Source organism: Mucilaginibacter sp. GW821-FHT07H05 (assembly GCF_059418485.1).
In genome coordinates this window covers 57672-115342 of record NZ_JBWKPY010000002.1, presented here as the reverse complement: position 1 = coordinate 115342, position 57671 = coordinate 57672, and the positions used below count along the sequence as shown (strand labels likewise).

The following is a 57671-nucleotide window of genomic DNA, read 5'->3' as shown; positions in this document are numbered from 1 at the left end:
CTTCTTTCAGTTATTGGAAGATCATGCTAAAGGCCAGTCGGTAACCACCGGTTAATATGCAGGGCAGGGATAGTTTAATTGGCCATCACCATTACAAGTACAAGGTAGATGCTGCCTGGGGGACACCTCAGGGCGGTTTATACCCGGTGAACGATTGCCATGAAATGGTATTAAGCAAAACCGGCTTATTGTACCTGCTCACTAATGAAACACAAAATAATATATTAGTTTATCACAAAGATGGCCGGATTAAAACCAGCTGGGGACATACTTATCCCGGCGGGCACGGTTTAACTATCAATGACGAGAACGGCGAAGAGTTTTTATACATCACCGATACTCAACGGCACCAGGTAATTAAAACCACGCTAACTGGAAAGGAACTATTAGTATTAGATTATCCCAGGGAAATACCCTTGTACACAGCGGCCGGAGAATACAAACCTACCGAAACCGCTGTAGCCCCCAATGGCGATATTTATGTGACCGACGGTTACGGGCACCAATTGGTTATTCAATACGATAGTAAAGGCAATTATATACGGCACTGGGGCGGGAAAGGAGATGGGCCCGGTCAGTTTGATTGTGTGCACGGGATAGCAATTGATAACCGTGGCGATGAACCTGCGTTACTCATCACATCGCGCAACCATAATGCCCTGAAACGTTTTACCATGGATGGGGAATATCTCAGCACTATCCACCTGCCGGGCTCGTTCATCTGCCGACCGGTGGTTAGTGGAAGAAACGTTTACGGCGCTGTTTTCCGCTCGGGCGATAACCAGAATTTCGGTTCGGGGTATATAACGGTTATGGATGAACATGACCATGTTGTTTCCACACCCGGTGGAACCGAACCGGTTTATATAGATGGGGTACTGCAGCCGCAGGCCAAAGCCGGTAGTGCCTTTATCCACCCGCATGATGTATGTGTGGATGAGAATGAGAACCTGTATATCCCGCAATGGAATTCGGGTAAAACCTACCCGGTGATGCTGGAACGGGTTTGAGGGCGGCAACAGAAACTGGGTGCAAAAAAAAAGACCGGAAATACTCTCGCAGTATTGCCGGCCCTACATCTACCTATGAAAAACAGCCCTTTGGAAGGGCATAATATCTAACCCAATATTAATGCCATTTTAACAAAAGGTTAAATCGGGTAAAAAAAAGGGTTTTTACTATAGATATGGTTCTTTTCTACGGGAAAAACATCCACAAAACGGGTATTTTTTAACTCGCTGGTTATTTGATGGTTAATTTTTGAGATGGGGATAAAATATTGAGATAATGTAAACTAAGCAGCAAATACGTTGTTAAGCTTTATTATGGACCACAATGTATACTTATTAGCCACCGACCCTAATAACCCCTGCCGGGATGTGATACACTCGCGCGATACGGGCTTAAAGGTGAACGTGTTCTGCATTGATAATGAACGGTTCCAGCCCAACAGTAACGAGATCCAGCTATATGCCTACGCTAACAGCAAGCTTTACGCGTTTGAAACCATTAACGTTACGCCCGATGATGCCCTTGATGTAATAGATGCCATACAATGGTATGCCGATTACCTGGATTTCCCCGAAATGGAAATACTGCCCGAAGATCCCCGCATGGGGCAAAATCTGGCTATGTGAATAATCCCCCACTAACCGGAGCGGGCTTAAAACGTTAAATTTCTGTTAAATTATTTTTCTTGTTAAACATTCCTTAGTATTGAATGTCCTAACCAGGCATATCATTATAATACCCCTATTGTGAGCCCTGAATTAACCTTATTGATCAACCCTGCCGGTATTATCGCGGGCGCATACCGCCCCGATTTGCTGCGCGATGAAACCCTGGCCAGCCTTTTCAGGCAAAGCGCTATAGCGCACGCCAACCGTCCCGCCCTTATTTTCGGATACCAGAGTATTACCTACGCCCAACTGGATAACTGGAGCAATGCCCTGGCCCTGCACCTTACACAAAACGGAATTGTGCCCGGCAATAAAGTGGGCGTATGGCATAAACGCGGGATAGAACTGCACGTGGCCATATTAGGCATTATAAAAGCCGGCGCGGCCTATGTGCCTGTAGATCATGAGCAACCCGCCCAACGGGTAGAGCTGGTAATGGCCGAAGTTGGCGCGTCGGCTTGTATCAGCGAGGATCCGTTGAATTTAAACTGCCCCCTGTTTGCTGTGGTGCCCATGCCGGGCGCGGGTGAGATTATTCCTGTTACAACCGGTCCCGACCCCGATAACGATGCTTATGTGCTGTATACATCGGGCAGTACGGGTAAACCAAAGGGGATCCCCATCAGTCACCGTAATATCTGTCATTTGGTACGGGCCGAGCAAACGGTATTTAATATTACCGATACCGACCGGGTGTACCAGGGTTTTTCCGTGTCGTTTGATATGTGGTGCGAGGAAACGTGGCTCAGCTATTTTGCCGGGGCCACACTTTGGGTAGCCGATGATACCACTTCAAAAACCATTGATGAACTGTCGGCCACGCTAAAGCAGCAACGCATTACGGTGCTGCATGCGGTACCCAGTCTGCTGGCAGTAATGGATGATGATATCCCTACCCTGCGCTTAATTAACGCCGGCGGCGAAGCCTGTACCAAACAAGTATTAAACCGTTGGGGGGCCAACCCCGGCCGCGCATTTTACAACAGCTACGGCCCAACGGAAACAACTGTTACCGCAACGATAGCCCGCCTGAAAGCGGGCGATGAAATTGCCATTGGCGACCCACTGCCCAACTACAATTTGGCAGTGGTAGATGAAAACCTGAACCTGGTGCCCCCGGGCGAACAAGGCGAACTCGTTATCAGCGGCCCCGGCCTGGCCGCGGGGTATGTAAACCTGCCCCAGCTTACCCGCGAAAAATTTGTGGCCAAGCCCCGGGGTTTGCAGCATATGCCGGGCGATAGGGTTTATCGTACCGGTGATGCCGCGCTGATAAAGCCCGACGGCACCATAGACCTGCATGGCCGCTTTGACGATCAGATAAAACTGCGGGGCTACCGCATTGAATTGGGCGAAATAGAAGTAAGACTGAACGCTTTTGAGGGTATAGCATCGGCGGTGGTAGCGGTAAAAAAGGATGCGAACAATCATGAGCATTTAATAGGTTATGTGGTACCGGCAGAGATGCAGGCGATTGATGAGCAGATGCTGCGTGCGGGCTTAGCTAAAGCGCTACCGTTGTACATGGTGCCTTCGGTTATTGTTGCCCTGCCCGAAATGCCCCGTATGCCCAGCGGCAAGATCAACCGGAAGGCATTGCCTGTGCCCGCGCAGCTTTTACTAAACCCGGACGAGGAAACTGCTGATATCAACGCGACTACAGAAGAGCGTTTTTACGGGGTACTGCGCAAAACATTCCCAGGTAAAGAGATTAAGCCCGATATGGACTTTTTTAACGATCTGGGCGGCGATTCGCTTTTGGCGGCGGTGTTTGTTTCGCGCGTGCGGCGCGATGCGGGCATGCCACAGGCATCGATAAGGGATGTATATATGCAGCGTCCCTTGCAGGCGCTGATAGCCGGCTGGGAAAAAAAGGTAATTGAGCAAAAGCCCCCACGGGTATTTAACCCCGTAAAAAACTGGCGCTATTACAGTTGCTGGGTGGCGCAAACGCTATCGCTGATGGTGATATACGGGCTGTTTGCCGTACAGGTGTTTATCCCATACGTGGGCTATTATTATGTGGAGCAGGATATGGAAAGTAAGATCTATGCTATTGGTACCGCCCTGGTGCTGTTTTGCCTGATCCCACCGTTTTTTACCATTATCGCTATCGCATCAAAATGGATATTGATTGGCCGAATGAAGGAGGGCGATTACCCGCTTTGGGGCAGCTATTATTTTAGGTGGTGGTTTGTACGCACCCTGCAAAACCTGCTGCCGGTACAGTTTTTAACCGGCACGCCGCTTTACCCAACCTATTTGCGCCTGATGGGTGTTAAAGTTGCCCCCGATGCGCAATTAAGCGCCATAACCATTGGCGCCGAAGATCTGGTTATTATTGGCAGCGATGTAAGCATCAGTTCGGGAGTGGCATTGAATAATGCTTTTGTGGAAGACGGCTGGCTGAAACTGCGCCGTATTAGCCTGGGCAGCCACGCCTATATTGGCAGCAGTGCTTTGATAGCCGGCGCCGCCCGGATGGAAGAATGGTCGGAGTTGCAGGACCTGAGCTGCCTGCAGGCCGGTAAAACCATTAAGCCCGGCGAGGTTTGGCAAGGTAGCCCGGCGGTATTAAAAGAAACCAAAAACATAGCCGATTTGCCGCATCCCTTACCTGTTAGCAAAACCACTATGCTAAAGTATAAGCTGATATTTATACTTTCTGTATTTGTGTTTCCTTTTATTATCCTGGTGCCGCTTATCCCAACCATTGTAACGGTTAACAACCTGGACAATGCCGCCCCCGATTATAACTTTAGCTACATGATACATGTGCCGGTATTGGCGGCCATTTATATTACCCTGTTTGCCCTGGAGACCATTGTTTTAACCCGCTTGCTGCAGCACAATATCAAGCCCGGTAAATACCCGGTTTATAGCCTGATGTATGTACGCAAGTGGTTTGCCGATCAGTTAATGTCTTTAAGTTTGGTGGTGATGCACCCTATTTACGCTACGGTTTATATCGGCTCGTTTTTTAGGGCGCTGGGGGCTAAAGTGGGCAAAAATACCGAGGTGTCAACCGCCAGCAGCGTTACGCATCCTCTGCTGGAAATTGGCGATAATGCCTTCGTGGCCGATGCGGTTACCCTGGGCGAGGCCGATATCCGTGCCCAGCAGCTGATACTGGCCAAAACCACTATCAATCATGATAGCTTTGTGGGCAACAGCGCGCTGATACCGCAAGGGTATACGCTGCCGCCTAATATGCTTATTGGTGTACTATCTACCCCGCCAACGGCAGGGCAAATGGCAGAGAATACTGCCCGCGACTGGTTTGGTTCGCCGGCTATCGCTATCCCACGCCGGCAGGAAAGTAATGCTTTTGATATTTCGCTCATTTCCAAACCATCGCGCAGACGCAGGATTGCACGCGGTTCGGTAGAGCTGGTGCGGATCATCCTACCCGAAACCGCCATTATTTGCTTCAGTATCCTGTTCATCGCCTATGGGCACGATATTATTATAGATAAATCGTTTGAGGAGGGCTTGTTTTGGTTCCCTATTTATTACCTGGGCCTGATGGGTATCCCCGCGTTTTTGCTCACGGTGATACTGAAATGGGTATTCATTGGCAAATATAAAGCCGAACAAAAGCCCATGTGGACCTGGAAGGTTTGGCGCAGCGAGGCTATTACTACTACCTACGAAGCGTTGGCTGTTCCCTTTTTGCTGGAATACCTGCAAGGCACGCCGTGGTTGCCCATGGCCCTGCGCCTGATGGGCATGAAAACCGGCAAACGCGTTTGGCTGAACACGACCGATTTTACCGAGCATGATATGATTGAGATTGGCGATGATACCGCTATGAATGAGGACTGCGGCCCCCAAACCCACCTGTTTGAAGACCGGGTAATGAAAATTGGCCACGTTAAAATAGGCGACCGGGTGAATGTTGGCGCCCGCACCATTGTTTTGTACGATAGCGAGGTAGGAAATGATAATAACATTGAACCGCTATCCCTGGTGATGAAAGGCGAACGTTTGGCGCCCGGTACCAGTTGGGCGGGTAGCCCCGTTAGCGCCGTGTAGGAGTTTTTAGTTATATTTGTTTGCCCCGACCCGCAGTATGCATTACAATTCGTTTCAGTATTCGGCACGTATATGGCTTAGCACGTCATTGGCCGTTCCGCACATCTATATTCTTTATTTCTTTGCTTCGCGCGGCATCAGCGCTTATTTGCCGCTTTGGGGGTACCTGATTTTGCTTTTTGAGTCGCTGTTACTATCTGTGCCGGTTTGGTTTGTGTTTTTTATAGCGCTTAATCTGATATGCAAAACCAATACCTCATTAATAGTTAAAAAACTGATAGCCTGGGGAACGCTGGAGTTACTGCTGTTTTTATTATTCGCTGTCCTGATCTATGGTTTTGGCGATCGGGGTACAACGTGGTCGTCCTGTTTCGAGTTTTTAGTGATTGGCAGTGTCGCTATCGCGGTAAGCATATTTTTATACACATTGCGGCCTTTGCGCAACAGGGAAGAGGCCTTTCAACTCTTCAAGCCGAATGTATAAAGCCCTTTTCCCTATCCTATTTGTTACGGTTAAAGCAGGATACGGCAGGATGGGTAATTATCCCCAAAGTCGGAGATTTACTGTTACCAATTGTATTAACCGCCCGCGCGGAACTATCATAAAATAAAACACCCCCGGATATGAAAAAACTGATCCTGCTCACGCTGTTTTTAACTGCACAAAGTCTGTTAGCCTTCCCGGCTGTTTATTATGTTGCCACCGATGGCAAAGACGATAACCCCGGCACGTTTAAAAAACCACTGGCTACGTTGCAAAAAGCGCAATCGCTGGTAAGTCCCGGTGATACGGTTTATATCCGCGGCGGGGTATATCACATGACCGAAGACCAGATCAGTCAGAAATTACGGGGATATGCCTGTGTTACCTTTTTAGATAAAAGCGGCACGCCTAATAAATATATTAACTACTGGGCCTATACCAAGGATAAAGACAAGCCGGTGTTTGAATATTCGGCCGTTAAGCCGGCTAATTTTAGGGTGGCTGCATTTTACGTAACCGGATCGTGGATCCACCTGAAAGGTTTTGAAGTGACCGGCGTACAGGTGACCATTAAAACCCATACCCAATCCGAGTGTTTTGAGAACCACGGCAGCAATAATATTTACGAGCAGCTCAGCATGCACGATAGCATGGCCATTGGCTTTTACCTGTTAAATGGATCGAACAACCTGATACTGAATTGCGATGCCTATCGCAACTTCGATAATTTTTCGGAAAACGGCCGCGGCGGTAATAGTGACGGCTTTGGTAACCACCCGCAGCCGGGCAGCAAGGGGAATGTATTTAGAGGTTGCCGCGCCTGGTTTAATAGTGACGACGGCTACGATTGCATTAACGCCTTTGAAGCCACCACGTTTGATAACTGCTGGGCCTTTTACAACGGTTTCGATGCTAACTTTAAAAGCGCCGGCGATGGTAACGGTTTTAAAGCAGGGGGCTATGCGCGCCGTCCGGCTAATCAACTGCCCAATCCTATCCCGCAAAATACGATACAGTTTTGCCTGGCGGTTGGCAACAAGGCTAACGGCTTTTACAGCAACCACCATATTAACGGCAGTTTTTGGTACAATAACAGCGCCTATCGCAACGGCACTAATTTTAATATGCTGAACCGCCTGAAAGAAGAAGTAATGGCCGATGTGCCAGGCTATGGCCACAAAATGCGCAATAACCTGGGCTACAAAGGCAATAAAGAAGTAGATATGCTGGATGTTGCTAAATGCGACCTGAGCCATAATTACTTTGATTTGAACATGGCCGCCACTGCCGATGATTTTGTAAGCCTGGACGAAACCCTGCTGATTGCCCCGCGCAAGCCTGATGGCAGCCTCCCCGATACCGGCTTTATGAAGCTAAAACCCAAAAGTCAGTTTGTAGATAAAGGCGTAGATATAGGCTTCCCATTTAAAGGCAAAGCCCCCGAATTAGGCGCATTTGAAGTGGGTAAATAATAAAGAAAGGGTTGCTGGCTTATTATAAAAGGCTTCAAATAAGCCCTTTATAATTAATTTAAATTTTATTTTGAACAATTGACTAATGCGCCTATATTTGCAGTCCCAAAACAAGGGAGTTTAGCTCAGCTGGTTCAGAGCATCTGCCTTACAAGCAGAGGGTCACTGGTTCGAACCCAGTAACTCCCACTTAAAAATCAAGCCTCTTAGAGATAATCTAAGGGGTTTTTTGTTTAACGTAGTTACTTAACTGGTCGAAGTTTAGCGGAGCGTAACTTCGACCTATAATATGGTAAGCTTCCAGCTTACCAAGCCCAGCCTAATCAGTTGAGCGTGTTGGGTGAGGCCATAATAGCGTACTATTATGGATGCTGTTGTTGGATTCATAACCGCTGTTGAATGTAGCCCTTACCCCAATAAGTGGATCTGCGTACAGAGCGGGTTTGGCTAAAGCCACTTTATTTGAACTGATAACCGCCCCATAAATGGGACGGCAATTAACTGAAAATTGTGATATTAATAGTCATTGCCGTTGGCTTTAGCCAACGGATATATGCATATGTAAAAAAGGCTTTAGCCTAATTGCCGATAGGAACAGTCTACTTCCACCTAATCGCCAAATACTTACACGGCGTATCATTAGGATTATTAATCCCATGCATCTCGTTACTGTTCATCAAATAGAAATCTCCGGCCGATGCTTTGTAGGTTTTGCCGTTAATGGTTTCTTCGGTATCACCTTCCAGCACCAGTATCAGTTCGGTATCTACGTGCGCATGCGGTGCATGACTGGGGCCTTTGGTTTTGAGTTCGGTAATATGCATCTCCAGTTTTTCCGACATGGCTGTGGGTCTGTCGAAGTACTTAATGCCCCCGCCCCGGGCCGATGGCACATATTTAAGCGAGTCGGCGCTCAGCATTATTGGTCCGCCGGCTTTGGCGCAACGCTCCAAATCCATTGGTTTGTTGGAGCGGAACATGAACACATAGTAGGTAAGCGGGCCATCGCCAACGTTTTCTGTCGACTGCATTTCGTGCGGGGGTACCAATATAATGCTGCCCTTTTTTAAAATCTGGCTTTTAGCGCCCATGGTAAACTTCATGGTGCCTTCGGTAATAAATATCAGTTCTTCGGTATCGGCCTGGGCATGTGGTGGCTTGGGCGCCGCGCCCTTGGCCTGGGTGCTGGTATGCACCCTGAAGTATTTCAACTCGGCAGTGGTGCCTTCAACAAACTTGCGGCTTTCGCGGTCGCCGGTTTTTGTTAGAGGCGCATCAGCTACGTGGTAAGCGCCGGATGGAATAGGGTTTAGCTGCGCTACCGACCGGGTAGCAATAGCCATGAGGGCAACAAGGATCAGCTTTTTCATAAAAACGGTTGATAATGGTACCCGAAAATAAGAATTATTTATAAGATGATAACAGTCTGATTGTTGTTACTTCCCCTCTAATAACAGATCTATCTGCGCGCTTAGCTTTTGCTCTAAAACCATCCCCTCAAAACCTATGGTACGGAACTGCATTTTACCGGCCCGGTCCAGCACCGCTATGGTTGGTATCAGTGTAAAGCCTACTTTATCGCCAATATCCCTGTCGCCGTTATAATACAAAGGGAAGGTGTAGTTGCTGTGTTGTTTGGCCCAGTTTTGCGCATCGGTTAGCGTGTTTTTACTGCCGCTGTTAATTACCATAAACATCACGTTGGGATTGTTCTTATACTGATTATATACCTTTTGCAGATAGGGCAATTCTTCCATACAGGGCACGCACCAGGTGGCCCAAAAATCCATAATCACTACTTTGCCTTTCAACTGGTCCATATTCAGTGGCTGGCCTTTTAAATCGCTGATGGCGGTTAATTGCGGACCGGGCAGGTTCAGCACTTCCTTTTTAACCACGCGGGTCATTTGCTGCTTTAATATTTTGGCTAACTGGTCCAGCTTTTCCTGGTAACCCTCGTCCGATCCTTTAAACGAGCGGTAATTTTTTTGCGATGCGGCTAAGGCTTCACTGTCTGATGGTTCCTTTAACAGGATCTTCCAGTAATTATTAAAAGCCTTTTCGGGCATCTGCAGGCGCTGATATACGTAGGCTATATCTTTTAGGGTTTGCTTATCATCCGATAAGGCTTCGGCCTGGCTGGCCTCTTTTAACGCGGCAACGTTATCCTTTTTATTTAGATGATTAAGCGCCATGGTAGCCAGCAAATTAGCCTTGGCCTGGCTTACCTGCTTTGTGCGGGTACTATCGGCTACATAAGCCGGGATATAGCCAAACTCGGGGAAATAACGGATGATGCCAACGGGGTAACTATCTACAATTTGCAGGGCTTGCTGGGCATACTTCAGCGCTGTATCAGGCGCCAGGTGGTATTTGGTTAATGTTTCGGCAATGCCCTTTAAGGTTTTGGCCCGGTACGGACTGGTATCATTCCTGAAAAAGCGGGCATGATATAAGGCCTTCAGCGTGTTTTTACGGGCGGCATAATAATCAAACAAATCCGAATGGATGGATATGGCCCCATCGCCTTTAGGGTTTTTGGCCGTCTTTAGGGCCTGCTCCAGGCGGATGATCCTTTTGGTGGTATCTTTTTCTTTAGCGATCTCGCCACCCAGGAAATCCAGCGCGGCATCAGATGCGGGATATCTGGTCATCACCACCCGGTGTACCGAATCTACCCGGGTGCTTTCGCCCAATATCAGGTATCCCATGGTAACGGTGTTGAGCACGCCCATAGTAGTTGGTGCTTTGGCAAAGCGGTCGGCAATTACCCGGTGCGCCTCGTCGTATAGTTTTTTGCGTTCGGCGGCATCTTTGGTAGCGGCCAGGCTATTGGTGATCAGTCTTACTTTGGCCTCGTAGTTATCGGGATGGTTCTTTAGTTCGGTTAGCAGCAATTCCCGCTGCATATCATGGATCAGCGGCGAGCGGCCCATCTGCGCGGTAAGACTGTAACCCTCGTGCAGGTAGCCATTCTCCACCCGTTTGCCATCTTTATATACAGCAATGGCATACTGTTTAGTTTCGGATGGCTTATCAATCAAAGTGCCGCTTTGCACATAAAACGTAGCGAAAGTGGCATAGCGCTGCAGCTTAAACGTAACCGACCAGTCGTTCCCGTTTTGTACCAGCGGCAGCTTATAGGGTAACTCGTAAAAGGTAGAATAAGTAAACACCAGGTTAATGGCCTTGGCATCGGCTGGTATTTTGGCGCCCGGTGCGCCGGCATGATAGGTAATGGTAACATCCTGCCCGCGTTGGGGTTGTTCAGGTGCTATTTGGAGCGGGCTTTGGGCCAATAGCGGTTGCAAACGGATAGTTAATGCTAAAGCCAGGAGTGTTTTAAATGCTGCTTTCATGGTGTTTTGGTAATGTAATATCAGCATTATTTAGGATTATCCCCTTATCCCGCCTAAAAATCACTCCAATGGTTACATTAAAAAAATTGAAGCGCTTAATTGATGCTTAAACCCCAAACTGTGTTAAGTGATGGTTTAAGTGTTTATAAAACATGGTATTCCATTCGCCAGCAGTTAGTACGCCGAACGAGTGCGACTCCTTTCCGTCAAAATGCGCTTCGCCTAATTGCAGGGTTTTATCGAGATAACCAAGCAAGCGGGCTTTCTCTGTTTCAAAGTCCTTATCTTCTTTAATAATAAAGGCTGGGGCCGTTGGGTTGTTTTTTTTGTAGGGTTGGGGACCAACTACCTTATTTTTAACCAATAACTTAAGGATGAATTTCAGAAGCCCTTTAGGCTTGGGGTGCTTGCCCTCCTCGTAAACCATCTCGTAACTTACATTGCAGTGTGCCAGCATTTGCGATACATTCATTTTACCCCATTGGCCTGCCGACCCGGGCGTTAATTTACCTATGCGGTTTGTTAGTTCTTTAACATCGACGGGGTTAAATACGCTTTCCATTTTGTTGATTTTGGTTTCCTAAAGATGGTGAATTCCCGGATGTTTTCAATAAAAAAGGGTACCAGATATTAAGCAGGAGATGTGTTCCGGATAACTATATTGTTATCGCCGCCTTCACCAAATAAGGCAATATCTCTTTTTGAAAAGACACAAAATTTTTCCGTACATCCGAATCGCTTACCGAGGTAAAGGCAAAGCTGAATACAATGCTTTTACTGCACTTAATCAGGAAGCGCAGGCGCTGTAAATAGGTCTCGTGCTTGCGGATGCCGCCAAGCTGTGCAAAGGAGGTGATCAGCAATTCTTCCAGTTCGTTACTCAGGTTTTTCAGAAACTCCTGCGAGTTTGTGGATTCGCGGATAAAGTCCCAGCCGATAAACTCGTTACAAATGGTGTAGGAGAGGCGGCTGGTTTTCATAATTAAACTGTTCAGGTGGGCTTCTTCGTCCATATCTGCGTTGTCGGCATGTACCAGGTCGTCTACGCTTACGCGGATATAATCCATCAGTAACGAGTGTAGTACATCCTCCTTGCTGTCGAAGTATTTGTAAATGGTAGCCTTGGCTATTTTGGCGCGCCTGGCAATCTCGTTCACGCTGGTTTTATGGTAGCCAAACTTGCGGAACAGGTCCTGCGCGGCCCGTTTGATACTTTCTTTAATTTTGTCGGCTTCCATGTGCTTTAGTTCGAAACGAAGAGTTGGAAATTACTTACATACGCATCATACACACGAAGCGATTTTGATGCCGGCGCTTTTACCGGCGAGCCATCATTTAACGAGAATTTAGAGCCGCTGCAAGGGTCGGTTACGGTAAAGCCGCTATCATCAATAGTAACCGCACATTTTTTTTCGGGCTCGTAGCTGCTGCAACGGTCGTAAGCATGGTATAAGCCGGCAGCATCACGATATAACAGCAAGCCTGCCACACCATAGCCATTCACTACAACCGCGCTACCGGGACTGTTTAACTTGTTAATGCGGGTATCCGACAAGGCGGCCTGGAAATTTACGGGCACGCTGGGTATACTGCTCCCGTTATCCTTCGCGCACGAAAGAAAAGAGACTGTTAAGATAACCAGCAAGCCCAATTTCCTCATCATTATATAATTTCTGTTTTAAACTGTTTTAAAAAGCGCGCATCGTTCTCCGAGAACAGGCGCAGGTCGCGGATCACCCATTTCAGGTTGGCAATACGCTCGATACCCATACCAAACGCAAAGCCTGTATACTTCTTACTATCTATGCCGCAATTTTCCAGCACATTGGGGTCAACCATGCCGCAGCCCAAAATCTCAACCCAACCACTGTATTTACACATGTTGCAGCCGGCCCCTTTACATATGGTACAGGAGATATCCATTTCGGCCGATGGTTCGGTAAACGGAAAATACGACGGGCGGAAACGCACTTTGGTACCCTCGCCGTATAGTTCGGTCACAAAATGAAACAGTGTTTGTTTCAGATCGGCAAACGATACGTTCTCATCAATATACAAACCCTCTACCTGGTGGAAAAAGCAATGCGCACGGGCCGATATCGCCTCGTTACGGTAAACGCGGCCCGGCATAATGGCGCGGAACGGCGGTTTCCCCTGCTCCATCATCCGCACTTGTACCGATGAGGTATGCGTACGCAGGGCAATATCATTACCTTCTTCCTTTTTAATAAAGAAGGTATCCTGCATATCACGCGCAGGATGCTCGGCCGGGAAGTTCAGGGCCGAGAAGTTGTGCCAGTCGTCTTCAATCTCCGGCCCTTCGGCCACCACAAATCCTAAACGCTTAAAAATATCGATGATCTCGTTCCGTACCAGCGAAAGCGGATGCCGCGAGCCAACTGCGAAACCTTCGCCCGGTAGGGTAAGATCAAGTTCTGAGTCCTGAGTCTTAAGTTCTGAGTCAAAACCCTCTTTAAACTCGTTATATTTAGCTTCGGTACTTTGTTTAAACTGGTTCAATACTTTACCCAGCACCCGCTTTTCTTCGGGGCTAACGGCTTTAAATTGCTCAAACAGGTCTTTCACTATCCCCTTGGTGCCTAACCAGCGGATGCGGAATTCTTCCAGCTGCGCCGCGTTTGCCGGTGCAAATTCTTCTATCTCTAAAGTATATTGATTGATCTGATCTTGCATTAACTCTTCTTATTGTATTGATTTACTATTTCTTCTATATCCTCGTAAACTAACTTATCGGCTTTTATGTCCTCTGCAAGTTTGTTACTATCCTTAAAGTATTTAGCCAGTACTTTTTTAAATTCTTTGTTGTTTTCGGGTATGATGATATAACGGTTTTCGCCAGGTCGCTTTATGAAAAAATTGTTTTTCGACATGCTTTTACGTATTGAGCCGGGCATTTGTCTCATCACCATATTTCTTCCCACTCCTACCGGCATCATCATGGTCATTGGGGCCGTGTTCGAAAATAAAGTTTGCTTATATAAACAAAGTTTTGCACCATAAACCATTTCTTTAACAAATACTTTACTAATAAAAAGCTTATCGCCAAACGATGCCATATGAGGATTGGGCGGTACAATTGTTGTATCTGTAAGCACTCTAAATGTATCGGCCGCTGCTACAAATTCCATTATTTCCTTTGGGTCATATCTTGTGGTTTTATCGGCAATAGTATCCTTATAAATAGCCGTAACGCCATTAAACCTAACCAGTCCATTTAGCTTAACACCCGATGGCAGCAATACATAGCCTTTAACAAAATCATCTATGATAAAATTAAGGTCATCAATCAAAGTTTGATGATGGTTTACGGTGTCTTTCGGGCTGGCCGGAATGCCATACACATCGTCACCCTTATCCTTTTTTTGAGAGTAAGCAGCCGGGCTAATGGTGCAAATACCAATAATTCCAAGAAAAACGATTAAACGTACCATCTTAACAGGCAAAAATACGACTATTTGTTTTACTTAATCACCCCTAATTCTTTACCCACCTTAGTAAACGCCGCAATGGCTTTATCTAAATGCGCCCTATCGTGCGCAGCGGAAATCTGCACACGGATACGGGCCTTACCTTGCGGTACTACCGGGTAGTAAAAGCCGATCACATAAATACCTTCTTCCAGCATTTTGGCGGCAAAGGTTTGCGATAGCTTGGCATCATACAGCATTACCGGTACAATAGGATGTATGCCAGGTTTAATATCAAAGCCGGCGGCGGTCATTGCCTCGCGGAAGTATTTGGTATTGCTTTCCAGCTTATCGCGCAGTTCAGTAGTTTCGCTCAGCATATCCAGCACTGCTATAGATGCGCCGGTAATTGCAGGGGCAAGCGTGTTACTGAATAAATATGGACGCGAACGCTGGCGCAACATATCAATAATTTCTTTCCTTCCGGATGTAAAACCGCCCGATGCGCCACCTAATGCTTTACCCAAAGTGCCGGTAATGATATCGATACGGCCCATTACGTTATGGTGTTCGTGCGTACCCCTGCCAGTTTTGCCCATAAAGCCCGAGCAGTGGCTTTCGTCAATCATCACCAAAGCTTTGTACTGATCGGCCAGGTCGCAAATTTTATCCAGTTGGGCAATAGTGCCATCCATACTGAAGGCGCCGTCGGTTACAATAATGCGGTGACGGCAGCTTTCGGTAGCCTTTAGTTTTTCTTCCAGATCGGCCATATCATCGTGCTTGTAACGCTGGCGCTGGGCCTTGCATAAGCGCACGCCGTCGATAATGGAAGCGTGGTTCAATTCGTCGGAGATAATGGCGTCCTGCTCGTTAAAAAGCGGTTCAAACACGCCGCCGTTGGCATCAAATGCCGCGGCGTAAAGGATGGTATCTTCGGTGCCTAAAAATTGGGATATTTTTAACTCCAGCACTTTATGGATATCCTGTGTACCGCAGATAAAACGTACCGACGACAGGCCGTAGCCACGTAGATCCATTATCTTTTTGGCTGCTTCAATCACTTTCGCATTGCCCGATAAGCCAAGGTAGTTATTGGCGCAAAAATTAATCACTTCCTGCCCGCCCAGCACGGTAATATCCGCCCCCTGGGCCGATGTGATAATGCGTTCGCGTTTAAATAATCCGGCTTTTTCTATTTCGGCCAATTCCTGTTTTAATACAGGCTTAAGGGTATCGTACATAGCTGATGTTTTATAAAACACCAAATTTAAGCATTAGCGGGCATTTAGCGTGTATGTGGCTGATTTATTATGCCTGCATACAAACATTTCCGCTATAAAAATGCTTTATAAATATAGTTATATGAGAAAATTTTTACTCTTACTGTTTGTTTCCCTAATCACCCTTCATGCATCGGGACAAACATACCAATTAAGCGGTCGCATTACGGACGGACAAAGCCAGCCGATAGGCTTTGCTTCGGTATATATTAAAAATACTACCCACGGCACATCCGCTAACGAGAATGGCTATTATAATTTCAACCTTAAGCCCGGTAACTATAGCGTGATATACCGCTTTGTAGGCTATAAAGAACGTACGGAAAACATAACCATTGCCGATCACGACGAGCACCGGGATATCATTATGGTAGCCGATAGCTTCCTGCTGAAAACCGCGGTTGTACGTTCAAGGCGAGGGGATGTGGCGAAAGAAATTATACAGCAGGTAATTAATAAACGCGAGTTTTACCTTAACCAGGTAAAGCAATATACGGCCACAGTTTATATAAAAGGGGTGCAGAAATTAATAAGCGCCCCGAAAAAACTATTAGGGAGGGATGTTTCAGCGATGCTTGAACTGGATAGTACCGGTAAGGGTATCCTGTATCAATCAGAATCGTTATCAAACTACAATTTTAAAGAGCCGGGTAAAGTTAAGGAGGTGATGATCGCATCTAAAGTTGCCGGGCAGAACACCGCGTTCAGCTATAATAAGGCGTCAGACCTGAAGGTGAATTTTTACCGTAACCTGTTTCGTATAAATGGGTTAAGTCCGCGTAGTTTTGTTTCGCCGGTGGCAGCGGGAGCCATGTTGTTTTACAATTATAAACTATTGGGGTCGACTATTGAAAATGGTAAAACCATTGATAAGATACAGGTGATACCTAAACGTAAACACGATCCCGTTTTCCGCGGTGTAATTTATATTGTGGAAGGCGACTGGCGCATATACGGTACCGATCTGCTGATCACCAAGGATGCTAATATCAACCTGGTAGATACGCTGGAGATCAGCCAGCAGTATATCCCCGTAAGGGATAGCATCTGGATGCCGGGCGCCACTCAATATAACTTTAAGGGGAATGTATTGGGATTTAAGTTTGAAGGCTATTATGCCGCCATATATAACAATTACAACCTGGACCCCCAGTTTCCGGAAGGTTTTTTTGATGGCGAGATTATGCGGATTGATACCGCGGCTAATAAAAAGGATAGCAGCTACTGGGCCAAAACACGGCCGCTGCCTTTAACCCCGCAGGAGCTGAAAGATTATCGTAAAAAAGATAGTGTGGCTGTCATCAGGCAATCGCTGCCTTATCTTGATTCGGTTGAGCATGCCAATAACCAGCTAAGCCCCTTTAACTTTACGGTAACGGGGTATCGCTACAGCAACAGGCGCAAGGGAGATGTGTTGTATGTATATCCGTTTTATCAAACTGTATATTATAATACGGTAGAGGGCTACGGTATCATCCCTAAGGTAAAATTCACCCGGACATACCTGGATGGCCGCTCGTTTGCTATTACGCCCATGGTGCGCTATGGCTTTGCCGGTAAAATGTTTAATGCCAATGTTAACCTGGCCTATCAGTATGATCCGCCACACGAGGGCGCCTTTTTTGCAGCCTTTGGCAGCGATCAGCTGGACCTGAGTAATGTAGGCACACGGTCGCTTACGTTTAATACGCTGAGCAGTTTGCTGTACGAAAACAACTATGTAAAATATTACCGTTCGCGATACGCTCAATTTGGTTATCAGCGGGAGCTATCAAACGGAATATTGCTGAATACCGAACTGTCTTATTCAACCCGCGATCAGTTATATAATAACTCGGCCAATCATTGGTTTGATAATAAAACCAAAGAGTATACGTCAAATAATCCGTTTACACCTTTGGCCGAAACGCCTTTGTTCCCGCATCATAACGCGCTTACATTTAAGGCATCGTTGCTGTTTACATTTAACCAGCGCTACGTTACCAGGCCTACAGGCCGGTTTTATGAACCGCCGGCCTATCCGCAACTGCGCATTAACTATCGTAAAGGGATGTCGGGTGTGGATTATGATTTTGCCTCGGCCGATCTTTTTGACGATCATGTCACGCTGGGTTTATGGGGGTATTCGGCCTATAAAATTACAGCCGGCGATTTTTTTAATCGCGGTAAGCTGTATTATATGGATTATAACCATTTTTTGGGTAACCAGGGCAGCGTGTTCGATCCGGCAATAGGCGGCTTCCATTACCTGCCGTTTTATACCTATAGCGCCAGCCACGCCTTTATTGAGGCCCATTATGAGCATAATTTTACCGGCAACCTGTTAAACAATATCCCCGGCCTGCGCAAATTAAAGCTGGAGGAAATAGTAGGGGGCAACTACTTAACCGAACAAGGTAAAAGCAATTACTACGAGTTTTATGTGGGGGTTAAACGCTTGTTCTTTAGGTTTGATTATGGCTTTGCTTATGATGGGAACCACAAAGTGATGCAGGGCATTAAAATATTTTACGGCTTGAAATAACATTTCGGCCCGCGCAAAACGCATTCGATATTTTTTGTAAATAAATAGTACTATGTATTGTATAGTACCATGTTTAATATTATCTTTGTATTGTTCAATATAAAATTAACAGACATGAAAAAGATACAAACGCTATTTATTGCACTGTCGCTATCGGTTATAGCAGCAGCATGCCACCACGGCAAACACTCCGTTATTTCAATAAACGATGGCCGTAATTCAACAAAGATCGAATTTTCAGGCCGTATTGTTTTTAACGATGATAATACCGGCATCAGCAGCATGGCGCCCCTCAGTTATTTTAAATACAAGCACAATGATGAAAAGCTTACTGCCGAGTGCGATAAAAATGGCCACATTGTTTACGAATTAAATGACGACGACCAAACTACGGCGCTTAACGAAGATGGCAAACGCCTGTTAGCCGAAGCAGTTAAGCAGGTAGCCAAAGCACAAGGTAAACGCCGGTAATTAATTATACAAAAGATTGACAGGGTAGCTTTTCGGTTTGCCTTTTACCTTTCCGCCCAATTTGTTACCTTTGCACCGCATTAAACGCTGCTTGCAACAGTATCAATGGTTTCATGGAACAATATCAAACACTACTCTACTATTGTTATTCAACAATAGCGGACGCGGAGCAATTCGCGGCCGATCATTTAAAATTTTGTAAAAGTTTAAACCTGGTGGGGCGCATTATTGTGGCCGAAGAAGGTTTAAACGGCACCGTATCGGGCACGGTGGAAGCTTGCAAAGCTTACATGGAGGCTATCCATGCCGATGAGCGTTTTGCCAAAACCGATTTTAAAATAGATAACGTTGAAGAACCTTCGTTTGTAAAGATGCATTGCCGCTATAAATCGGAGATTGTACACTCGGGCCTGCGCGATCCGCAGATGATCGACCCAAACCGCCAAACCGGCAAGCACCTGGAGCCGGCCGAGTTTTTAGCGATGAAAGACCGCGACGATGTGGTGATATTGGATGTACGGTCGGACTATGAGCATTCGCTTGGCCGCTTTAAAAACGCGGTTACGCTTGATATCGAGAACTTCCGCGATTTTCCGGCCCAGATTAACGCGTTGGCAAAATTTAAGGATAAAAAGATCCTGACCTATTGCACCGGCGGCATTAAATGCGAAAAGGCATCGGCTTTGCTGTTGCACGAGGGCTTTAGTGACGTTTATCAGTTGCACGGCGGCATTATAAAATACGGTAAGGAAGCCGGCGGCCAGGATTTTGAAGGTAAATGTTATGTGTTTGATAACCGCCTTTCGGTTGATGTAAACTCAGTTAACCCGGTGGTGATATCTACCTGCCGCAACTGCGGTACGGTAACCGATAAGATGATCAACTGCGCCAACCCGGAATGTAACGAGCACTTTACCCAATGCGATGCCTGCGGCGAGCAATTAGAAGGCTGCTGCAGCGATGCCTGCCAAAGCCATCCGCGCAAGCGTGTGTATGATGGTACCGGCTATTATGTAAAAGTTCCGCAACCGGTTAATGTGAAGAAAAAGGAATTGGTTTAGAAATAGCTTGTCATTGTGAGCGATAGCGTGGCAATCTCGTAGTTTGATTTGCGAACTACGAGATTGCCACGTCGCCCTATCACACGGCCCAACGCCGCTCCTCGCAATGACAATTTGGTATAAAAGAAGAAAGGCTTGCAATTTTGCAAGCCTTTCTTCTTTTATATATTCCCCCTTCAGGGGGTTAGGGGGTTATTTATGCTTCGCACCCATTTCAAATGTAATCGTCCCGCCGTTCATAATATCAGCATGGGTTAAAAACGGTGTGGTTAATACTTTACCGTTCAGCGTAATTTTTTGGATAAATACATTCTTGTCACTTTGGTTTTTCACATTAACGGTAAAGGTTTTGCCGTTATCTAAATTAAGTACCGCGTTATCAATAGCCGGGCTGCCAATGGCATATTGATCTGACCCCGGCGCCACCGGGTAAAAGCCCAGCGTGCTGAAGATATACCAGGCGCTCATTTGGCCCGTATCATCGTTGCCGCCCAAACCGTCTGGGGTTGGTTTGTACATGCGTTTCAATATCATGCGAATCTTCTCCTGGGCTTTCCAGGGCTTGTCGGTCCAATCGTACAGGTAAGCTACGTGATGCGATGGCTCGTTACCATGCACATAGTTACCGATGATGCCGTCTTTGGTAATATCCTCTGTTTCGGCAAAGTATTTATCCGGCAAATCATAACTAAACAGGCTGTCCATATAAACGTTAAAGCGCTTATTGCCGCCCATCATTTTAATTAATGAAGCCGGATCATGCGGAACAAACAGGGTATAGTTCCAGGCGTTACCTTCAATAAAGCCCATACCTAACGTAGTAAACGGATCGAACTTTTTGCGGAAAGTGCCATCGGTCAGTTTAGGGTGCATAAAGCCCGAAGCCGGGTTAAACACGTTCTTATAATTTTGAGATCGTTTGTAAAACTCCTCGTAAATATCATTTTTACCTAACTTTTTGGCTAACTGGGCAATGCACCAATCATCATAAGCATATTCTTCGGTTGATGATACCGAGTTGCCGTTACGCTCGTCGGGGATATAACCCAGATCCATATAATAGCCTATTCCGGCATAATCGCGGTGGCGGGCGGTGGTTACACAGGCTTCCAGCGCGTGGTTGGCGTCGATGCCTTCGGCATTGCCTTTGATGATGGCATCGGCAATTACCGATACACTGTGATAACCACTCATACACCAGTTTTCGTTAGCCGAGTTTGACCATACCGGCAGCATGTGCTCAGGACTTTGATCGTAATGGGCCAGCATGCTGCGTACCATATCGGCATTTCGTTTAGGGTCGATGATGTTAAACAGTGGGTGCAGTGCACGGTAAGTATCCCAAAGCGAGAAGGTAGTATAATTGGTAAAGCCTTCGGCCTTGTGGTTGTTTTGATCCAACCCGCGGTAGCTGCCATCCACATCCATATAAACGGTAGGATTGATCATGGCGTGGTACATCGAGGTATAAAAATCAACCAGTTCGTCCTTATTGGTGCTTTTAACCACAATTTTGTGCAGTTCTTTTTCCCAGGCAGCTTGTCCCTCGGCTTTGGTTTTCTCGAAATCCCAGCCGGGCAGTTCGGCTTTCATGTTGGCTAAAGCGCCATCCATGCTTACCGGTGACAGCGCGAACTTGATCTTGATCTTTTCGTTAGCTTCGGTTTTAAAATCGAAATAAACGCGTAATTGGCGGGCCGCTAATTCGGGGAAGTTCTTGGTTCTTGCAAACTGGCCCCAAAAACCTCCGTACACTTCACGTTTATCGTACTTACGGTAGCCCATCTGGATAAACTTTTTATTAAATGTCATGGCAAAATACAGGGTACGGGTACGCGCCCAGCCATTGGTACTGCGGTAACCCACCACGGTACTATCGTTTACCATGCGCAGGTAGGTCCACACGTTTTTATCTGGATAGTTATAAATGCCCGCCATCAGATCCAGTATCACATGCGATTGATCGGATTTAGGGAAGGTATATTGATGGAAACCTACACGGGTGGTGGTTGTCATTTCGGCAGTAATATTAGGGCCGTCCAGTTTTACCTTATAATAGTTAGCCTCGCTCACCTCGTTAGCATGCGAAAAAGCCGAACGGTAGCCGCTGCCCGGTTTATCAGCCGTGCCGGGGTTCAGTTTCAAAGCGCCTACTGTGGGCATGATCAGGAAATCGCCCAGATCAGAGTGACCGGTACCGCTAAAGTGGGTATGGCTAAAACCTACAATGGTTTTATCATCGTACTGGTAGCCCGCGCAGTATTTATATACATCGGGATTATAGCGGCCGTTTAGTTCGTAGCTGGGGGTATCGGTTTCGGGGCTTAATTGCACCATCCCGAAAGGAACAGTAGCGCCGGGATAAGTATGGCCCATCCGCTGTGTGCCGATAATTGGTTTTACGTATTGTACCAGGGTTTGCGCGCCGGCATTTAAAGCTAAACAGCTAAAGGCGGCCAGGAGTATTTTTTTCATAGATAAAAGAGATGCAGCAAATAGTTAATGGGCCAAATATAAGGCTTCATGGGGCTGTATAAAATAAAATTTGGCTTAATGGTGATTTAACCACAGAGCTCACAGAGAAAGGAAACACAGAGTCCGCAGAGATTTAGTGAGTTAATTAAACAAAGCCTCTAGGGTCTCCGTGCAAACCTCTGTGCGCTTTGTGGTTAAACCTAACCGTCAAATTTATTTTGATGTTTAAACCCAAACAAAATCACTAAATTGCCATTATGTCATAACAATACCACGTTTGTAACAACGGTATGGGTTTTGTAATCTAACACTCAAACAACACTAAAAAAATGAAAAAATTTCTTTCAGCAATTATATTGATAGCGACCGTTATGTCGCTTAGCTCGTGCAGTTATAACAGCATGGTTAAAATGGACGAGAACATTAAAGGCAAATGGGGCGAGGTGCAAACCCAGTACCAGCGCCGTGCAGACCTGATCCCTAATTTGGTGGCCACCGTAAAAGGCCAGGCTAATTTTGAGCAGAAAACATTGACCGATGTAACCGAGGCCCGCGCCAAAGCAACATCTATACAGGTTGACCCTACCAAACTTACGCCCGAAACCATCCAGAAATACCAGGAGGCGCAAGGCCAGTTAAGCACTGCGTTGGGCCGCTTAATGGTAGCATCAGAGAATTATCCTACGCTGCGTTCAAACGACGCGTTTAATACTTTGCAGGCACAGTTAGAAGGCACCGAAAACCGTATAGGCATTGCCCGCAAGGACTTTAACGAAGCGGTACAGGCTTACAACAGCAAGATCCGCTCGTTCCCGGCTAACCTGACGGCCAAAATGTTTGGCTTTGCGCCAAAAGGCTATTTTGCCGCCGAGGCAGGTTCTGATAAAGCGCCTAAAGTTTCTTTCTAAGATTTCACCGATTGGGGGATGATTTCACCGATTATAAATCGGTGAAATCCTTTCTCAAAAATCTGTGAAATCACCAAAACAATCTGTGTAATCAAACGACAGTATGGCTGTATTTACCGAAGAAGAACAATTACTGATACGCCGCGCGGTGGAAAACGCCGAGAAGAATACATCGGGCGAGATTAGGGTTTGTATCGAGAAGAACTGCAACGAGGAGGTGCTTGACCGTGCTGCCAAATACTTCTACAAGCTGGATATGGATAAAACCCGGCTGCGCAACGGTGTGCTGATTTACGTGGCCACTGTCGATCGTAAGTTTGCCATTATAGGCGATGCCGGCATTAATAAAGTTGTTGCAGGTACCTTTTGGGATGATACCAAACTGGCCATGCAGGAACAGTTTAAATACGGCAAACTGGTTGAAGGCATTGCTACCGGCGTGGAAATGGCAGGGCAGCAGTTGAAAAAATATTTCCCCTACCAGGCCGGCGACCGCAACGAACTGCAGGACGACATTGCTTTTATGGATGGCGATTAATTAACCGATAGATGTTAAAGAAACTGATATTTTGCTGGGGACTGTTGCTTTGCACAGTTTTCGCCTTCGCGCAGGAGTTTCCTGAGAAATCAAAAACACTGCTTACCGACTATACCAATACCCTTTCTGCCGATCAGCAGCAACAATTGGAACAAAAGCTGTTTAACCATAATGATACTTCGGCCATAAAGATTGCCGTAGTGATCATGAAATCGACAGGTGGCTATGATATTAATGAATACGGCGCCTTATTGGGCCGCAAATGGGGCATCGGTAATAAAGATAAAAACACAGGTGTGCTGATACTGGTGGCCATGGCCGACCGTAAAATGTCTATCCAAACCGGTTATGGTGTGGAGGGTGCCCTGCCCGATGCGATTACACAAAGTATTATACAGCAGGATATGAAACCCCGTTTTAAAACGGGCGATTACTATGGCGGATTAGATGCCGCAGTTGATGACATTGTTAAATACACCAAAGGCGAGTACAAAGCCGAACCCAGCAAAAAGAAAAGCCGTAGTAATGGCGGTAACGGAGGCCCTATTGGGTTTATCGTCATCATTGTTGTTGTTATCCTGATCGCGATATTTCGTAAACGTGGCGGTGGTGGTGGCGGGCACATTATAGGCAGCCGCGGCGGTGCAAGTCCGTTTTGGTGGTTCCTGGCCGGTTCGGCATTAGGGCGCAGCAGCGGTGGTGGCGGCTGGGGAGGATTCTCTGGCGGCGGCGGTGACAGCGGTGGATGGAGTGGCGGCAGTGGCGGTAGCTTTGGCGGCGGCAGCTTCGGCGGCGGCGGATCAAGCGGGAGCTGGTAGCCCACAGTCATTGAGTCATCGGGTCATTAAGTCATTCTTTTATAGTCAATATGTACCAGCGGGATTATCTGCTTAACGAGGCGCGCAAGTTTGCCCAGCTTTTAGCCCGGTTAATGGGTTTAAAATCTGAAGGTAAAGAAGAAGAGTTTGCACAGGAGTTTAACCAGGCTTTGCAGGATGAGTATAATATTGAATTAGAAGCGCTGGTTGGCTTATCTCAACAGGATTTTAAAGCCAGGTTACAGGAAGCCGTTTATAGCGCCGAAAAGCTGAACGCCTTAAGCCAGATGCTTTACGTATTTGCCCAGCCATTTGCACCAACCGGGGATGTAGCACTGCTTTTAGAAAAAGTGCTGATCATTTTTGATATCCTGGAACAAAAACATCATTACGACTCTTTTGAAAACATTGATAAACGAAATACGATATACCGCTTTTTAAACAATAACTATGAACGATCTTAAATGGGCAATTTGTTCGTCCGAATATATCCATAAAGGCCCCTGGGCTACTTTACGAAGCGATAAATGCGAAATGCCAGATGGCCGTATTGTAGAGCAATATTATGTACTGGAATACCCTAACTGGGTAAACGCGGTTGCCATAACCGAAGAGAACAAAATTTTGATGGTGCGCCAGTACCGCCATGCGGCAGGTATTGTTTCCTTAGAAATACCCGGCGGGGTAATTGATGGGGATGAAGCCCCGGCCGATGCCATGCGCCGCGAATTGCTGGAAGAAACCGGCTACCAGTTTGATGAGATAGAACTGATAGCAACCGTTTACGCCAACCCGTCAACAGCTAATAACCACACCTATTGCTACCTGGCCAAAGGCGGCAAAAAAGTACAGGAGCAAAACCTGGACGAACACGAGGAAATTATAGTTGAAGAATATACCATAGCCGAAATAAAACAGCTGCTGGCCGATAATAAAATAGCCCAGGCATTGCATTGCACCGGGCTGTTTTACGCGTTAGTGAAACTGGGCGAGTTGTAATCAGGCCTGCTTCGGGTATTTCTTTTTCAAGTACTTCAGTATCTCGGGGAAAAACTCGGCAAAGGTTTTGTATTTGTGGCTGTTGATGTATTTATCATAGATCAGCGGGGTAAGGTCTTCCACATAAATAAAATCGCTGCCAGTTTCACGGGCTACCTGGCGCTTGTATTGTCGCTCGGTGCGGTATTTTTTATATAGCGCAGCGGTGATAGAACGTACCATATTCTCGTCAAAGCAATAAGCCCAGTTACCAATGGTATTACGTTTCATGCCCTCATCATCCTTGTTAAACAGGTAAGCCAAATCGGCAATTTCTTTTTCGTATTGTTTCATCAAACTGTTGATGTAAACATGACTGCCTTCGTGCCAAACCAGGTTTTCAAAACCGGCAAACTCAAATATGGGGTCGGCATCCTTATTGGCATCGCGCTTAAAATAGCCGGTATTATAAACCAGCCAGTCGCTAAACTGTGGGTTTAGGGTTTTAGTCATAATAGCGTGCGAACCCCAGCTATTCAGCGGGTCGATACAGATATCCCATTTCACATCCGATTGAAAACCGTAAAAGCTTTCCAGCTTCTCAATCAACCGGCCCGAATCAACCTTGGCTTTCAGTTCATCGCCCCATTTGGTATACCGCGCCTGGTGTTGCTGAAAGAAATCCCAGAAATGAGTATCATTAAAAAAGTCCCTGCAAAGTTTAATATACTCCAGTGTGTTTTCTTTACCGTAGTGTTTATACCAGCTTAAGTCGGCCGGTTCATAAATTTTGATGTTGGGGAAATCGCTCATGCACCAGCCCAGTTCCACCAGGTCGGTATATACTTTATCAAACCCGGCTACTTTTTTAACCGCCGGGTGGTCTTTATATTTTCCAAAGTAGGCCAGTGCTTCTTTGCTGTAGGCCGATGGGTTAGGCTGCGGGTATTTATCGGCCAGGATCTGGATAATGGTGAACAACTCCACACCGGGGTGCACGTTTACTTTCAGTTTATCCTGGCAAAAGCCGGCTAAGGGCATTAGCGCGGTTAAGCAGATCAATAATAATTTTTTCATTTATGGGTGATTTTGATACTACTAAAATCAGGCTGAATGAACGGATTAACGATTGCGATTGACCAACACGCTATTTTTATTGACGAAGTGCCCTTAAGCTAACCGATTGAAATTTGGCAGTTGGTCATTAAAATTTGGCAGTTGGTGTATTTATCAGCCCTTTAACCAAAAACCGGCGGTATATTTAGCTGATGAAGCGTAAGTATATTATCCTTTTACATATTGCTGTTTGGGCATTGCTCATCTTAAACCATGCTGTACCGCTTTTTATTCATAACACTTTCCATTCTTTTAAAGATCAGCCCAAAAGCACAGGCCTGTTCTTTAAATATCTTTTTACCGAAATAGGCTTTAGCAGTATAACCGCACTTTGCTTTTACAGTAATTATTTGCTGGTTGCGCCCCAGCTATTTGTTAAAAAGAAATACTTTAAGGCCGCGCTTTATGTGGCGCTGATACTGGTTGCCATAATTTGCTGGCGCTACTTGGTGGAGTTTTGGTTTTTTAAACCGGTATTAGGTTTTGATAATTATATGGGGCACGCGGTAAGCGCGCGGTTTTATATCAACAATGTTTTTTACTACTATTTCCCGGCATATTTTATTTACGGTATCATTTATTTTTTTGCCGAAAACTGGTACCGCACCAAACAACGCGAACAGGAACTGCAAAAGGAACAGGCTGCGGCCGAACTGATCTTCCTTCGGTCGCAGGTTAACCCACACTTTTTGTTTAACAGTATTAACGATATTTATTCGCTTACCTACCAGCAATCTGCACAGGCACCGGTGGCCTTGTTAAAACTATCCGAGATATTGCGCTATATGCTGCGCGAAGGCAAGGACGATTTTATGCTGCTGCAAAGCGAAATAAAGTATTTGGAGAATGTGATAGAATTGCAACGTATCAGCGCCAAAGGGAATGCTTATATTGATTTTACTGTGGAGGGCTATGTCGGCAATCAAAAAATAGCCACCCTGCTGTTTATCGCTTTTATTGAAAATGCTTTTAAGCATGGCATACTGGCCGATCCGGAAAACCCGGTAAAAATAACCTTGCTGGCTACTAACGATAAAGTGCAGCTGGAGGTCAGGAATAAAAAGAACGACGACCAAAAAGATAAAACAGGCGGCATTGGTTTGCAAAATGTGCGCCGCAGGCTATTGCTGATCTATCCGGATAAACATAGCTTAGTAATTAATGACGATGCCGGGTATTATACCGTTAATTTAGAATTACAATTAACATGAAGCAGCTCCGTTGCCTGATTATTGACGATAAACCCCTGGCTATTGATATATTGGCCGATTATGCCGGCAAGGTGCCGTTTTTGCAGTTGATAGGTACAACTACCAACCCCATTGAAGGGCTGCACCTGCTGCGCGAACAAAACATTGACCTGGTTTTCCTGGATATCCAAATGCCAGAGCTTACAGGTTTGCAGTTTATCAAAATAGCCGGTAAGCAATGCAAAATTATCCTTACCACCGCTTATGCCGAATATGCTTTGGACGGATACGAGCACGATGTGGTAGATTACCTGCTAAAACCCATCGCTTTCGACCGCTTTTACCGCGCTGCTGAAAAAGCTTTGCAAGCCATAGCCCCGGCTGATAAAACCGCGCCCCAACTATCACAATCAGAAGCCGCGCCCGAATACCTCTTTGTAAAAACCGAGTACCGCATCCAAAAGGTTGATCTGAAGGATATTCTGTACATAGAAGGCTTGCAAAACTACATGGCTATTGTTACTACCGTTGGCCGCATACTCAGCCTGCAAACGTTGAAAAAGTTAGAAGAACAGTTACCCCAAAAAGAATTTGTGCGTGTGCATAAATCATTTATTGTATCGCTGCGGCATATCAACGCTATTGAGCGTGGCCGTATCAGTATTGCCGATCAGGTTATCCCTGTTGGAGATAATTACCGGGAAGGTTTTTATAAATTGGTTGATAAGGGGTAGTTACTTTCATTTTTCGTATATTAGTTATCATGAATACCCATTCGGCATACCTCGCACGGCATTAGATGTTTTCAATACGCTTCCTGAAGGCACATTGTGTGAAGTTATAGATAATGCTTTATATTTTCCTCCTGCACGTACCACTACTCATCAACGTGTATTAGGTGATATTCTCGTTGAAATATACGAAGTAGCTTGTCAGTTAGGAGATATTCTAATGGCCCCTTGCGATGTTTACCTGGATGGCGGGCAAGCGATTGTTCAGCCCGATATATTTTTCATTAAAGCAGATAGATGCCATATTGTTGAAAAACGAGGAATAATGGGCCGGCCTGACCTTATTATCGAAATACTATTGTCCAATGAAAGTTTTGATAAAGAAATGAAGTTTAACCTTTATCAGCGCAACAGCATCCCCGAGTACTTTATCATTGAGCCAGAAACAAAAAGTGTTTTGCATTACCTGCTTGTTAATAGTGTTTATCAACTTCAGGAAAGCAAGCCTGCCGGTCAATTATACATCAAACAACTCGATTTGCGGGTTAACTTTTAATTCTACTCCACACATTTATCCTTACGGCGGGTGTCTACAATATAAATGATCTTCCAGCCCTGCACTGTTTTCATTAACTGGAACACATCAACCCCGCAATGACTAAAGGTTTGGCCTACGTAGAATTTATAAGGCGCCCATACCATGGCTAAATCGGCATCAATACGCAGGTCGTTAAAGGTGATGCGCTCATCGTAAATTTCTTTATGTGGTTTAGCAACGCTGGCCATAAAATCACTCATTTTTTCGGTAACCAGGGCCGTTGTACCGTCCTTTTTATTGGCGATGCTTTGCAAAACAACATCCTTAGCTATGGTCGCCCGCATCAGCGTTGTATCCGCATTACGCATCCCATCAAAAAATGTGGTTATTGTTTTTTTGATATTAGCTTCATCGGTTTGGCAAAAAGCCGTTACGGCGAACAAGCATAACAAGCTGGTAATAATGGTGGTTTTTTTCATGAGCTAAATTTTAAATAAAGTTAAAAAAATATGTTCATTTCGAATTGTCAAACCCCGACGAGCATTTAAAAGATAATACCGATGTTAAATTTCAGGGTTATCAAAACCCGGCTACACTTTGACGGCTGGCATAACGTAATTCCAGCCCTCTTTCCGCCGCAGGCGGAAAGAGGGGAAACATGATTAAAATACATCATGGGTAGTGCGCAAGCCTGCCCACCATGGTTCCACTATGCTCGCCATGGCATGCCTGCCGCGCGTGGAAGATCTCTCCTTGTACCTCGTTCGAAATGAACATAGGGAATTAATAGCCTAATCACTATCTTTATCATTCGCAGAAACTTAAACATGAAAAAACTAATACTTACCGCTACCGCTATTTGCACGGCTGCTACATTAACTTTCGGGCAGGCCAAACTGGTTGAAAAGATCACTAAAAAAGGCACCGAACTGGTTATCCCTTACGAAAAGTATGTATTGCCTAACGGCCTGACCGTTATCCTGCACGAGGACCACTCCGATCCGGTTGTGCATGTAGACGTAACTTATCACGTAGGGTCGGCCCGCGAGCAGGTGGGAAAATCAGGCTTCGCGCACTTTTTTGAGCATATGATGTTCGAAGGCTCGGACAATGCGCATAAAGGCATTCATGATAAGATCACTATCGGCAATGGTGGCACCAACAACGGATCGACCAATAACGACCGTACCAATTATTATGAGACCGAACCCAAGAACGTACTTGAACAGGCGCTATGGCTGGAAGCCGACCGTATGGGCTTTTTACTTGGCCAGGTAACACAGGATCGCTTTGAGGTACAGCGTGCTACCGTAAAGAACGAGCGCGGACAAAACTACGATAACCGTCAGTACGGCTTGGTTGGTCAGTATACAAACAAAAACTTATACCCTTACGGTCACCCTTACTCGTGGTTAACCATAGGCTATATTGAAGACCTGAACCGCAGCAATGTGAACGACCTGAAGAACTTTTTTATGCGTTGGTATAGCCCTAATAACGCCACCCTGACAATTGGCGGTGATATCAATCCGCTTACCACTATGAAAATGGTAGAGAAATATTTCGGTGCGATACCGCGCGGGCCGGAAGTTAAACCTGTGGTGGTAGAACCGGTGCATCTTACCGGCGACCGTTATGTATCGTACACAGATAACTATGCCCGTTTACCATTACTATCTATCACTTATCCAACTGTAAAAAACTATGATAAGGATATGGTGGCGCTGGATTGCCTTGCCGAAATATTGGGCCAGGGTAAAAACTCGGTACTGTACCAAACCATGGTTAAAAAGCAGCTGGCTTTACAGGCCAGCGCCTTTGGCGATCAGGCCGAACTGGCGGGCGTAATGACCTTCCGTTTTGTGCCGGTTCCGGGTAAAACCCTGGCCGATATGGAAAACATGTACCGCGCCGCGCTGGATACTTTTGAGCGCCGTGGTGTTACCGACGAGGATATTGCAAAGTTTAAAGGCAGCATACAATCTAATTTTGTAAACGGCCTGCAAAGTGTATCGGGCAAGGTGTCGCAACTGGCCGAGTTTCAAACCTTTACCGGTAACCCAAACAAAACTGCCGAACTGCTTAAAATGTACACTGCCGTTACCAGGGCCGATGTAATGCGGGTTTACAACACCTATATCAAAAATAAAAGCGCGGTAATTGTTAGCGTACTCACCAAAACGGGTAATATTAGTCCGGCTAAAGCCGATAATTATACTGTGGATACTACCCACTATACAGCGCCAAATTACGGTTACGATAAACTGAAATACGTTAAGGCTAAGGATAACTTTAACCGTGCCACAACGCCACCGCTTGGCCCGGTACCGGTGGTTAAAACGCCTGTATTCTGGCGTAAAGAGGTAGCCGGCGCGCAAATTATCGGTGTGCCAAATACCGAGATCCCGCTGATCACCTTCACATTAACCATGCCGGGCGGCCACTTGTCAGATGCCCGGGATATGTCTAAAGACGGACTTGCATCATTCTTTGCCAGTATGATGAACGAGGACACCAAAAACTACACCGCCGAGAAATTCGCTATCGAACTGCAAAAACTGGGCAGCCGTGTTAGCGTGGGCAGTAGTATAGATGGTATTACCTTTTCAGTGCAATCGCTGAAAAGCAATTTCGGTAAAACCATGGCCTTGTTACAGGAGCGCGTTTTTAATCCTAAATTCACCCAGCAGGCTTTCGATCTGAATAAGAAACAAAGGCTGGAATCGTTCAAATCACAAAAAGCAGCACCAGCATCTATTGCCCCGGTTGTGTACGATAAAATCAACTATGGGGCTAATAATGTATTGGGTATATCGGCCGGCGGTACCGAGAAAACGGTTGCTAACATTACCCTGCCCGATGTAGAGACCTATTACAGTAACTACATTACATCAAACGGTGCTAAAGTGGTTATAGTTGGCGATATTACCGAGGCTGAGGCTACCGCTCAGCTGGCTTTCCTGAACAAGCTGCCTAACAAAAAGATCGAATTACAAAACCCCGCGCCGGCGCTGGCAGTAAACAAAACCAAAATTTATTTAGTAGATGTGCCTAAGGCCGCACAAACCCAATTTTATGTTGGTTATGGTACTAACTTAAAATACAGCCCGGTTGGCGATTCGTACCTCACCTATTTAACTAACTATCCATTAGGCGGCGATTTTACCAGTCGTTTGAATACCTATCTGCGCGAAACCAAGGGCTGGACATATGGCGCCAGCAGCCGTTTTACAAACGATAAATATGCGGGCGAATTCACCTTTAGTTCTGGCATACGCGCACCATCTACAGACAGCGCCTTAGTTGCTTTGATTGATGGTATTAACAGCTATAACCAAACTGGCCCAACCGAAGAGGAAGTAACCTTCCTGAAGAAGGCCATTGGCCAGGGGAACGCCTTGCGTTACGAGACTGGCACGCAGAAAGCAAGTTTCGCATCGCGTATATTAAACTATAACCTGCAGCCCAATTACCTGGAGCAACAAGCCGCTATTTTAAGCGCCGTTACCCCGGCACAGTTAAAATCGATAGCAAACAAATATATGCCTACCGATAAAATGAATATTTTGCTGGTTGGCGATAAGGCACGGATATTGCCCGACCTTAAAAAACACGGTTACGAAATAGTAGAACTAAACGCCGATGGCGACCCGGTAACAACATCAAACTAAGTGCTTGATTGTTTGCTGATAAGTCCCTAAGTTTGCGCCTCAATTATTGAATATGGCTAAAGCATCAGATATTAAAAACGGAAACATACTACGCTTTAACGGCGAGTTGGTGCAGGTAGAAGAATTTATACATCGCACCCCGGGCAACCTGCGCGCGTTTTACCAGGCGCGTATGCGTAACGTAAAAACCGGCAAACTGGTTGAATACCGCTTCCGTACAGACGAGGAGGTAAGCATTGCCCGTGTAGAAACCAACGATTACCAATACCTGTACGAGGATGGCAACGACCTGGTAATTATGGATAACAGCACCTTTGAGCAGCATAACGTTCCCAAGCATTTATTTGGCAACGGTTTAAAGTTTTTAAAGGAAGGCATGAATGTAATTGTAGCATTTGAAAGCGACGAGCCGATTATGGCGCAAACACCGGGATCGGCCGAGCTGGAGATCACTTATACCGAACCAGCCGTAAAAGGCGATACCAGCAGCGGCGCTATGAAAAAGGCTACCGTTGAAACCGGTGCCGAAATTAACGTGCCCCTGTTTATTAACCAGGGCGATAAGGTACGTGTAGATACCGCAACCGGCGCTTATATTGAGCGTGCTAAATAGTATATTGATATGATAGATACCAAACAGGGCCCCGAATTCCGGGGCCCTGTTTGGTTAAAAGCTTTTGGCTTTGTGCTTTTCCCTTTCAGCTGCTATCCGCTATATTAGGGGCAATGAATTGGTTAAACAAAATAATGGTGAGCCCGGCTGCTATGTATGGCTGGAGCACAGCCCTGTTTTTTGGCGTGTTTCTCCTTATTCCGTTTATAGGCTACCTAACCGGCGAGCAATTATCAGTAACACTTACGCTGTTATCGCTTAAATGTTTCCTGCTGTTGCTGCTGGTGATCAGCATCCTCACCAGTATTGTTTTTTGGGGATGGTTTAAACGCAACTGGTATATTAATTTGCTGGTTTTTGTTTGCGCGGGCCTGGTGTTAGTGAGGTTATATTATACAGGAAAGTTGTTATAGACAGTTATAGCAATTGCCCGGTATAGCCTGTAATGGGTTGACGCACTAACCTTTTTGCCCTTATCCTTTTACCTTTCGCCCCTCGTCCCAACCATTCAACGTAAAAATTCTGCCATTCGCCGAAAAAGTGATGGAAATATGGCTGCTGTATGCCATTTTTACATCATGGCACAACAACCTATTATTACAGTAAATAACCTGGTGAAAAACTACGGCGATTTTGCCGCCGTTAAAGGCATCAGCTTTGAAGTTTATGAGGGCGAGATCTTCGGTCTGCTTGGCCCCAACGGCGCCGGCAAAACCACCACGCTGGAGATTATTGAAACCCTGCGCGATAAAACATCGGGCAGCATAACGGTAGACGGTTTTGACATTGAACAGGATGCCGACAGCATTAAACAGCGCATCGGCGTGCAGCTGCAGGCGGCGGGCTATTATCCCAACCTGAATTTATCAGAACTGATCGAACTGTTTTGTGGTTTGTATGGCGTAAAAGTAGCCGCTATGGATATGCTGGAAAAGGTAGCGCTGACCGATAAGGCCAAAGCTAAATACAAAGATCTTTCGGGCGGACAAAAGCAGCGTTTTTCTATCGCTACTACGCTAATCAACAATCCGCGCATCATTTTTTTGGATGAACCTACCACGGGCCTTGATCCGCAGGCGCGCCGTAACCTTTGGGACCTGATCCGCCAGATCCGCGACAATGGTACTACGGTTGTCATCACCACTCACTATATGGACGAAGCCGAGGAACTGTGCGACCGTGTTGCCTTTGTAGATGGCGGCCATATCATCGGTATAGATACCCCCGACCATTTTATAGACGAACTGATAGCCGGCGGTTTCAAGCGCAAAAAAGAAGTAAAAGAAGCCAATCTGGAGGATGTTTTTATAGCCAAAACCGGCAAGGAATGGCGGGAGGGGTAGAAAGAGGTCCGGAAGTCCGCACAAGTCGGGAAGTCCGGAAGATATTACACATTTCTAAACAGTAAACACAATCACAAACTTCCGGACTTTCGGTCTTTCCGACTTCCGGACTATTTTCAAAGAAAATGAAACCTTATAGTAACTTCCGCGCCACAATGGCTATAGCCAGGGCCAGCTTACGTTCCATATTGCGCAGCCCTTCGGCTGTGGTGTTTACCTTAGCGTTTCCGCTGATATTTATTATGGTGTTTGCCAATATTGGTGGCGGCGGCGTGCGGGTTGATGTAGGTGTAGCCAAAACCTGCGATACGCTGAGCCCCATTTACCAGGCCCTTAAAAAGGTAAGCGTAATTAACCTCATCAAAACCCAAACTACGGCCGAGATGGATAAAAACCTGGCCAAGGGCGCTATTGATGCCGTGATAGATATCAAAAAACAAAGCGGCGGCTTTACCGTGTACCCACCATTATCGGCGCAAGCTAACGTACCTGTCAAAAGCCCCTTTGCCATGAGCATCCAGTATAGCAAGGCATCGGGCGATAAGGGCGCGATACTGAAATCGGTGTTGAACAACATCTTTTTCAATATCCAATCAGCCTATTTAAGTAAAATCTCCAGCTATTCGGGCATTAAGGCACCCAGTATTATCGATTTAAAGGAAACCACCGTAAGCGGCCGCGAATACCGGTATATCGATTTTATGCTGCCGGGGCAGTTGGGTTTCTCGCTGCTCAGTTCGGGAGTGTTCGGTACAGCTTTTGTATTCCTGGGCTTGCGGCAAACGCTGGTGATCAAACGTTTTTTTGCTACGCCGGTGAAACGTTACAGCATTATCCTTGGCGAAATGATGGCCCGCATTGTATTTGCCTTATTAGGCGCGCTGATCATTATAGGGATAGGCCATTATGCCTTCGGCTTTACGCTGATCCACGGGATAACCACAGTGCTTAATATGCTGGCACTCTCCCTCATTGGCCTCATTATATTTATGGGTTTTGGGTTCACGGTATCGGGTATTGCAAAAAACGAGAGTACGGTGCCGCCGCTGTCCAATATCATTACGCTGCCACAGTTTTTACTGTCGGGCACTTTCTTCCCAACCTCGTCGTTCCCAAGCTGGTTAAGGCCGCTAAGCGAGGCTTTGCCCTTAACCCACCTTAATAACGCCATGCGCAAAGTAGCTTTTGAAGGTGCTGGTTTGGGCGATGTAACACATCAGTTATTGATATTGCTGATATGGGGCATTGTGATATATGCTGTGGCTATTAAAACTTTTAAATGGGAGTAGCCCCCTAACCCCCTAAAGGGGGAATGGATGTGCAAATATGCTAATGTGCAGATATGCAAATGAAAAAATCGGTGTAATCAATCCCTAATCGGTGAAATCAATATAAACAAATCATTAATAAAGTTATACTTTTGGCATTGTTAACAATAACTTAACAATGCCAAAGTTTTTTTATACCCTCCTTTTAGTTGCAATTATCTCATTTACGGCCTCGGCCCAAAACAATAAAACCGGTACCTGGGGCATATTAACCGTGCTGATGCCCGGCGATAGCGCCCATCGTTGGGGCGGCTACAGCGAATTGCAGGTGCGCAGTAATGGCCCGGCGTTTAACCAGTTTCAATACTACGAGGCTAAGGCGGGTATCAGTTATGATCTGGATAGATACTTCACCGCGCTGATTGGCGGCGGCCGCTATACCACATACGATTACAACAACTTAGGCGCCGGGCCAACCACTATCGAGGCCCGCATGTGGGAACAAATGAGCGTAAGCCAGTACCTGAGCCGCATTAAACTGGAGCACCGTTACCGCATAGAACAGCGCTGGCTGAACGGCATTTACCGCAACCGTTTCCGTTACCGTTTAAATCTGTTTATCCCGTTGAATAGCAAAAAGATAGAGGCCAAAACCTGGTTTGTATCGGTTTTTGATGAGATCTTTTTGAACAATAAAGAGCCTAATTTCGAGCGTAACCGCATCTCGGCAGCGTTGGGTTACCAGTTTGATAAAAAGTGGATTGTGCAGGCCGGATGGGTAAACCAGTACAATTATATCCCCAACCAAAGTAACGATAAAAACAATATCCTGCTAATGCTGATGTACCGCATTAACCGTAAAAATAGCGCCAAACGCGAACATTTGCCAAGTACAAGCGATTGATCAGTTGCAGTCTGCTATCAATTTCAGTATTGCGCCTGTGTGTTAAATCGTTGTAACCAAAACGTAATCAGCACGATCGGTTTTGTGTAATCGGTGAAATCATATCCTATAATCGGTGGAATCATAAAAAAGAGATTGCGATTTCCTGATTTTGGTGGTATATTAGCCGCGTTTCTTATTGTACTTTATACACTCTAAAAATAGACCACAAAAAATGAGCTTAATAATTGATGTTCACGCCCGCCAGATACTCGATTCTCGCGGTAACCCTACCATTGAGGTAGAAGTTTTAACCGAAAATGGCGCGCTTGGCCGTGCTGCCGTACCATCAGGCGCATCAACCGGTGTACACGAGGCGGTTGAACTGCGTGACAACGACAAAACAAAATATATGGGTAAAGGCGTATTAAAAGCCGTTGCCAACGTAAATGATATTATTGCCCCCGCACTGAAAGGCTTTGATGTGTTTGAACAAAACTCCATCGATCAGCTGATGATTGAACTGGACGGCACTGCCAACAAAGGTAAGTTAGGTGCTAACGCGATATTAGGCGTTTCCCTGGCTGTTGCTAAAGCCGCGGCCCAGGAAAGCCGCCAGCCGCTATACCGCTACGTTGGTGGTGTAAATGCTAACACGCTGCCTATCCCCATGATGAACATTGTAAATGGCGGCTCACACTCTGATGCGCCGATCGCGTTCCAGGAGTTTATGATCATGCCGGTTGGCGCTTCGTCTTTCTCTGAAGCTTTGCGTTGGGGTACCGAAGTGTTCCACAACCTGAAAAAGATTTTGCATGATCGTGGATTATCTACTGCTGTAGGCGACGAAGGTGGTTTTGCCCCTACCTTTGAAGGTACCGAAGATGGTGTTGAAACCATTATGCAGGCCATTGAAAAAGCAGGTTATAAACCGGGTGTGGATATTTGTTTAGCGTTTGATTGCGCCGCGTCTGAATTTTACAAAGACGGCAAATACGATTATACCAAGTTTGAAGGGGAAAAAGGCGCTATCCGCACCAGCGCCGAGCAGGCCGAATACCTGGCTTCGTTAACCGAAAAATACCCGGTAATCTCGATTGAAGACGGCATGGCCGAGGATGATTGGGATGGCTGGAAATTATTAACCGAGCGTATTGGCGATAAAGTACAGTTAGTAGGCGACGATTTGTTTGTGACTAACGTATTACGTTTGCAACGTGGTATTGATGAAGATACCGCCAACTCTATCCTTGTAAAAGTGAACCAGATCGGTTCGTTAACCGAAACCATTAACGCGGTTAGCCTGGCACAAACTAACGGTTATACCTCAGTAATGAGTCACCGTAGCGGCGAGACCGAAGATGCTACCATTGCCGATTTAGCTGTTGCCCTTAACTGCGGCCAGATTAAAACCGGTTCGGCCTCACGTTCGGACAGGATCGCTAAATACAACCAGTTGTTGCGTATTGAAGAGGAACTGGGCGCTAACGCTAAGTTTATCGGTAAGAACTTTAAGTATTTTAAGAAGTAATATTACTTGAGGCGAAAGCTGAAAGGTAAAAGCAGAAAGCTCTCCAGATTGGAGGGCTTTTTTTGTTTTCTACCACGTCATTGCGAGGTACGAAGCAATCCCCGGTGAGTAAGAGCATTATTAATGCCGGGGGCTGTGTATTGCAATTGCTTAATTAAAGTCATTTAATCTTCCGGACTTGCCGTCTTCCCGACTTTCGGACTATTCCCAAATAAAAACCGTATCTTTGCGCAAATAATACCCGTTAGCTTACGGTTTTGATCATTCCACGACGAGACTCTTCAGATCCGCTTATGCAATCGCGTTAGCACATAATATTTAGAAACAATACATGTCATTTCAAGATTTAAATTTAATTGAGCCTATCCTCAGGGCCCTAAAAACCGAGGGTTATACCACGCCTACGCCTATACAATCCAAATCAATCCCCATTATATTAAAGCAACGCGACCTTTTAGGCTGCGCGCAAACCGGTACCGGTAAAACTGCCGCTTTTGCTATCCCTATTATACAGTTATTGTACCAGGATAAGCAACAGCACAAAGAGCAAAAAACCATTAAAACACTGATACTAACCCCAACCCGCGAGTTGGCTATCCAGATAGATGAAAGCTTTGCCGCTTACGGCAGGCATGCAGGCTTAAAGCATTTGGTAATTTTTGGCGGGGTATCGCAAAATCCGCAGACCGACGCCTTAAAACGTGGTGTGGATATTTTGGTGGCTACTCCCGGCCGTTTGTTGGATTTGATGAACCAGGGCTTTATCCGCCTGGACCATCTGAAAATACTGGTGCTGGACGAAGCCGACCGTATGCTGGATATGGGTTTTGTGCACGATGTAAAAAAGATCATCGCCAAGGTGCCTAAACAAAGGCAAACGCTGTTCTTCTCGGCTACCATGCCGTCCGAGATTCAGCAACTGGCCGATACCATTTTATACAAGCCCGAAAAGGTAGAAGTTGCCCCGGTATCGTCAACCGCCGATACCATACAGCAGGCTTTATACTACGTAGGTAAGGAAGATAAACGCGCTTTACTGCAGCATATCTTAAAAGATAAAACCATTGCTACAGCCCTTGTTTTCACCCGTACCAAGCACGGTGCCGATAAGGTGGTGAAGGATTTAAGCCGCGCCGGTATCACTGCCGAGGCTATCCACGGTAATAAATCGCAAAACGCCAGGCAACGGGCGCTAACCAATTTTAAAGCCCGCACTACCAGGGTATTGGTTGCTACCGATATTGCCGCCCGCGGTATTGATATAGACGATTTGACTCACGTAATTAACTACGAGATCCCCAACATCCCCGAAACTTATGTACACCGTATTGGCCGTACAGGCCGTGCCGGTGCAAGCGGCATAGCGCTGTCTTTTTGCGACGAGGATGAAAAAGATTTTTTAAAGGATATCCACAAGCTGATTGCAAAAGCTATCCCGGTTGAGGCCGAACATCCTTACCCGATGAAGGAGTTAACCACGCAGGAGCGGATATTAAAGGAGTTAAAAGGCAAGCCACAGCAAGGCAACCGTTCGGGCCAGCGTAATGCTTCGGCACAAAAAAACCCGAATGCAAATAAAGCCGGCGGTAACCGTAACTGGCGCCGTGGGCCAAGGTAAGGTTAAACCTAACCTGGTCATTAAAATTAACAGCATATTAAAGCCGGCCCAACAGCCGGCTTTTGTTTTTAGGCAATACTTTATTGCGGTGTTAAATGTATGTTATCTGTTTGTTAAGTGGCTTTACGTTATGTTTAAATTAAGGATATTTAGCCGTAATACCCGGTTATTGGGTATTTGTTAATAAATATTTAAAATATCAAACACAAGGTATTATTACATTTAAACAAGCAGATATGAAAATTTTATACGCTATACAAGGTACCGGCAACGGGCACCTGAGCCGGTCTATGGATATTGTGCCCATTTTACAGCAGATGGGCCAGGTTGATGTACTGGTTAGCGGCAACCAGGGCGATCTGTCGTTGCCCTTTCCGGTTAAATACAAGTTTAACGGCCTGGGGTTTATTTTTGGGAAAAAAGGCGGGGTAGATCTATGGAAAAGCCTGTATAAAGCTAAGTTGCGTCTTTTTATAAAAGAAATTAACAAACTCCCTGTAGAGGATTACGATTTGGTGATCAATGATTTTGAGCCGGTATCGGCCTGGGCCTGTAAGCTTAAAAACAAGTTTTGTATCGGGTTAAGCCACCAGGCAGCAGTGGTAGCAGAACATGCCCCAAAACCACAAGATGTGGATATGATGGGGAATTTTATTCTCAATCATTATGCCCCTGTGAGTGTGCAATACGGGTTTCATTTCGCCCAGTTTGATAAAAAAACTTTTACACCCGTTATTCGTAAACAAGTAAGGGAGCAAGTGGTTACTAATGCAGGGCATTACACGGTTTACCTACCCGCGTACGATGACCGCAGGCTGATTAAGTGTTTATCCGAAATTAAACACATTACCTGGGATGTTTTTTCGAAGCATAATAAAAAGGTTTTAAAGCATAAAAATGTACATATACAGCCAATAAATAACGAAAAGTTTATTAAAAGCATGGCCAGTTCGGCAGGTGTGTTATGCGGCGCCGGTTTTGAAACACCAGCCGAAGCACTGTTTATGAATAAGAAGCTATTGGTTATCCCGATGAAAAGCCAGTATGAGCAACACCTTAATGCCGCCGCTTTAAACACTATGGGCGTACCGGTTATGAAGAGTTTAAAAGAAAAACATCATCACATACTGTTAAATTGGCTCGAAAATGGCAAGATTGTTAAGGTAGACTATCCCGACGTTACAAAAGAGATACTGCATACCATAGTTGAAAAATATAAAGGCGAACAAAAATTATAGGCTTGTTTTAATTGATAAACCGCATTTACAAGTAATGAATACATAATAGGATTAGCAAGACGATTTTTTAAGCCCTGGCAAATATTTATTATTAAAATTAAATTAAGACGGAAGAGTGGAGCATTTTTACTATTTTAACATGTTTTAGCGAAGGTTGGAATGTTTAAAAAAGTGATGCCGGTAAATTGTAATTATTTAGGATGAAAAAGCTTTTACTGATTGTTGATGATGACTTAAGTATTTTAAAATTGCTTAATTTTATACTGTCGAAAGATTACGATATTGTAGTTAAAACCAATGGCTTTGACGCGCTTGACTGGCTGGAAGATGGTAACATGCCCGAACTGATTATATCCGATTTGGCTATGCCTACGTTTGATGGGCAGGCTTTTGTAAAAAATGTTAAAATAAGCGGTTTTTATAAAGATATCCCCGTTGTATTACTATCAGCGGCGCACGATCTGGACGACCAGGTTACAACCATGCCATTTAAGGTTGATGCCTATCTGCATAAACCGTTTAACCCCACTATGTTAAAATCCGAAATCAGCAAAATTCTGCAAGTTTATGACACACATAACAACTGACTGGAACGAAAGTGCAGGATTGAGAGTTAAACTGGCTTATGCCGGGACCGAACTGCGCGACATGATTTTTGCCGAACTGCCGGCGCATTACCAAATTTTTGCCAGTCCGGATACCCAAAAGCTGGATGAATATCTGGCCGAGCAATCGATATTGAGTATGCCCGATATTATTGTAGTGGAGGTTGACGACGCGGGCGAAACGTTAAAGCTTGTTGAGCGGATAAAGAAGAACAGCCTGTTTAAACAAATGCTGATTGTACTGGTATCGGGCAAACCCGACCTGGAATTAAGGCAGAAGGCTATTAAACTAAGGGTGAACGATCTGTATGCCATGCCGATTAACCTGATGCATCTGCGCGAACGGATAAATTTCCTGGTAAACTTTAAACTGATTAAACCAACCCTGTCCGAGCTTTCTAAAAAAGTAGATACCACTTATACACTGCCAACAGGCAAGCGCGCTATGGATATCTTCTTTTCGGGCATGGCGCTGTTACTGCTGTCGCCTTTGTTTATCATTGTGGCCATCGCTATTAAATTAGACTCGAAAGGCGCTATTATCTATAAAAGCAAACGCGTAGGTACAGGCTATAAGGTATTTGATTTTTATAAATTTCGCTCTATGCGCAGCGATGCCGATCAGCTGCTGGCCAAACTATCTGTAGAGAATAACCAATATGCAGCCGAAGAAACCGGCGGGCAATCGGCATCGTTTGTTAAAATAAAGAACGATCCGCGTATCACCAAGCTGGGCGCATTTTTGCGCAGCAGCAGTATTGATGAATTACCGCAATTCTTTAATATTTTAAAAGGCGATATGTCGATAGTAGGTAACCGCCCCTTACCTGTTTACGAAGCTGAAATGCTGACATCGAACGAATGGGCCATGCGCTTTTTAGGGCCTGCCGGCTTAACCGGTTTATGGCAGGTAACCAAACGCGGCAAGGACGATATGAGCGAAAGGGAAAGAAAAAAGCTGGATAATTTTTATGCTCAGAATTACTCCATATTACTTGATCTGAAGATCATATTCAGTACTATCCCCGCCTTGTTTCAAAAAGAAAAAGTATAACGATGTCCAAAAAGCTACTATTATTACCGGTTTTATTTATTTGTGTTTTTGCCGGCCGGCTTCGTGCCCAGGAAAGTTTTGTACCGGATATTTCCTACCCCTACCTGCAAAAACTGATAGATACGGCTAAAAAATACTATGTGCCGGTTAGGATGAAGGCCGCTCAAACCAATATAGCCCTTACTGCTTATCACCAGGCACAAACTTCGTGGTTTGATGTAATTACTCCGTATTATGTATACAATCCCCAAAGATCAATATATTTGCTCAATGGGTACCAGGTATCACTTAGCTTAAATTTAGGCACGTTAATTGCAAAACCTTTTATAATACATAATGCCCGCCAGGCGGTAAAGATTGCCCAGTTAGACGAGTCGATGCTTAATAATACCATTGAAGCAATGGTAAAACGATTATATTTTGCTTACATTGAAGCTAAAGCCAATTTACGCGTATTAACAAAAGCCGTATTAGACGCGCAAAGTAACGCCGAACAGTTAAAGTATAAATACGAAAAAGTTGAGATCACACTTGCCGAATATAGCAATGCGCAAGCTTTGGTATACTCGCAAAACAGTAATAAGTTAATGGGCGAGCTTAGTTTTTTTAATGCGAAAGTGGGATTGGAAGAAGTTGTAGGCAAACGCCTTGAAGATATTAAATAATGGAAATAAAAGAGTTTTTTAAACTTTTACTAAAATACAAATACATACTTATTGTTATTCCGCTGGTAACAGTAACGATATCCTTTTTTTTGGTACGGCACCTGCCCGATGTGTATGAATCAGACGGCCAGATAGCAACCGGCCTGGTTGACCAAAACCGGCAAATACTTGACCCTTTCGGTATTAATCTTCAGGAAAACAAAATATACGGACAGTTTAGTAATCTGATAGAGATGATGAAACTGAAAAAGATGATGGATATGGTTTCCTACAAACTCATTATTCATGATCTGGACGGTAAAGACATCCCTTTTAAGCCGATGCCTAAAGATTATTTACAGATGACTGCCGCCGATAAAACCGCGGCTATTGCCAAATATACCTATAAATTACAGCATCTGGAACCACTGTCGCTTTATGATAAATATGAAAAATGGTTAAATGACCTCATCATTGAAAAAGGGTATGATGAAAACACTCTAAGAAAAGCTATAGTCATATACAGGGATGACAATAGTGATTTTATAACCATAATGGCAACATCCGAAAATCCGCAGCTGTCGGCTTTAATGATCAATTCTTTATGCCAGGGTTTTATTTCCTATTACAGTTATGTTGTAAAAGAGAACCAGGCTACTGCGGTTAACTACTTATTTAAGCTTTTGCAGGAGAAACGGCAGGTATTGAGTGATAAATTAGATAGTCTTCAGAAATACAGGATCAAAAACGGAATATTAAATTTAGATGATCAGTCAAAAACCGTTTCAAACCAGATCTATGCCAATAACGAGAAGCTTTTGCAGGCCCAAAAGGAGGTAGAATCGTACAGCGGGACTATTGCCAATATTGAAAAAAAATTCCAGCCGGGCGAACGAAAATATCTGGAAGCGCAGATTATGCCATCAAACGTTGAAGTAACGGGTATTTATGATAAAATGCATGCGTTAACAGATCAATATGTGCGCAGCGGCTTCGATCCAAAGCTTAAAGTATCTATAGATTCGTTGCAGCAGCAGTTGGTATCCCAAATGAATCAAACCTCTGATAAGTATATCAGTAATCCGATGATCGGGAAAGATGAACTGGTGCGGCAAAGGAATGTTTTGCAAGTATCGTCAGATCTGGCTAAATACAGCATCAAAACCATACAAAACGAGCTGCAAAAACTAAATGCCCGTTATAATGCGCTGGTACCCCTCGATGCTAAATTAAAGGCCTACAACTTTGATATCGACAATGCCACCAAGGAATACCAGGACGTACTGGCCAAATACAATTATACTAACCTGCAAAACAATTCGGCCTCGAAACTCATGCAGGTAGAATATGCCTCGCCCGAGCGGGCCAAGCCATCAAAAAAGATGCTGCTGGTGATATTGAGCGGGTTGGTTAGCGGCGTTTTTTGTGTAATGGTGCTATTTGTGGTGTTTTTTCTGGATGATAGCGTTAAAAGCCCAACTCAACTATCTAATACTACCCATTTACCGGTACTGGGTTATTTAAACCATATCAGCGGATCGAGCATCGACCTGCGTAAGTTATGGGATGTGGAGCACCGCGATAAAATGCAGCAATTTAAGGATCTGCTGCGTTCTATCCGGTTTGAGATCGATCAGGAACTGGATGGCGATAAGGTGCTGGGCATTACCAGCATGCGTGGCGGCGAAGGTAAAACCCTGCTGGCCATCAGCCTGGCCTATTCTTATTCCATGATCAATAAAAAGGTGTTGCTGATTGATGGGAACTTTGATAACCCTACCATCAGTAAAACGGTAAACCCCAAATTGTATATCGAGGAAGTTTTTAAAAACACACCCGGCAAGCACACACCCTTAAGTAATACTAACAGCGTTATTGGCAACTATGGCGGTGATATCACCTTGCTGGAGATAGCCGATGAACAATTTGTGCGCGATAGGCTGAACGAATTAAAAAGCATGTACGATGTGATACTGATTGAGATACCAGCGCTCGAAAACATGAATAAGGCTAAAGAATGGTTGCTGTTTACTAACAAGTTTATTTCTGTTTTTGAAGCCGGACAAAGCATCGGCGCCAGCAAAAAACAATTGGTTAAGTATCTGAAGGCAATGGATCTGAAGTTTGCAGGCTGGGTGCTTAACAGGGCGGTATACAATACTAAAAAGAAAGAAAAACGGTAATACCTGGTTAAGGCTGCCGTTATTATAAAAGCTTATACAATTTCATGTGATATGAAAGAAGAACCGGAAGTTGTAGCCGAAGATCGTTTTAAACATCTCACCAAATTTCAAAACACTACACGCATTGTAGCTTTGATATTTGCATTTGCAGGTGTGTTTTTTTGGTTTGTTAAAATATTGTTTTTATAGGACCGGCAATGTATGAGATCGATCTGACCAGGAACGCCAATAAACAGACCCTTTGGCAAAAGATAGTTGCCAGCAAACTGTCGACCCCTTTAATATGGCTATTTTTTTTATCGGTGGCGGTATTGATCAGCTATGTAGTATACCGTTATGGCATGTTTGGCGGCGCTGGTATACTGGCCGTTGTTGTGGGGATACCGGTGCTGTATGGTATTATTGCCTATCCCAAATTTGGCATATTATCGTTGTTTATCTGGTCGTATCTGGTAAATTTTGCGGGTAAATTTGCCAGCGACGCGCCTGTCGGCACCACCATGGACGCCCTGGAGTACTTGCTGATCATCAGCTTTTTCCTGAAACAGAAATATAACCGCAACTGGAAAATTTTTGCCGACCCGGTTAGTTACCTGGTATTGGGCTGGATAGCTTATAACTTTATAGAAGTGATTAACCCGGCCGCGGTATCCGTACTGGCCTGGGTTTATACGGTGCGCACGGTAGCGGTAGTTGTGATTATGTATTTTATTTTCGTTTACCAGATAAACGACCTGAAATTTGTAAAGCTGCTGATAAAAGTATGGCTGGGCTTATCGGTACTGGCTGCTATATATGGTTACGCGCAGGAGATAAACGGCTACTTCCCTTATGAATGGGCCGTATTACGTAAAAGTCCGCTTACCATGTGGCTCAACTTCCAGGCGGGGCACTGGCGCAAGTTCTCTATATTTTCAGATCCGGTAGTGTATGCCTATAATATGAGCATTGGTACCGTAATGTGTATAGGCTTACTTTTTGGGCCTTACAGCACTGTTAAAAAAACAATGCTGGTTTTTATGATCCTGCTTTTTATGTACGCCATGCTGTTTTCGGGTACAAGGGCCGCTTATGTACTGGTGCCGGCTTGTTTAATGATGCTGGTAGTGCTGTATTTCAATAAAAAAGTATTGATAGTGAGTTTGTTTGGCGCTGTAGTATTTGCCGTTCTGATATTTATGCCCACATCAAACGGCCTGATCAAGCGTTTTCAAAGCGCGTTTAAGCCCAGTAACGATGCCTCATTTAATGTGCGCGCCAAAAATCAGGCTTTTATAAAACCGTATATCCAAACGCACCCCATTGGCGGGGGCCTGGGTTCGGTAGGTATATGGGGGCAGCGGTTTGCGCCCAACGCGCCTTTATCCAAGTTTCCGCCCGATAGTACCTATGTACGTGTAGCGGTTGAACTGGGATGGATTGGCCTGTTGCTGTTTTGCTCCTTAATATTTGCCGCCTTAAAAATGGGCATCAATAACTTTTTCCTCATTCGCGATCCGCAACTGCGTAATTTGTGTTTAACTATGGTGCTGGTATTGTTTGCGTTTAATATTGGCAGTTATCCGCAACAATCTATTGTGCAGTTCCCCTCAAACATTATGTTTTATTTATCCATAGCTTTAATAAATGTTTTAAAAAGATTGGATACCGAAAAGTATTTATCATTAAATTCAGCAAATAATATTCCTTTAAAAACCGTTTAATGATCCTGAAAAAACTCCGTAATAACCACTTTTTATCGTTTGCCGGCAATGTGGTTGTAGCAGCTATGGGGATTTTGGTTACCTTTTTGCTTTACCATTACCTGGGCAGTAAGGACGAAGTAGGGTACTGGATCTTTTTTATACAAAACTTAACCCTGGCCGATGTATTCCGCACGGGCTTCCTGCAAAACTCGCTGATTAAATTTTATGCCGGGTCGGGGCCCGAACGTTCAAAAAATATTGCCGGCTCGGCCTGGTACATCGGTATCTGTATTACCCTGCTGGCCTGTATCATTAACCTGGTACTTTACCTTATTTTCCACAATAGCGATAACCAGAGTATGCAAACCATTATTAACTGGTTTGGCATCACCTTTATAGCCACACTGCCGTTTAGCGTGGCCTTATGGATATTACAGGCCGAAGGGCGCTTTGGTATCATATTATACCTGCGTGTATTTAACCAGGGTTTAATGTTTGTTTTTGTGATCCTGCTCATCGTTTTCCACCATTTAACAGTTAGGAACACCGTTCTGGCTAATCTAATCTCATCGGGCGCTGCCAGCATATTTACCATAGTGGCCGGTTGGGACAGGATAAAGGAGATAGGGAACAGGAGCCGCGAAGGGATTAAAGAACTGTTTCATTATGGCAAATTTAGCGTGGGCACATCATTCGCCTCTAATTTATTACGCAGCTCGGATATCTATATTATTAAAATTATGATGGGCAGGGGCGCCGACGCGGCAGTGGGTGTTTACAGTATCCCGCAAAGGCTGATGGAGATTATTGAGATACCTATACGCAGCTTTACATCAACAGCTATGCCGCTTATTTCGGCAGCCTCAAATAATGGCGATGATGCCCGCGTGGTATACCTGATGAAAAAGTTTGCCGGCATGTTAATCATTGCTTTATTGCCCATTTGTATAGGTGGTTTTATTGGCGCCGGTGTAATTATCGACATCATTGGCGGTAAAAAGTTTGCAGGATCAGAGGCAGCGCTCATCTTCAGGATCTTTATGACTTTTGCCATGCTGCTGCCCGTGGACCGGTTTATGGGCATTACCCTGGATATGATCAATAAGCCGCGTGTAAATATGATAAAGGTATATATTATGCTTGCTGTAAATGTTGCGGGCGATATTGCGGGTTTATTAATATTTCATAGCATATACGGCGTAGCGCTTGCATCTATTTTAACATTTACAGTAGGTACTGTTTTTGGATACTGGAGTTTAAAAAAATATCTGAAATTTACCATGAGGGATATCTTTACCCTGGGTTATGCCGAATTAAAAGGCATAGCAGTTAAAGCCCTGCGTAAAGCAAAATAAGTTAGCAAGACCAATATCTTAATTGTAGATTTAAACGTATAAAAGATCAAGGGACTGATATGATGGAGATATTATTAAGCATAGCGGATATTGTTTTTTTATTGCTTTTTATTTACCTGGGCATATATTGCCTTTACTTATTTGTTTTTTCCTTGGCGGGCCGCCTGATCCGGGTGCCCGAGCCGCCGGTGACCGGCCGGCTATTAAAGTTTGTAATTTATATACCGGCTTATAAAGAAGATGCCATTATTTTAAACACCGCAGCCCAGGCGCTAAAAATAGATTATCCCAAAGACAGCTATCACGTATGCGTAATTGCCGATAAACTACAGCCCGAAACCGTAGCGCTATTAAAACAGATGCCGCTGCAGGTGGTAGAAGTTTTTTTTGAAAGCAGCACCAAATCAAAAGCCCTGCATAAGGCCATTGAAAATACCGAAGAAGGTTTTGACGCGGCGGTAGTGTACGATATTGATAATATAGCCGCGCCCGATTTTCTACATCACATTAACCGCTACCTGGTAGCCGGCAACAAAGTGGTGCAAGGGCACAGGGTAGCATTAAACAGCGAAACTTCCATAGCTATGCTGGATGCCATTAGCGAAGAGATCAATAATCATATTTTCCGTAAGGCACAACGCGTTTTTAACCTCAGTGCGGCTATCATTGGTTCGGGGATGGCATTGGATTACCAGCTTTTTAAAGCGGTTATGCTGCGTATAGATGCCGTTGGCGGCTTTGATAAGGAAATGGGCCTACTGCTTACCGGCGATAAAATAAGCGTAGCCTACGCCGAAGAAGCCCTGATGTATGATGAAAAGGTAAGCAAGCCCGATAATTTTAAAAATCAGCGTAAGCGCTGGCTTTCCGCGCAGTTTAGCCTGTTTGGCCGCTATTGGAAAACCGGGCTGTCTGAATTATTTAAACACGGTAACCGTGATCATTTTAACGAGATATATCAGCTATCCATTTTGCCCCGGGTGTTAATGCTGGGCATTATGCCCATGATGCTGGCTTTGTCTTTTCTGGGCGCCGGTCCTTCATGGCACTGGTGGCTGGGCGCTACGGCTTTGTGTTATTTGGCCATTATTATTGCTATACCCCCCGCGTTTTTTAATAAAAAATTATTGAACGCCGTATTAAGGCTGCCTTTTATATTTTTTACCATGTTTGCCTTGTTGTTTAAACTAAAAGGCGCTAATAAAAAGTTTATCCATACCGCGCACGAGGCTCCCAAATAGCCTATAGCTGATCTTCAATTAATCCAGGTTAATGGTTGCCGTAAAGATGTTTTGCTGGCTGCGCGGGTTATATTGATAAACAAAGCTATTGCTTGCCCGGCAAATAATAACTAAACCATAATGTTCGGATATGTCTATAAACCGCTCATCGTTGGTGGGGTAACTTTCAGCATAAAAGCTTAAACTATATGGCGCAATAATTTTGGCAAACAAGCCATTCAGTTCATCGGCGTATATGGTAACATGGTTGTCAACCTTATCGGTTAATGGCCATTCCATGCCCGGTCCTTTAAGCTGAAACGGTTCGCCGTTATCTATCTTTTTGATGATCAGGAGATCTGGACTGATATTCAGTTCGATGCCGCTTGGTTCGTGCCGGGAATGTTTAATGCCGTTGGTTAATAGTTCGGTAATAATTACACGGATGCTAAAAGCAACCTGTTCGGCTTTTTCGGGGATGTGCCGCTCAATAAAGCTGATTACATCCTGCAAAAAAGGATATATCTTTTCCGCCCTGTTCGGAAAGATCATTAGGTGCTTAATTGGCCAGGCAGTCATTTTATCTATTTATTAATATCGGCAAGTGCTTCAGCTTCGTTAGGATATATTTTAAAAACTTTATCCAGCCTGATCAGTGCAAACAGATCGTATATATCCTTTGGTAAATTAATTACCGCTATATCTGTTTTATTAGCCACCGCGTATTTTAACGATGATACCATAGCGCCTAAAAAGGAACTATCCACATATTGTACCCGGTTAAAATCAACCAGTACTTTTTTTGGTTGTCGGTCAATCAGTACAATCATTTCAGCCTTCAGGGCATCAGCCTGCGATAGGTTGGCCTCCTGGATCAATATTTCGGCAATGATTACGCCGTTGTTGTCGTGGGTTTTTAATGTCATCGTTTTAAATCTCCTTTTCTAAAAAGATCAGGCTGCAATCGTCTACCTGTTCCTGTGCTTTTTTTATTATAAAGTCGCTTGCTTTTAGTTGTGTAAAAGTATCGGGCTTGCCTAAAAAGGGCAAAACCCCCGCTTCAAAAACCGCATAATCCGATCGTTTGCGGCCTGCTGTTTCAAAATCTATCAGCCCGTCTGTTATCATCATTAACTGATCGCCCGGGTTTAGTTTAAGTGCAAATTCATCATAATCGCCATCGGGCCTTAAGCCTAACAATAACCCGGCCGATTGGATCCTGCTTGTTTTAGCTTCGGCATGATTATAATAAAGCAAAGGCAGATCGCCCGCGCCCGAATAGCTAATCTGCGATTGCACGGTATCTATCATCACTAACGATAGGGTGGATAGCACCTCGCTCACCACCGGATCGTAATGGACCACGGTGTTTATTTTTTGCATGATGCTTTTGGTAGACAGGTCGCCGTCAAAAATACAAAGGCGCACTGCCGACCGTACATAACTTAAAAACCCGAACGAGAAGAACCATGCCCCCCACTTTTTGCCCATCACATCGCCCAGCACTATAAAAGTATAACGCTCATCGATCCTGATAAAATCAATAAAATCGCCTCCGGGATAGTTTTGAAATGGTTTATGCCAAAAATCAAGCGCAAAGCCATTCATGGCTGGTGTGTTTTGCGGTACCGAATTCAGGTTAAGCGCCACGGCTGCCCGGCTCAGCTCGCTGATCGAACGCTCGTGCTGCTCGCGGATGGTGTTTAATACATTGGTTATTTTAGAAACGATAACCGGTATGGGCACATCCTTTACAATATAATCTATCGCATCCATGTTCATGCCCTCCAGCATTAATTCGGCATTGTTCATGGATGTTAAAAACATAAACGGGATATGCTTAAACTTTTTGCTATCCATCAGCTGCTGCCTAAACTGGAAGCCGTTGATACCTGGCATATCATAGTCGGACAGGATAATATCCGGGGTTTCTTTTTCCAGCAATTCCATTGCGTGCGGGGCCGAATCGGCTTTCATGCAAATAAAGCCTTCGCGGGTTAAGGCCTGGCCCATCGTCATTAAAACAAGCGGGTTATCGTCAACCAGAAGTATTTTATGTGATGCAGGCATGGGTGGTCTTTCAGGTTTTTGGCTTTTTGATAATAGCGCTCGAAAACAAATATACACCGGTAAACACAATAAGCAATGAAATTACATCCATTATGGTCACCCCGTCGTTAGGGTTAAAATAAAACAGGGTATACATTTCAAAATAAGGCGGGGCCGGCATAATGATCATGCCCATACCCAGCAATATCATAATGCAGCCAATAATGATCACCAGCATCCGGTTAAACTTTTCCCTGAACAGGAATTTTTGGGTAATGGTATTATCCAGCTGGTGTTGCGATAGTAAAAGTTCCAGGTCGTCAATCAATTCAAGTCGGCTTAGCCCGGGGTCCAGCTCGCGGAAAGCCTCTATTTTTTTTGGGAGCGAAGCGGCATCAAGCGCGTCGTTTATTTTATCTTTAATATGCTGTGTTTGTTCCTTATCGAGCGGTGTTTTCAGCAACAGCTCGGCCAGTTCATCAACTTTAACTTCAATTAACGATACGTTATCCATTTCGTTTTGTGTAATTTAATAGTGATATTAAACGCATAAAGTAAAGCCAGGCGGCAGGGTTTATAAAATGTATATTAGTATCGGCTAATAAATGAAAAAAATTTCAATTATAACGGTTAATTTTAATCAACCCCAGGTAACACAGGAGTTGCTGCAATCCATTCAACAGGTAAACACCTATAAAGATACAGAAATAATAGTTGTAGATAATGGCAGCACTACCGGCCCGGTTACTCAATTGGTTACACAGTTCCCTAATGTAAGGTTTATACGTTCGGATACTAATTTGGGTTTTGCGGGGGGGAATAATATAGGTATTAACGCCGCTACCGGCGATTACTTTTTCCTGGTAAATAACGATACCGAATTTACAGCCGGCCTGATGGAAAAATTAGCCGATGTGCTAAACCAGCACCCCGAAGTGGGAATGGTATCGCCGCGTATCCAGTTTTTCCCGGATACGGGCATGACCCAATATGCAGGCTCGACCCCGATTAACTACATTACCACGCGTAACAGCATGATTGGTAAATATCAGCGCAACGGCGATGATTATAATAACGTAACAGGCCCAACGGCATTTATACATGGCGCTGCCGTAATGGTAAACAAGGCCGCCATTGAAAAAGCCGGCCTGATGTACGAGAACTACTTTTTATACTACGAAGAAATGGATTGGTGCGAACGTGTAAAAAAAGCCGGTTACCAGCTTTGGGTGCGTGGCGACGCAGTGATCTATCATAAGGAATCTGTATCCGTAGGTAAAAACAGCTGGCTGAAGGAATATTTTATGAACCGCAACCGTATTTTATTTACCCGGCGTAATGCGCCACCCTTGCATGCGCTGCTGTTTTACATTTATTTTATGCTGATGGTAGTCCCCCGCAATATCATCAGTTATATACGGGCCGGCAACAGCGGTTTTATTAAATATTTATTTAAAGCAATTTGGTGGAACGTAACAAATAAGAAGGATAGTACGTATTTAGGGATTACACTTAAATAATGATAACATGAAGATACTATTTTGGGTAAGCCTGTTCATTGCTTTTTATACTTATGTTGGGTATGGTATTTTGCTGTTTATCATTATTAAAATAAAGCGGGCCATTTATGGGCGCAAACAGGTGGCCGATAGCAGCGATGAACTATTGCCCGAATGCACGCTGGTAATAGCGGCCTATAACGAGGCTGATATCATTCGCGAGAAAATTGAAAATACCTTAGCCTTAAAATATCCTCAGGGCAAACTAAAACTGGTTTTTGTTACTGATGGTTCCTCAGACAATACCCCCAATATTATTGCCGAATATCCACAGATCAAGTTACTGCATCAGCCGGGCCGGTCGGGTAAAATTGTGGCGGTACACCGCGCTATGGATGATGTAGATACCGAAATAGTTGTTTTTACCGATGCTAACACCATGCTTAACGATGAGGCCATGGTAAAAATATGCCGTCATTATGCCGATAAAACTGTTGGCGCGGTTGCCGGTGAAAAGCGCGTAAAAATAGAAGCAACCGATGATGCCAGCGCCGCCGGCGAGGGCTTTTACTGGAAATACGAATCGGCGCTTAAAAAATGGGATTCGGAACTATACACGGTAGTTGGCGCGGCCGGCGAATTATTCAGCGTTCGGCGCGATCTTTACCGCCCGGTATCAAACGATACTATACTGGATGATTTTATGATATCGATGCTGATTGCCGAAAAGGGTTACCGTATTGTATACGAGCCCGATGCCTACGCGATAGAGTCAGCATCGGCCAATGTGAGCGAGGAGTTAAAACGTAAAGTAAGGATAGCCGCAGGTGGCATACAGTCTGTTTTGTGGCTGAAAGGGCTGTTCAATATTTTTAAGTACCCCATCCTGTCGTTCCAATATATCAGTCACCGGGTTTTACGGTGGACGGTGACCCCATTTTTTATGATCCTGGCTTTTATAACCAATATCTTGATTGTCGCTGGCCCGGGTGGAGCTATTTATCAACTGCTGATGGCCGGGCAAGTGCTTTTTTATGGCCTGGCTATGTTGGGTTATATGATGGAGAAAAGGCAAATACGTGTGAAAGCCCTGTTTGTACCGTATTATTTTTGCGTAATGAATTATGCTGTGCTGGCGGGTATTATCCGTTATTACAAAGGCAGCCAGAGCGCGGCATGGGATAAAGCGCAGCGGAAGGCGTGAATGCTTTTCATGCTTGCTATCACCTGTCGTAGCAATTGAGCGCAGGGTGTCATGGTGAGCTTGTCGAACCATGGTGGGCAGGCTTACGCACGCACCCTTCGACGGGCTGGGTGACAGCCCTCTTTTCGTTGAGATCCTTTCGCGCACAAAAAAAGCCCGGTGCAAATTACACCGGGCTTTTTTATGTTTTGAAACGGGCTATTAGATCTTACCTAATAAGGCTTCCAATTTATCGTCAAGCTCTTTGCCGCGCAGGTTTTTGCCTACAATTTTGCCGCTTGGGTCAAGCAGGAAATTTTGCGGAATGGCACGTACGCCATAAGCTTTTGAAACTTCGTTGTCCCAATATTTTAAATCAGAAACCTGGGTCCAGGTAAGGCCATCTTTGTGGATAGCTTCGATCCATTTGTCTTTAGCGGTTGGCTGATCTAACGATACACCCAGGATAGTGAAGTTTTTGTCTTTGTACTTGTTAAAGGCTTTAACCACGTTAGGGTTTTCTGCACGGCAAGGGCCGCACCACGATGCCCAAAAATCAATCAGTACATATTTGCCTTTAAATGATGACAGGCTCACCATTTTGCCGGCTGTATCGGCTTGCGCAAATTCAGGGGCCATAGCGCCGATGGCTACACTTTTCCATTTTTCAAGGTACCCGGCATACGTTTTACCTAAAGTAGTATTCTTTACTTCGGGTGATAGGGCGTTGTACCATGGCGCCATTTCTGCATATTCAGGGTATGATCCGCCAACGCTGTTCAAGTTAACCAGGCTCATGTACGAGTCGGGGTGAGTTTTAATATAAGTTTTAACCAATTCGGTTTGCTCTTTTTGTACGGCCTCATATCTTGGCATAAAGGCTGCGTCAAACTCTTTGGTTTTGCGGGTTTCTACGGGAGTAGCGGTGTATTCAGCCATCAGCGTGGCCATTTTGTCGGTAGCCGGTTTAATGTAAGCTTTATAAGCTACGTTATCCAGGTTGATCTTGCCACCGCCAACTTTAGCTTTTGATAACGAGTCGGGGCTGCTTACCGTAATGGTAGCCTGCTCCAGGTAAATAGGCAGCATATCCTGTTTAACCTTGCGGTCCAGGCTCATATAGCCTACACCTTTGTAGTCAACCAGCAAAGTTGCCATGGTAATATCTTTAACGCTGCCGCTAAAGGTAAAAGCGCCATTTGTAGCCACTGTAGAATCGGTGATGGTTTTGTTATCAGCACGGTAAGTTAAAAATACCTTCGATGGCGCGCTGATCTTCCCTACGTTGCCTTTAATGGTATATGCTGTTTGTGCAAAAGCCAGTGCAGGTAAACCTGCAAGTATAGTAAACAATGCTTTTTTCATATCCGCAAAAAATTAGTTTGGTTAATGATTATATCTTCTGCAATATAAAACTTTTGTTAAATTTTCCCAAAAATCTCGGCCAGTTTGTTCTCCAGATCTTCGCCGCGCAGATTTTTGGCAATGATCTTGCCATCGGGGCCAATTAAATAGTTTTGCGGGATAGAACTTACAAAGTATAAAGCAGCAGCCTCGTTGTTCCAGAACTTCAGGTCGGATACCTGTGTCCAGGTTAATCCATCATTCTTTACCGCGGCCATCCAGTCGGCCCTGCCATCGGGCCGGTCAAGCGAAACGCCTACTATCGTAAACTTTTTGGTTTTATACTTATTATAGGCTTTAACTACGTTGGGGTTCTCCTGCCGGCAGGGGCCGCACCATGACGCCCAAAAATCAAGCAGTACATACTTACCCCTGAAGGATGATAGCTTAACAGGCGTGCCGTTGGCATCATTTTGGGTAAAATCAGGCGCTATGGCGCCTATGGATGTAGCCTTCATCTTATCAATAGCCACTTTCATGGCATATCCCGCCTCGGTGGCTTTTAATAATGGCGAAAGTTGATTATATAGGGGCTCTATTTCAGCGGGATCGGCAGAGGGGCCGCCTAAGGAGCTTAAGGCAAGCAAACTTAAATAGCTGTTTGGGTTGGCGGTAATAAATGCTTTCAATATGGTTTCCTGTTCGGCTTGCACGGCTTTCAGCTTAGCCTGTATGCTGTTTTGAAACTCGGCGGTTTGCTGCTGATCAGCAGGGGCGGCTTTAGCATCGGCAGTAATTTTTTTGGCCTTATCATTTACTACGGTTAACCGGGCGCTCAATTTTTTATTATCATCATTAATAGCCGAACCGGTGATCTGCGCCTTACTTACCGAATCGGCCGCACTTAGGTTGATCTCGCCTTTTTCCAGGTAAAAGCTCAGGTTATCCGCACTTTTATCCAGCCGTGTAATGCCCACTCCCTCGCGGTCTATCACCAGTATAGCGCCAACAGGACTTAATACGTTCCCGGTTATTGCAAAGCTGCCGTTAACAATATAGGCCGAATCCAGCACACGGTTAGCGCCTAACTGGTATAACAGGTAGGCCTTGGCAGGGGCATTTAATTTACCTATCTGCCCTTTAACGGTAAAAGCATCCTGGGCGCTGGCCAGCAAAGGGAACAGCGCTATGATGCAGCAAAATATCTTCTTCATTTTTAAATACATAAAAAATAATAACGTGCGATAAGCGGTTAAATTATCAGCTTAGCTTTTGGTAGGTGCGCCACCACAGGTCGGGCATTTCGCCGGATACGGCTGTTTTATAATCATCGTAACGGCAGGGCACTAAATGGAACCGCTCGTTTTGCGAACCGCCTGTTGGGTAAGGTACCTGCATCCACCAGCGGTCTGATTTTTTGCTTTTCACAAATACCAGTTCGTGGTCATCATGCTTCAGGCTGGTTTTATAGATCAGGTATTGCGATTTTGGGTTGAGCGGGAAATCGCGTTTACGGTTATAAAAGCCATCAATAAAATACCAGATCATTTGCGCCAGCAGAGTAGCTGTTTGGCCGTTGTTATCGTAGGCAGGGTTA

Annotated in this window: 54 protein-coding genes and 1 tRNA gene (2 of these 55 cut by a window edge); 37 read left to right on the top strand and 18 right to left on the bottom strand. The window is 45.1% G+C overall.

From position 1 onward, the window contains the following. The 7 genes from AC07M6_RS04545 to AC07M6_RS04515 all read left to right on the top strand — a co-directional run. Window positions 1-55: the 3' portion of a dihydrodipicolinate synthase family protein gene (locus AC07M6_RS04545; protein WP_494887736.1), read on the top strand. 881 nt of this gene lie to the left of the window's left edge; 55 of the gene's 936 nt are visible here — the last part of the coding sequence; its start codon lies beyond the left edge, outside the window; its stop codon occupies window positions 53-55. A 1-nt stretch (window position 56) separates the two neighbouring features. Beyond that, window positions 57-1010, top strand: coding sequence for a 6-bladed beta-propeller (locus AC07M6_RS04540; protein ID WP_494887735.1), 954 nt, complete (start codon window positions 57-59; stop codon window positions 1008-1010). 315 nt (window positions 1011-1325) lie between these two features. After that, window positions 1326-1637: a hypothetical protein gene (locus tag AC07M6_RS04535; protein ID WP_494887734.1), complete on the top strand. Its 312-nt coding sequence runs from the start codon at window positions 1326-1328 to the stop codon at window positions 1635-1637. Window positions 1638-1757: 120 nt separating this feature from the next. Next, window positions 1758-5714 carry a Pls/PosA family non-ribosomal peptide synthetase gene (locus tag AC07M6_RS04530; RefSeq protein WP_494887733.1) on the top strand — a complete coding sequence of 1319 codons (3957 nt, stop codon included), beginning with the start codon at window positions 1758-1760 and terminating at the stop codon, window positions 5712-5714. Window positions 5715-5751: 37 nt separating this feature from the next. After that, window positions 5752-6198 carry a hypothetical protein gene (locus tag AC07M6_RS04525; protein WP_494887732.1) on the top strand — a complete coding sequence of 149 codons (447 nt, stop codon included), beginning with the start codon at window positions 5752-5754 and terminating at the stop codon, window positions 6196-6198. Between the two features lie 140 nt (window positions 6199-6338). Beyond that, a complete protein-coding gene (locus AC07M6_RS04520; RefSeq protein WP_494887731.1) occupies window positions 6339-7670 on the top strand; it encodes a right-handed parallel beta-helix repeat-containing protein in 1332 nt (443 codons plus the stop codon). A gap of 114 nt (window positions 7671-7784) precedes the next feature. Continuing rightward, window positions 7785-7859, top strand: a tRNA-Val gene (locus AC07M6_RS04515). 410 nt (window positions 7860-8269) lie between these two features. On the opposite strand, the gene AC07M6_RS04510 is transcribed toward AC07M6_RS04515, so the two are convergent. From AC07M6_RS04510 to kbl, 8 genes are all read right to left on the bottom strand, one after another. Further along, the gene (locus AC07M6_RS04510) at window positions 8270-9040 is read right to left on the bottom strand and encodes a cupin domain-containing protein (RefSeq protein WP_494887730.1); all 771 of its coding nucleotides are present in this window, start codon (window positions 9038-9040) and stop codon (window positions 8270-8272) included. Window positions 9041-9106: 66 nt separating this feature from the next. Then, a complete protein-coding gene (locus AC07M6_RS04505; protein ID WP_494887729.1) occupies window positions 9107-11029 on the bottom strand; it encodes a TlpA family protein disulfide reductase in 1923 nt (640 codons plus the stop codon). A gap of 106 nt (window positions 11030-11135) precedes the next feature. After that, complete coding sequence (locus tag AC07M6_RS04500; protein ID WP_494887728.1) at window positions 11136-11591, bottom strand: DUF1569 domain-containing protein; 456 nt, start codon at window positions 11589-11591, stop codon at window positions 11136-11138. 94 nt (window positions 11592-11685) lie between these two features. Next, complete coding sequence (locus AC07M6_RS04495) at window positions 11686-12267, bottom strand: TetR/AcrR family transcriptional regulator (protein WP_494887727.1); 582 nt, start codon at window positions 12265-12267, stop codon at window positions 11686-11688. Between the two features lie 5 nt (window positions 12268-12272). Beyond that, a complete protein-coding gene (locus AC07M6_RS04490) occupies window positions 12273-12692 on the bottom strand; it encodes a Rieske (2Fe-2S) protein (RefSeq protein WP_494887726.1) in 420 nt (139 codons plus the stop codon). Next, window positions 12692-13723, bottom strand: a complete 1032-nt coding sequence (gene pheS, locus AC07M6_RS04485) for a phenylalanine--tRNA ligase subunit alpha (RefSeq protein ID WP_494887725.1) — start codon at window positions 13721-13723, stop codon at window positions 12692-12694. The genes AC07M6_RS04490 and pheS overlap by 1 nt, the downstream gene beginning before the upstream one ends. Next, the gene (locus AC07M6_RS04480) at window positions 13723-14481 is read right to left on the bottom strand and encodes a hypothetical protein (RefSeq protein WP_494887724.1); all 759 of its coding nucleotides are present in this window, start codon (window positions 14479-14481) and stop codon (window positions 13723-13725) included. The genes pheS and AC07M6_RS04480 overlap by 1 nt, the downstream gene beginning before the upstream one ends. A 29-nt stretch (window positions 14482-14510) precedes the next feature. Further along, window positions 14511-15701, bottom strand: a complete 1191-nt coding sequence (gene kbl / locus AC07M6_RS04475; RefSeq protein WP_494887723.1) for a glycine C-acetyltransferase — start codon at window positions 15699-15701, stop codon at window positions 14511-14513. Window positions 15702-15822: 121 nt separating this feature from the next. On the opposite strand from kbl, the gene AC07M6_RS04470 reads away from it, so the two are divergent. The 3 genes from AC07M6_RS04470 (at window position 15823) to trhO (ending at window position 19796) form a co-directional block, all read left to right on the top strand. Further along, window positions 15823-18264, top strand: a complete 2442-nt coding sequence (locus tag AC07M6_RS04470) for a DUF5686 and carboxypeptidase regulatory-like domain-containing protein (protein ID WP_494887722.1) — start codon at window positions 15823-15825, stop codon at window positions 18262-18264. 114 nt (window positions 18265-18378) lie between these two features. Then, on the top strand, window positions 18379-18735 hold the full coding sequence (locus tag AC07M6_RS04465; RefSeq protein WP_494887721.1) for a hypothetical protein: 357 nt from the start codon (window positions 18379-18381) through the stop codon (window positions 18733-18735). A 113-nt stretch (window positions 18736-18848) separates the two neighbouring features. After that, window positions 18849-19796 (top strand): oxygen-dependent tRNA uridine(34) hydroxylase TrhO, encoded by a 948-nt coding sequence (gene trhO / locus AC07M6_RS04460; protein WP_494887720.1) that lies wholly within the window; start codon window positions 18849-18851, stop codon window positions 19794-19796. A gap of 192 nt (window positions 19797-19988) precedes the next feature. Here trhO and AC07M6_RS04455 read toward each other — a convergent pair whose 3' ends face one another. Next, window positions 19989-22271 (bottom strand): GH92 family glycosyl hydrolase, encoded by a 2283-nt coding sequence (locus AC07M6_RS04455; RefSeq protein WP_494887719.1) that lies wholly within the window; start codon window positions 22269-22271, stop codon window positions 19989-19991. A 329-nt stretch (window positions 22272-22600) separates the two neighbouring features. Here AC07M6_RS04455 and AC07M6_RS04450 point away from each other — a divergent pair, with 329 nt between their 5' ends. The 5 genes from AC07M6_RS04450 to AC07M6_RS04430 all read left to right on the top strand — a co-directional run bounded on the left by AC07M6_RS04450 (window position 22601) and on the right by AC07M6_RS04430 (window position 25534). Beyond that, on the top strand, window positions 22601-23179 hold the full coding sequence (locus AC07M6_RS04450) for a LemA family protein (RefSeq protein ID WP_494887718.1): 579 nt from the start codon (window positions 22601-22603) through the stop codon (window positions 23177-23179). Between the two features lie 103 nt (window positions 23180-23282). After that, window positions 23283-23717 (top strand): TPM domain-containing protein, encoded by a 435-nt coding sequence (locus AC07M6_RS04445; RefSeq protein WP_494887717.1) that lies wholly within the window; start codon window positions 23283-23285, stop codon window positions 23715-23717. Window positions 23718-23728: 11 nt separating this feature from the next. Further along, on the top strand, window positions 23729-24535 hold the full coding sequence (locus tag AC07M6_RS04440) for a TPM domain-containing protein (RefSeq protein WP_494887716.1): 807 nt from the start codon (window positions 23729-23731) through the stop codon (window positions 24533-24535). 50 nt (window positions 24536-24585) lie between these two features. Further along, the gene (locus AC07M6_RS04435; protein ID WP_494887715.1) at window positions 24586-24999 is read left to right on the top strand and encodes a hypothetical protein; all 414 of its coding nucleotides are present in this window, start codon (window positions 24586-24588) and stop codon (window positions 24997-24999) included. Beyond that, window positions 24986-25534, top strand: coding sequence for an NUDIX hydrolase (locus AC07M6_RS04430; protein ID WP_494887714.1), 549 nt, complete (start codon window positions 24986-24988; stop codon window positions 25532-25534). Before AC07M6_RS04435 ends, AC07M6_RS04430 begins: the two co-directional genes overlap by 14 nt. Here AC07M6_RS04430 and AC07M6_RS04425 read toward each other — a convergent pair whose 3' ends face one another. After that, entirely contained in the window at window positions 25535-26590 is a 1056-nt protein-coding gene (locus AC07M6_RS04425; protein ID WP_494887713.1) for a DUF4932 domain-containing protein, read from the bottom strand. Window positions 26591-26781: 191 nt separating this feature from the next. On the opposite strand from AC07M6_RS04425, the gene AC07M6_RS04420 reads away from it, so the two are divergent. From AC07M6_RS04420 to AC07M6_RS04410, 3 genes are read left to right on the top strand one after another with little or no spacing between them, the layout of a single operon-like run. Next, window positions 26782-27840, top strand: a complete 1059-nt coding sequence (locus tag AC07M6_RS04420) for a sensor histidine kinase (protein ID WP_494887712.1) — start codon at window positions 26782-26784, stop codon at window positions 27838-27840. Then, window positions 27837-28553, top strand: coding sequence for a LytR/AlgR family response regulator transcription factor (locus AC07M6_RS04415; protein ID WP_494887711.1), 717 nt, complete (start codon window positions 27837-27839; stop codon window positions 28551-28553). The genes AC07M6_RS04420 and AC07M6_RS04415 overlap by 4 nt, the downstream gene beginning before the upstream one ends. Then, a complete protein-coding gene (locus AC07M6_RS04410) occupies window positions 28504-29106 on the top strand; it encodes a Uma2 family endonuclease (protein WP_494887710.1) in 603 nt (200 codons plus the stop codon). The genes AC07M6_RS04415 and AC07M6_RS04410 overlap by 50 nt, the downstream gene beginning before the upstream one ends. Before the next feature lie 2 nt (window positions 29107-29108). Here the strand turns inward: AC07M6_RS04410 and AC07M6_RS04405 are convergent, their stop codons facing one another. Next, entirely contained in the window at window positions 29109-29567 is a 459-nt protein-coding gene (locus AC07M6_RS04405; protein WP_494887709.1) for a nuclear transport factor 2 family protein, read from the bottom strand. A gap of 348 nt (window positions 29568-29915) precedes the next feature. Between AC07M6_RS04405 and AC07M6_RS04400 the strand changes: the two genes are divergently transcribed. The 17 genes from AC07M6_RS04400 (at window position 29916) to AC07M6_RS04320 (ending at window position 50020) form a co-directional block, all read left to right on the top strand. After that, entirely contained in the window at window positions 29916-32759 is a 2844-nt protein-coding gene (locus tag AC07M6_RS04400; protein ID WP_494887708.1) for a M16 family metallopeptidase, read from the top strand. Between the two features lie 52 nt (window positions 32760-32811). Then, window positions 32812-33372, top strand: a complete 561-nt coding sequence (efp, locus tag AC07M6_RS04395; protein WP_494887707.1) for an elongation factor P — start codon at window positions 32812-32814, stop codon at window positions 33370-33372. A 113-nt stretch (window positions 33373-33485) separates the two neighbouring features. Beyond that, on the top strand, window positions 33486-33785 hold the full coding sequence (locus tag AC07M6_RS04390) for a hypothetical protein (RefSeq protein WP_494887706.1): 300 nt from the start codon (window positions 33486-33488) through the stop codon (window positions 33783-33785). A 165-nt stretch (window positions 33786-33950) separates the two neighbouring features. Continuing rightward, complete coding sequence (locus AC07M6_RS04385; RefSeq protein WP_494887705.1) at window positions 33951-34715, top strand: ABC transporter ATP-binding protein; 765 nt, start codon at window positions 33951-33953, stop codon at window positions 34713-34715. A gap of 125 nt (window positions 34716-34840) precedes the next feature. Continuing rightward, entirely contained in the window at window positions 34841-36004 is a 1164-nt protein-coding gene (locus AC07M6_RS04380; RefSeq protein ID WP_494887704.1) for an ABC transporter permease, read from the top strand. 157 nt (window positions 36005-36161) lie between these two features. After that, window positions 36162-36887, top strand: a complete 726-nt coding sequence (locus AC07M6_RS04375; RefSeq protein WP_494887703.1) for a DUF2490 domain-containing protein — start codon at window positions 36162-36164, stop codon at window positions 36885-36887. Between the two features lie 214 nt (window positions 36888-37101). Next, the gene (eno, locus tag AC07M6_RS04370) at window positions 37102-38397 is read left to right on the top strand and encodes a phosphopyruvate hydratase (RefSeq protein WP_494887702.1); all 1296 of its coding nucleotides are present in this window, start codon (window positions 37102-37104) and stop codon (window positions 38395-38397) included. Window positions 38398-38728: 331 nt separating this feature from the next. Then, window positions 38729-40015 (top strand): DEAD/DEAH box helicase, encoded by a 1287-nt coding sequence (locus AC07M6_RS04365; protein ID WP_494887701.1) that lies wholly within the window; start codon window positions 38729-38731, stop codon window positions 40013-40015. 236 nt (window positions 40016-40251) lie between these two features. Next, entirely contained in the window at window positions 40252-41253 is a 1002-nt protein-coding gene (locus tag AC07M6_RS04360; protein WP_494887700.1) for a glycosyltransferase family protein, read from the top strand. Window positions 41254-41453: 200 nt separating this feature from the next. Beyond that, the gene (locus AC07M6_RS04355; RefSeq protein ID WP_494887699.1) at window positions 41454-41840 is read left to right on the top strand and encodes a response regulator; all 387 of its coding nucleotides are present in this window, start codon (window positions 41454-41456) and stop codon (window positions 41838-41840) included. Beyond that, entirely contained in the window at window positions 41821-42912 is a 1092-nt protein-coding gene (locus AC07M6_RS04350; protein WP_494887698.1) for a sugar transferase, read from the top strand. Before AC07M6_RS04355 ends, AC07M6_RS04350 begins: the two co-directional genes overlap by 20 nt. Window positions 42913-42914: 2 nt before the next feature. After that, window positions 42915-43577 (top strand): TolC family protein, encoded by a 663-nt coding sequence (locus AC07M6_RS04345; RefSeq protein ID WP_494887697.1) that lies wholly within the window; start codon window positions 42915-42917, stop codon window positions 43575-43577. Beyond that, the gene (locus AC07M6_RS04340; RefSeq protein WP_494887696.1) at window positions 43577-45739 is read left to right on the top strand and encodes an exopolysaccharide transport family protein; all 2163 of its coding nucleotides are present in this window, start codon (window positions 43577-43579) and stop codon (window positions 45737-45739) included. Before AC07M6_RS04345 ends, AC07M6_RS04340 begins: the two co-directional genes overlap by 1 nt. 51 nt (window positions 45740-45790) lie before the next feature. Then, on the top strand, window positions 45791-45928 hold the full coding sequence (locus tag AC07M6_RS04335; protein ID WP_494887695.1) for a hypothetical protein: 138 nt from the start codon (window positions 45791-45793) through the stop codon (window positions 45926-45928). An 8-nt stretch (window positions 45929-45936) separates the two neighbouring features. After that, on the top strand, window positions 45937-47442 hold the full coding sequence (locus AC07M6_RS04330) for an O-antigen ligase family protein (protein ID WP_494887694.1): 1506 nt from the start codon (window positions 45937-45939) through the stop codon (window positions 47440-47442). Beyond that, entirely contained in the window at window positions 47442-48779 is a 1338-nt protein-coding gene (locus tag AC07M6_RS04325; protein WP_494887693.1) for a lipopolysaccharide biosynthesis protein, read from the top strand. The genes AC07M6_RS04330 and AC07M6_RS04325 overlap by 1 nt, the downstream gene beginning before the upstream one ends. 59 nt (window positions 48780-48838) lie before the next feature. After that, window positions 48839-50020, top strand: coding sequence for a glycosyltransferase family 2 protein (locus tag AC07M6_RS04320; protein WP_494887692.1), 1182 nt, complete (start codon window positions 48839-48841; stop codon window positions 50018-50020). Between the two features lie 18 nt (window positions 50021-50038). Here the strand turns inward: AC07M6_RS04320 and AC07M6_RS04315 are convergent, their stop codons facing one another. The 4 genes from AC07M6_RS04315 to AC07M6_RS04300 are packed head-to-tail and all read right to left on the bottom strand — an operon-like array spanning window position 50039 to window position 52562. Then, a complete protein-coding gene (locus tag AC07M6_RS04315; RefSeq protein WP_494887691.1) occupies window positions 50039-50578 on the bottom strand; it encodes a hypothetical protein in 540 nt (179 codons plus the stop codon). Window positions 50579-50583: 5 nt separating this feature from the next. Further along, window positions 50584-50925, bottom strand: coding sequence for an STAS domain-containing protein (locus tag AC07M6_RS04310; protein ID WP_494887690.1), 342 nt, complete (start codon window positions 50923-50925; stop codon window positions 50584-50586). Window positions 50926-50929: 4 nt separating this feature from the next. Then, window positions 50930-52069 carry a response regulator gene (locus AC07M6_RS04305; protein WP_494887689.1) on the bottom strand — a complete coding sequence of 380 codons (1140 nt, stop codon included), beginning with the start codon at window positions 52067-52069 and terminating at the stop codon, window positions 50930-50932. A 10-nt stretch (window positions 52070-52079) separates the two neighbouring features. Further along, complete coding sequence (locus AC07M6_RS04300) at window positions 52080-52562, bottom strand: hypothetical protein (protein ID WP_494887688.1); 483 nt, start codon at window positions 52560-52562, stop codon at window positions 52080-52082. Between the two features lie 91 nt (window positions 52563-52653). Here AC07M6_RS04300 and AC07M6_RS04295 point away from each other — a divergent pair, with 91 nt between their 5' ends. Together AC07M6_RS04295 and AC07M6_RS04290 are read left to right on the top strand one after the other, a co-directional pair. After that, window positions 52654-53568, top strand: coding sequence for a glycosyltransferase family 2 protein (locus AC07M6_RS04295; protein ID WP_494887687.1), 915 nt, complete (start codon window positions 52654-52656; stop codon window positions 53566-53568). Window positions 53569-53575: 7 nt separating this feature from the next. Continuing rightward, window positions 53576-54751, top strand: coding sequence for a glycosyltransferase family 2 protein (locus tag AC07M6_RS04290; protein ID WP_494887686.1), 1176 nt, complete (start codon window positions 53576-53578; stop codon window positions 54749-54751). A 201-nt stretch (window positions 54752-54952) separates the two neighbouring features. Here AC07M6_RS04290 and AC07M6_RS04285 read toward each other — a convergent pair whose 3' ends face one another. The 3 genes in view from AC07M6_RS04285 to AC07M6_RS04275 are tightly spaced (at most 56 nt apart) and all read right to left on the bottom strand, a layout consistent with a single transcriptional unit that may run on beyond the window. Next, entirely contained in the window at window positions 54953-56095 is a 1143-nt protein-coding gene (locus tag AC07M6_RS04285) for a redoxin domain-containing protein (protein WP_494887685.1), read from the bottom strand. A 56-nt stretch (window positions 56096-56151) separates the two neighbouring features. Then, a complete protein-coding gene (locus AC07M6_RS04280; RefSeq protein WP_494887684.1) occupies window positions 56152-57288 on the bottom strand; it encodes a redoxin domain-containing protein in 1137 nt (378 codons plus the stop codon). Between the two features lie 46 nt (window positions 57289-57334). Beyond that, window positions 57335-57671 carry the 3' portion of a formimidoylglutamase gene (locus tag AC07M6_RS04275; RefSeq protein ID WP_494887683.1) on the bottom strand. The gene runs 848 nt beyond the window's last position, so the window shows 337 of its 1185 coding nt (coding positions 849-1185); the start codon falls outside the window, past its right edge; its stop codon occupies window positions 57335-57337.

Bases quoted from the DNA above. Each gene is read 5' to 3' on its own strand.
- AC07M6_RS04500 (WP_494887728.1), bottom strand. From the start codon at position 11,591: ATGGAAAGCGTATTTAACCCCGTCGATGTTAAAGAACTAACAAACCGC.
- AC07M6_RS04315 (WP_494887691.1), bottom strand. From the start codon at position 50,578: ATGACTGCCTGGCCAATTAAGCACCTAATGATCTTTCCGAACAGGGCG.
- pheS (WP_494887725.1), bottom strand. From the start codon at position 13,723: ATGCAAGATCAGATCAATCAATATACTTTAGAGATAGAAGAATTTGCA.
- AC07M6_RS04425 (WP_494887713.1), bottom strand. From the start codon at position 26,590: ATGAAAAAATTATTATTGATCTGCTTAACCGCGCTAATGCCCTTAGCC.
- AC07M6_RS04345 (WP_494887697.1), top strand. From the start codon at position 42,915: ATGTCCAAAAAGCTACTATTATTACCGGTTTTATTTATTTGTGTTTTT.
- AC07M6_RS04415 (WP_494887711.1), top strand. From the start codon at position 27,837: ATGAAGCAGCTCCGTTGCCTGATTATTGACGATAAACCCCTGGCTATT.
- AC07M6_RS04320 (WP_494887692.1), top strand. From the start codon at position 48,839: ATGATGGAGATATTATTAAGCATAGCGGATATTGTTTTTTTATTGCTT.
- efp (WP_494887707.1), top strand. From the start codon at position 32,812: ATGGCTAAAGCATCAGATATTAAAAACGGAAACATACTACGCTTTAAC.
- AC07M6_RS04285 (WP_494887685.1), bottom strand. From the start codon at position 56,095: ATGAAAAAAGCATTGTTTACTATACTTGCAGGTTTACCTGCACTGGCT.
- AC07M6_RS04290 (WP_494887686.1), top strand. From the start codon at position 53,576: ATGAAGATACTATTTTGGGTAAGCCTGTTCATTGCTTTTTATACTTAT.
- AC07M6_RS04505 (WP_494887729.1), bottom strand. From the start codon at position 11,029: ATGAAAGCAGCATTTAAAACACTCCTGGCTTTAGCATTAACTATCCGT.
- AC07M6_RS04420 (WP_494887712.1), top strand. From the start codon at position 26,782: ATGAAGCGTAAGTATATTATCCTTTTACATATTGCTGTTTGGGCATTG.
- AC07M6_RS04435 (WP_494887715.1), top strand. From the start codon at position 24,586: ATGTACCAGCGGGATTATCTGCTTAACGAGGCGCGCAAGTTTGCCCAG.
- AC07M6_RS04325 (WP_494887693.1), top strand. From the start codon at position 47,442: ATGATCCTGAAAAAACTCCGTAATAACCACTTTTTATCGTTTGCCGGC.
- AC07M6_RS04340 (WP_494887696.1), top strand. From the start codon at position 43,577: ATGGAAATAAAAGAGTTTTTTAAACTTTTACTAAAATACAAATACATA.
- AC07M6_RS04280 (WP_494887684.1), bottom strand. From the start codon at position 57,288: ATGAAGAAGATATTTTGCTGCATCATAGCGCTGTTCCCTTTGCTGGCC.
- AC07M6_RS04445 (WP_494887717.1), top strand. From the start codon at position 23,283: ATGGCTGTATTTACCGAAGAAGAACAATTACTGATACGCCGCGCGGTG.
- kbl (WP_494887723.1), bottom strand. From the start codon at position 15,701: ATGTACGATACCCTTAAGCCTGTATTAAAACAGGAATTGGCCGAAATA.
- AC07M6_RS04540 (WP_494887735.1), top strand. From the start codon at position 57: ATGCAGGGCAGGGATAGTTTAATTGGCCATCACCATTACAAGTACAAG.
- AC07M6_RS04375 (WP_494887703.1), top strand. From the start codon at position 36,162: ATGCCAAAGTTTTTTTATACCCTCCTTTTAGTTGCAATTATCTCATTT.
- AC07M6_RS04450 (WP_494887718.1), top strand. From the start codon at position 22,601: ATGAAAAAATTTCTTTCAGCAATTATATTGATAGCGACCGTTATGTCG.
- AC07M6_RS04385 (WP_494887705.1), top strand. From the start codon at position 33,951: ATGGCACAACAACCTATTATTACAGTAAATAACCTGGTGAAAAACTAC.
- AC07M6_RS04380 (WP_494887704.1), top strand. From the start codon at position 34,841: ATGAAACCTTATAGTAACTTCCGCGCCACAATGGCTATAGCCAGGGCC.
- AC07M6_RS04440 (WP_494887716.1), top strand. From the start codon at position 23,729: ATGTTAAAGAAACTGATATTTTGCTGGGGACTGTTGCTTTGCACAGTT.
- AC07M6_RS04520 (WP_494887731.1), top strand. From the start codon at position 6,339: ATGAAAAAACTGATCCTGCTCACGCTGTTTTTAACTGCACAAAGTCTG.
- AC07M6_RS04490 (WP_494887726.1), bottom strand. From the start codon at position 12,692: ATGATGAGGAAATTGGGCTTGCTGGTTATCTTAACAGTCTCTTTTCTT.
- AC07M6_RS04310 (WP_494887690.1), bottom strand. From the start codon at position 50,925: ATGACATTAAAAACCCACGACAACAACGGCGTAATCATTGCCGAAATA.
- AC07M6_RS04405 (WP_494887709.1), bottom strand. From the start codon at position 29,567: ATGAAAAAAACCACCATTATTACCAGCTTGTTATGCTTGTTCGCCGTA.
- AC07M6_RS04430 (WP_494887714.1), top strand. From the start codon at position 24,986: ATGAACGATCTTAAATGGGCAATTTGTTCGTCCGAATATATCCATAAA.
- trhO (WP_494887720.1), top strand. From the start codon at position 18,849: ATGGAACAATATCAAACACTACTCTACTATTGTTATTCAACAATAGCG.
- AC07M6_RS04480 (WP_494887724.1), bottom strand. From the start codon at position 14,481: ATGGTACGTTTAATCGTTTTTCTTGGAATTATTGGTATTTGCACCATT.
- AC07M6_RS04470 (WP_494887722.1), top strand. From the start codon at position 15,823: ATGAGAAAATTTTTACTCTTACTGTTTGTTTCCCTAATCACCCTTCAT.
- AC07M6_RS04510 (WP_494887730.1), bottom strand. From the start codon at position 9,040: ATGAAAAAGCTGATCCTTGTTGCCCTCATGGCTATTGCTACCCGGTCG.
- AC07M6_RS04355 (WP_494887699.1), top strand. From the start codon at position 41,454: ATGAAAAAGCTTTTACTGATTGTTGATGATGACTTAAGTATTTTAAAA.
- AC07M6_RS04400 (WP_494887708.1), top strand. From the start codon at position 29,916: ATGAAAAAACTAATACTTACCGCTACCGCTATTTGCACGGCTGCTACA.
- AC07M6_RS04295 (WP_494887687.1), top strand. From the start codon at position 52,654: ATGAAAAAAATTTCAATTATAACGGTTAATTTTAATCAACCCCAGGTA.
- AC07M6_RS04495 (WP_494887727.1), bottom strand. From the start codon at position 12,267: ATGGAAGCCGACAAAATTAAAGAAAGTATCAAACGGGCCGCGCAGGAC.
- AC07M6_RS04335 (WP_494887695.1), top strand. From the start codon at position 45,791: ATGAAAGAAGAACCGGAAGTTGTAGCCGAAGATCGTTTTAAACATCTC.
- AC07M6_RS04360 (WP_494887700.1), top strand. From the start codon at position 40,252: ATGAAAATTTTATACGCTATACAAGGTACCGGCAACGGGCACCTGAGC.
- AC07M6_RS04535 (WP_494887734.1), top strand. From the start codon at position 1,326: ATGGACCACAATGTATACTTATTAGCCACCGACCCTAATAACCCCTGC.
- AC07M6_RS04350 (WP_494887698.1), top strand. From the start codon at position 41,821: ATGACACACATAACAACTGACTGGAACGAAAGTGCAGGATTGAGAGTT.
- AC07M6_RS04525 (WP_494887732.1), top strand. From the start codon at position 5,752: ATGCATTACAATTCGTTTCAGTATTCGGCACGTATATGGCTTAGCACG.
- AC07M6_RS04465 (WP_494887721.1), top strand. From the start codon at position 18,379: ATGAAAAAGATACAAACGCTATTTATTGCACTGTCGCTATCGGTTATA.
- eno (WP_494887702.1), top strand. From the start codon at position 37,102: ATGAGCTTAATAATTGATGTTCACGCCCGCCAGATACTCGATTCTCGC.
- AC07M6_RS04390 (WP_494887706.1), top strand. From the start codon at position 33,486: ATGAATTGGTTAAACAAAATAATGGTGAGCCCGGCTGCTATGTATGGC.
- AC07M6_RS04455 (WP_494887719.1), bottom strand. From the start codon at position 22,271: ATGAAAAAAATACTCCTGGCCGCCTTTAGCTGTTTAGCTTTAAATGCC.
- AC07M6_RS04300 (WP_494887688.1), bottom strand. From the start codon at position 52,562: ATGGATAACGTATCGTTAATTGAAGTTAAAGTTGATGAACTGGCCGAG.
- AC07M6_RS04305 (WP_494887689.1), bottom strand. From the start codon at position 52,069: ATGCCTGCATCACATAAAATACTTCTGGTTGACGATAACCCGCTTGTT.
- AC07M6_RS04330 (WP_494887694.1), top strand. From the start codon at position 45,937: ATGTATGAGATCGATCTGACCAGGAACGCCAATAAACAGACCCTTTGG.
- AC07M6_RS04365 (WP_494887701.1), top strand. From the start codon at position 38,729: ATGTCATTTCAAGATTTAAATTTAATTGAGCCTATCCTCAGGGCCCTA.